This window comes from Vibrio sp. K4 (assembly GCF_051122595.1).
In the GTDB taxonomy this organism is placed as follows: Bacteria; Pseudomonadota; Gammaproteobacteria; order Enterobacterales; family Vibrionaceae; genus Vibrio; species Vibrio owensii.
This window is the reverse complement of record NZ_CP178578.1, coordinates 2,357,583-2,415,253: the sequence shown is the minus strand read 5'-3', so window position 1 is coordinate 2,415,253 and position 57,671 is coordinate 2,357,583. Positions and strand designations below refer to the sequence as shown.

Genomic DNA, 57,671 nt, shown 5'->3' with positions numbered 1-57,671 from the left:
TGTCTAACGCAGAAGCCAGCGAGCTAGACAAGCTAGAGCAAAACACAGTTGCACTATTAGCTGCGATGCAGTCACAACAAATGACCAAAGGAGTAGCTTTGCTTGCTCAAAGTCTTAGCTTCCAAGGTAAATCGTTGGCCTCTGATCTTCTGTCTGAAGCGGAAGTGAGTGCATTTGCTGAAGAAATTGCAGCGGTTGCTGAACAAACGGTTGGTAGCAACGATACGGGTGCCGTTCTTCATTTTGCTGATGGCGCAGCAGACGTTGCTGAGGTTCAAGCTTCTTACCCTGGTCAAGATGCGGAATACGGCTTCGACAAAGAGGACAAGCAAACGTCGACAGGCGCAGGCTTTAAGTTCGTTAAGCTAGATTCACAAGGTGCTGCTTTAGCTGCAGATGCGACTGAGTGGGCTTGTACTATGGACGAGCGTACTGGTCTTGTTTGGGAAAACAAGAGTGCGGATGCGAGCTCGGTTCAATTTAAAGATCGTACATTCGTGTATGAGTCAGCAACATTCAAACCGTATTACGAAGATCTTGAAGTCGTTGGTTGTGTGGATGCTGCTGATAGCATCTGTTCAACAAGCCAATATGTTGAACATATAAACAAGCAATCACTATGTGGCATTAGTGACTGGCGCCTACCAACATACCAAGAGTTTTACGATGTTCTCGACTTAGGTGAGACAGAGAAAGATGCCGACGGCAATGTCTATGGTATGACGACAGCTTACTTCCCTCAACAGGGCAAGGGCAGCCCAGATGTTGAATCAGGTGCTGTTTGGCTAAGTGATTTCACATTTAACAATTACTCTACTTATAACTACGAAGGTGCGCTTCAGTTTGCAGTAGTTGCAGCGAAAGGCGCTGACCGTGGTTACGTCAGCTTTGTTGAAATTTATTCTGACAAAGTGGAGCGTGACACAGGCACATCATTCCAATTCCCAATCCGTTTAGTAGCAGTAAAGGGCCAATAAGATGAAGAAACTAATCACCGCGCTATCTCTTGTGTTGGCTTCTCAAGCAGTCATGGCGGCACAAGAGTGTTCTACTGATTTTGGAAAAACAGCACCAAACTCTCGTTACACCTACTCCGATGCTGGGACGGTTACGGATTTAAAAACGGGCCTAACTTGGATGCGTTGCCCTGTTGGCTCAACGTGGAATGCGGCAAATGAAGCCTGTGATGGTGCTGCAACTAAGATGTCATGGCAGTTAGCGCTATCAACCGCTGAGCAAATCCGCAATGAATCAGGTAACCATGCTTTACATGACTTCGCTGGCAAAAAGAATTGGCGCTTACCAAACATTAAGGAGTTGGTCGCGTTGACAGAACGTGCTTGCCACAGCCCTGCGATGAACGGTACTGCGTTCGCAAGTGGCTACACGCTAGAGGTGGGTGACTACGCAGGTTACATCTGGAGTAACACTCCGAACGGTGATGGTTCAAACGTCATGGTGTTTGATTCAGTGAATGGTGAGGTTTACAACTGGAGCCCACTAGAGCCAACGTACACTTTCTCTGTTCTGCTGGTCACCGACGAAGAATAATCACACCGTTGGATTTTCTCTAATCCAGATATTAAAAAGCTCCGCCAGTGCGGAGCTTTTTTCTTTTCTAACCTTTGAAACTTATCGTGTTGAGCAGAGTGTTTAAACTTGGAACTGCTTAAGCTGATGCTTTTGGTTTTCTGCTAAGCCAGATAGCTCTTGCGCCGCCGCGGCTGATTGAGTGATACCAGTGACGTTCTGACTCACCAATTCATAGATGGTGCTCAGATTGTTGTTGATGTCTGACGTTACTTGCTTTTGTTCTTCAGAAGCGGTTGCAACTTGGGTGTTGATCGCATTCAAATCTGAAATCGCACTGTTGATGTCGCTCAGTGAACGACTTACTTCTGCAGCAAGCGCTTGGTTGTCTTCTAACATGGCTAAGCTTGAATGCATGCTTTCATTTGCATGGCCAGACTGCTGTTGTAGCTCCTCAATGATGGTTTGGATCTCTTTGGTCGATTCTTGGGTTCTCGCTGCTAGCATACGTACTTCATCAGCAACCACGGCAAAGCCTCGACCACTTTCACCCGCTCGTGCCGCTTCAATCGCCGCATTCAATGCAAGTAGGTTGGTTTGCTCAGAGATGCTCTCAATAACTTCAATCACTTTACCAATTTGTTCGGATTGATCTTTAAGCGACGTGACAACGTGTGCGGCTTCATTCAGTTGATCTGCCATTTTGGTACTCGCGCGCGTGCTTTCTTCAAACATACTCAAGCTTTGAGAAGTCAGCTTGCTTGCTTCATTCGACGCGCTATCCGCTTGTTGTGCATTACTTGAAACCTCAGCCGCTGTGGATTCAAGTTGATTAATTGCAGACGCAACCTGTTCGACTTCTTGTTTTTCTTGGTCGGAGTTTGCGCTGCTTTGCGTCATAACCGTTGCCAGTTCGGTCGACGCTGATGCAACGTCTTCACTGATTCGAACCAGAGAATCGACCGTACCGCGAAGCTGGTGGATAGTTTGGTTTACGTCATGCGCCAGTTGTGACACTTCGTTCTTGCCTACTTCGTCTGCTTCTACCAACAAGTTGCCTTTTGCGACTTCTCGCATGGTTTCTTGCAGGTTACGGATTGGGGCGACAATGTAGCTCGCCAATAGCCAACTGATCAAAGAAGCAACAGAAAGAATAATCACCAGAGAGACCGTGCTGTAGGTCAATGTGGTGGAGTGAAGAACACCGTTTTCTTCGACTTCGTCAGTAACGATTTGATTGAGCTTCTTAGACAAGTTGTCGATGGCGTTGATCATCGCTTCACCGGCAAGGCGGTATTGACCCATTGCGGTTTCATACTCTCGGTCAAAATCGGACGTGGTGTAATCAGAAGAATGCTTGGTACTAAGAAGTGGTGTCATGGTGACACGAGTAAAGTCGACGTAATGATTCATGGCGTCGCGCATGGCGTTCACTTCAGTTTGAATGCCTTCAATTTGGTCGATGGAGTTGAGGAATTCTCGGTTGGTTGCCTGACGTTGTTGTAATTGTTGGTTAAGAGTTTTGACATCTTCAGCCCTGAAGAGACTGTAGATTGCCTTAATGCGCATCGCGTAAGTGTTGTCTACGATGGAGCTTAACTCTTCTTTATGCACGATAAGGTTATTGGTGGAAACCGTCACCTTGTCGAATGCTTGTTCTAACTTTCCTATGCCTATGCTCAAACCGACGATGAGAAGTATGACAGTAAAAAGTACGGGCACGAAAACCTGTGACTTAATAGACAGCGTACTAAGTAATTGACGCATGATTGACCCTCTAAAGATTGGAACTATTATCATTTTTGTAAATAAAGCATCCCGATTCTAATTAATAGGCTTGATATATCAATCATTTAACGATGTTTATTTGTTATGAAATATATTAAAAGCGATGTACTTGGCATTTTGTTATAACCAAATCATTGCAAAGTATTTTGAGCTCGAAAGTAAATAAAGTTTGATTGCCGAATTATTAAGCAGAAATGACAACGTGTCATAGAGCTTTCAACTAAGTGAAACACAACTGTCATATTTGGATTCTAAAGTGAGCACCGTTCAAGTGAAACACAACGGCAATAAGGCCACTTAAAGGAAATTGTGATGAAAAAGACAGTAATCGGTGCAATCGCACTTCTAGGCGCAATGGCAGTGACTCCTGTTTCTGCTAAAGAAACTATCTCTGCAGTGGGTTCTAGCAGCGTAACTCCACTGATGGAAGTTTTCTCTGAAACATACATGAAGACAAACCCGAACGTATTTATCGAAGTTCAAGGTCCTGGTTCATCTGCAGGTGTTAAAGCAGCGAAGAACGGTTCTGCTGACCTAGGTATGTCTTCTCGTAACCTAAAAGATTCTGAAAAAGAGCCAACGCTAAAAGAAGAAGCGGTTGCTCTAGACGGTATCGCAGTTGTTGTAAACCCACAAAACAAACTTACTGGCCTTACAGCTGAGCAAGTTACTGCAATCTACAAAGGTGAAGTAACAAACTGGAAAGACGTTGGCGGTGCAGACAAGCCAATCGTTGCTATCACTCGTGACACGGCTTCTGGTACTCGTGGCGCATTCGAAGACATCATGTCTCTAAAAATGAAGATTTCTGGTAAAAAAGTTTCTGCAATCTCTCAACGTGCTCAAGTTGCTAACGGTAACGGCGCACTGAAGACAATGGTTGCTTCTAACCCATACGCAATCGGCTACATCTCTCTAGGTACGGTTGATTCATCTGTAAACGCACTTCCAATTGATGGCATCCAAGCTTCTGTAGACAACGTGAAGAACGGTTCTTACAAAGTTGCTCGTCCATTCCTTGTTCTTTACAAAGAAGGCAAGCCATCAGCTGAAACTCAAAAATTCCTAGACTGGATGCTAACTGACGAAGCGCAAGCGCTAGTTGACCAAAAAGGTTACATCTCAGTTAACTAATCCTATCGGGACTCTAAAGTTTGCTCAGCCCAACGTTTCGGGCTGAGCCTTTTCTATCCATTGTGTTCGACGCCATTGCCAAGAACCGTGAGATTTTTATGACCATCGCAACAAATAGTGAAAAGCTTATGACTACTGACGCAAAAGCGATCAGCAAGCCAGGCCTACGCGAAAAACGCCGCGTTGACTGGAAAGAGCGCATCTTCCACGGCTTGTTCCTAACGAGTGCTGTAATCGGCATCGTATCATTAGCAGTTATCGCATACTTCATCGTTCGAGAGAGTATCCCAGCATTCCAAGAAGCGGGCGTCTCGGGCATCGTTCTAGGCCAAAACTGGCTACCACCGGCACTGTACGGTGTTGCAACCATGATTGTTGCTTCTATCGTTTCGACAGCCGGCGCTGTTTTAGTCGGTGTTCCAGTTGGTGTCTTAACCGCTATCTTCATCGCTGAAATCGCACCAAAACGTTTAGCTGACATCATCCGCCCAGCGGTTGAGCTGCTAGCTGGTATTCCTTCGGTGGTTTACGGTTTCTTTGGTCTGGTTATTATCGTTCCATTGATTCAGAACGTATTTGATGTACCAGCAGGTAACACTATCTTAGCCGGTATCATTGTTCTTGGTGTGATGATTCTACCAACGGTAATTACGGTATCTGAAACCTCTATCCGCGCTGTTCCTCGTACTTACAAAGAAGGTTCATTGGCACTGGGCGCATCGAAAATCTACACCATCTTTAAATTGCTCGTTCCAGCGGCTCGCTCAGGCATCATGACAGGTGTGATTCTGGGGATCGGTCGTGCGTTGGGTGAGACTATGGCGATCATCATGGTAATGGGTAACGCGCCGGCAATGCCAGAAGGCATCCTTGATTCGGCTCGTACGCTAACCGCAAACATCGCTATTGAAATGTCTTACGCAAGTGGTGTTCACGCGAACGCACTTTACGCTACAGGTGTGGTACTTCTGGTCTTCATCATGTCGTTGAACGCTGTACTACTGTACCTAAACCGAGAAAAAGCGAAGTAATCGCTCGTTAAAGGTGACTATTATGGATCGCGCAAAACTGAAAAAAGCACGCCAGTTCAAAGATAATGTCTTTAACGCATTTGTCTGGAGCTCGGCAGCACTAACGGTAGGTTTCTTGTTCTGGATTATCTGGTACATCCTATCAAACGGTCTACAACACGTAGATTGGAACTTCATTACTGATAACTACACGCGCACAGGTGAAGAGCACGGCATCTTCCCAATGATTGTGGCAACAATTTACATGGTTATCGCTTCTATCGCAGTGGCAGCGCCACTCGGTATCATGACGGCAATCTACTTGACCGAATACGCGAAAGTGGGCAGTCGTTTGGTGAAAATCATTCGATTCTGTACTGAGTCATTGGCGGGTATCCCGTCGATCATCTTCGGTCTGTTCGGTATGACTTTCTTCGTGGCGATTCTTGGCCTTGGTTTCTCGATTCTATCGGGTGCATTGACGCTAAGTATCCTAATCCTGCCAGTTATCATCCGTACTACGGAAGAAGCGTTGATGGCAGTACCACAAACGTACCGCGAAGGCTCTTACGGCCTAGGTGCATCTAAGATTTACACTATCTGGCGTTTGATTCTTCCGAGCGCAATGCCAGGTATCTTAACCTCGGTCATTCTAAGTATTGGTCGTGTCATTGGTGAGTCTGCTCCAGTATTCCTGACAGCAGGTATGGTTGCACGTATTCCGGATTCTTTATTGGATTCAGGTCGTACGCTAACTGTTCACCTATACAAACTGACTACCGAACTGTTTACCATTGAAGAATGGAATCAGGCTTACGGTACTGCGACAGTTCTGATTGTTGTTGTTCTACTGATCAACATGTTTACAAAACTGATTGCACGACGTTTTAACACCGCAACTTACTAACAAAACGAATTAAGAACGCACGTTAAAAGACACGAATTCAAGATTTAAGAGATTAAGAAAATGAACAAGTTTGATATTGAAAACCTAGACCTGTTTTACGGTGACAACCAAGCACTGAAATCAATCAACCTGCCTATTCCAGTACGCCAAGTGACGGCACTTATCGGTCCTTCTGGTTGTGGTAAATCAACACTACTACGTTGTTTGAACCGCATGAATGATCTTATTGAAGGCGTAAAGATCACGGGTAAGCTGTCAATGGATGGCGAAGACATTTACGGCAACATCGACGTTGCTGACCTTCGCATCAAAGTGGGCATGGTATTCCAAAAGCCAAACCCATTCCCGATGAGCATCTACGAGAACGTGGCTTACGGTCTACGCGCTCAAGGCATCAAAGATAAGAAGCACATTGATGAAGTGGTTGAGAGTTCACTGCGTGGCGCAGCGCTTTGGGACGAAGTGAAAGACCGTCTTAAGTCACATGCATTTGGTCTATCAGGTGGTCAGCAACAACGTCTATGTATCGCACGTACAATCGCGATGGAACCTGATGTGATTCTGATGGATGAACCAACATCGGCACTTGACCCAATTGCAACACACAAAATCGAAGAATTGATGGAAGAACTGAAGAAGAACTACACCATCGTTATCGTGACTCACTCAATGCAACAGGCGCGTCGTATTTCTGACCGCACTGCGTTCTTCCTAATGGGTGAACTGGTTGAGCACGATGATACACAAGTTATCTTCAGCAACCCGCAAGACGACCGTACTCAAGGTTACGTAAACGGTGACTTCGGTTAATCCACACATTTACTGGCATATACACAAATAACTATAAGCGATGGTACTCTTGCCCCTCTTGATGAGGGGCCTTTTTTATTTTTGGGCTTGAAAAACACCAATATTAAGAATGTTCATGTTGATTCATTTTTGCGCATATTTTTGCAGTATGTAATCCGGATGAAACACCTGTCTAAAAATGTTGAAGGGTTCTCGAATGTGAAATTAAGTCCATATTTTTTGCGAATGACTTAACAGCTCAACTTGGATTCCATTGATTGCATATCCACCCCTAAGTAGTTTTTTATCGAGGATAAAAAAGTAGATTAGGTTGGTCAGGTGAGTTTAAAGAGTTTTACAAGAACGGTCTCTTCCACAAGGGACCATAGGTTATTGGCTGAAGCCATATTCGAACATCTAGAGCAGCATTTTTCCCCCAGTGCGATAGCGATCTTTGATGATCCGCTGACCAACCCTTCTTGGACGGTTCGATTCTCGCGGGGCGACCTCTTTCCTCTCCAAAATTATCCAGAAGCATTCTGGGATTGGGCTAACCAATTCGATACTTCAGAAAGCATCATTCCTCTGGCCATCAATACCTGCAATTGGAATCACGTCCAAGACCTCGGTGGCGAAAGCTATATCATGATGCTCGACAACACGCCGATTAAACGTACCTACCTACTGATTCAAAACGTTCAAGCTCGCAGCGCACACAATATTTATGAAGAAAGCTATGACGCAATGCAACTCTCGGCGGCGCGTTGGCAGTGTGTCCGCGCAGAAAAACACGCCTCGTTAGAAATGAAGCATCGCGATGTACGAGAAGCGCAGTATGTCGATGAGCTTGGGCAACGCGAACGTTTTATCGAAAACATGAAGCTTGTTCAGCAGGTTGCGTTAGATATTTCTAACCCTGATTCACTGAAAGACCTTTATTTGAAAGCGGTAGAGGCACTCCGAGAGCATCTAGGTTTCGACCGCTCCACCTTAATGTTGCTGGACATGAAAAAGCGCAGTTTCAGCGGCACTTATGGAACGAACGAGGATGGCATCACCATTGATGAATTCCACACCCAATATGACCTTCATCAGCTAAGTGAAGAGTACATTGCATCACTGTCCAGTTTGGATCGTAACCTTGTTATTGTAGAGGATGCGCCTATCTATACCGCTGGCAAAGTTGTGGGGCAGGGCTGGAATGCAATGCTGATTTTAAGAGATGGAAACGAGCCATTTGGTTGGTTTGCGCTTGATAACTTTATCCACCGTAAACCCGTCACGGCCTATCAAAAACAGATGCTGGAATCATTTGGTTCGCTTTTCTCTCAAATCTTTATTCGCAAACGCCAAGAGCAAAACGTACGTATGCTGCATTCGAGCATGGTTGAGTTATCACGTTGTACAACGGTAAGCGATGTTTGCAAATCTGCCGTGACGTTTGCCATTAAGAATCTAGGCATCGACCGTATGGCGGTGTTTTTGACCGATGAAAACTGCTCTTACATGCAGGGGACTTGGGGAACCGACATTCAAGGCAATGTGGTTGATGAGTCGTATTTTTTTGGGGAAACCCAAGACTTTTCTTTAATTAACTTAGCGAAATCCATGCCTAATGAGGTGGCGTTCGAAGAATCCGTTCCGATTTACCATGATTGCAACATCGTCGGCTTTGGTTGGGCGGCCATGACGGTACTGACGTCAAACAGCAGTGGGCCAATTGCGTTCATCGCGGTCGATAACTTGTTAACCCGTGCGCCTTTGACCTCTCAACTGCGTGAAGTGATTCGGATGTTTGCTTCTAGCTTGGTTGAAGTCTTACAACGTACACAAGCACAAGAGGCAATCAGAGAGCTCAATGAGAATCTAGAGCTCGAAGTGCAGAACCGAACTAAAGAGTTGGAAGAAGCGAATCGCCAGTTGGAAGTCTTGTCTAAGCTCGACCCCTTAACGAGACTGGGTAACCGACGCATGCTAGAACACGTTATGCAAAAGTACTGCTCTCTTGAGCATAACGAAGTGATGTCTTTTGGATTGATTCTGATCGATATTGACCATTTTGGCTTGTTTAACAATCATTATGGGCATTTAGAAGGCGACATTGCGTTGATGCGTATTGGCAACATTCTCGACCATCATACCAAAAGTGAAGACGAAGTTTTTTGCCGAATTGGCGGGGAAGAGTTTGTTTTGTTGATGATTGGGTCAAACCAAGAAGAGGTCAGGTTGAGAGCTGAATGTATTCGCCAATGCATTGAAGAAGAAGGCATAAGACATTGCCATAACCCAGAAGGAGAGTTGCTGACTGTGTCTGTGGGTTACTCGCGTTACCAAGCGCAAGGTAAAGACTTTAACTTTGATCACTTATACCAACTGGCCGATAAAGCTCTCTACCTAGCAAAAAACAGTGGTCGAAACTGCGTTCGAACCTACGAACTGACAAGTCAAATTGTCGCTTAAGCCATCGTTGCTGAACGGATAGATACAAAAATGGCAGCTCAATAAGAGCTGCCATTTTCATTAATCACGCCTCGCCTTCGACTAGAGCTTTTCTAGCTGGTGGTTAGGCTTACGCTTCTTCTCTTTAGCGAGCTGTTTGATCTTAGCTAGCAGAGAATCTGGTTTCCATTCTTGTTGAGTAGCGCTGAAGCGAGCTTGATTCATCACATTCAATTCTTCTTTCACCGCTTTTGTCGCTTCGGATTCACTGTTGAAGTGATGGGTGTTTAAGTAGTCGTTAACCGATCTTTCGATCTTGGCACTATCACCTTGTTTGATGATGTTCTCCAAATCTTGCAGAGATGAGCCGTGCGTTGAAGTCTCGACTTTCTCAGGCTTTACGGTTCCGCGCTTTTTCCAAAGCCCAAACGCAATTGCTGATGAGACAAGCCAAAGTGCACCAAACACGAACGTCAGTGTTTTCCAGATAGTATCCACACCACTTTGAACCACAGGTGCAGGGGTTGTCGCTGGTTGTGCTGGCAACGCACTTTCTGGCAGCGTGATTAAGCCACTGTCACTTTTCTCTACCTTTAGCTTTAACGCTGAAATGTCGGCTTTTCTCGCTTGGTCACGGTTACTGTCCCACCAATTTAGGCTGTAGCCCGGCAGGGTGAGATCTCCTGCTTCTGTGGGAATCAAAACCTGTTTCACTGTCATGGTGACAGTGCCATCACGCGATGTCTCGAACTGAGGTTGTTCAGGATAAACACGCAGTGTACTTGGGTAGACAATACCAATACGAGGTAGATATTCCGCTTGTGTACCACGAGCTCGAATACGAATCGTACGAGTAATTGAAGAGCCTTGTTTCACTGTGCTGACGGCATTTGCTGATAGCGGATTGCCTTGCTCATCTTGCCAGCTTTGCGTTAATTCTAAAGCAGAAGCTGGCAGCCAGTTACCTTTAAAGTCTTTAGGAATCGGCTTTACAGTAATCGGCATTTGCTCAGTTTTAGTATTGATTGGCATGATCTTGGTTGAGCCAGTTAGGCTGTCACCATAGATGTAAGACCCCGTCAATTTAGGACCATTTAGCGTGTAGGTGCCAGGTTGCTCAGCTGTAATGCGAAAAGCTTGCTCTACGACCGTCACTTCCAAGCCATCAATGATGCGTTGTGCCTGCTTCATATCGCTGGCTGGCTCAATTTTCATCCCATCAATGCTTGGCGGCACCACTTGTGGATTATCTAAACGACGAGGGTCTACTTTGATCGCCAACTGCATACGTAGCGTTGCTGACTGTTGTGGGTACAAAGTATGGCTATCCACGCTCATATTAAAGCTAAACAAATCGTCGAGGTTTGGCTCACCTTTGTCTTTTGTCACACGAAGCTTAATTGGCTCGGTTTTCATCCCATCTGCAGAAAAGCTTGGTATGGTGACGACGCCTTCTTTCATCGGTGCAATTGAGATGCTCCATTCTGTGCGAACGGTTTTGTGGCCGTTAATGTTATTACTTGAACGGCCGTAGCGAGGTTGTCCTAAAAAGAAGTCCTGTTTCAATGCGTCAAAGTTGATCGCATCTGAGCCAAGCTCGGTATCTGCCATGATCCTTAGGTTGATCACTTCGTTCTTCGCCACCTGAGTTTTGTTTACACTAGCTTGTAGGGTTTGTGCAAAAACCGAAAAGCTAGTCAGTAGGCTGGCCATCAGAACAAAGACCAGTTTTGCGCCTTTTTTCATCATGGACTTACCACTCCTTATTAGATTGTTGTGGACGTTGTTTTTGTTGAGCTTGAAGCTGCATTTGAGCTCGAATCAAGAAACTAGGGTCACGTGCGCTTTCTACCGCTTCTAAGCGACGGAACTCAGGATCATCCTGAGGCGTTTTCTCTAGCTGAGCTTGAGCCTGCATAGGTTCGCCTTTTTGCTCGCCTTGTTTCTCTTCTTCTTGCTTGGCTTTTTGTCGCTCAGCTTTCTGATTTTCTTGTTTATTTTCAGGTTCTTGCTGGTTTTGTGACTGCTGCCCTTGCTCTTGTTTAGCATCACTCTGAGACTTTTGTTGCTGCTGTTGCTGCTGTTGCTGCTGTTGCTGCTGTTGCTGTTGCTGCTGTTGCTGCTGTTGCTGCTGTTGCTGCTGTTGCTGCTGTTGCTGCTGTTGCTGCTGTTGCTGTTGCTGTTGCTGTTGCTGCTGTTGCTGTTGCTGCTGTTGCTTCAGTTTCTCCTCTACAACCGACAGGTTCTTTTTCGCAGCTTCAAAATCAGGCTTTTCTTGAATTACGTTTTTATAGAGCTCCGCCGCATCCTCAAGCTGTCCGTTCTTAGCAAGTGCGTTTGCCAAGTTGTAACGGCCATCAAGGCTTGGATTATTGGAGAATGCTTCGATCGCACTTTCGTAATCCCCGGCTTGGTAGCTTGCTGCACCTTTCCAGTTAGGATCAGTGAAGGTACTTTGGGCTTTTTCGTATTCACCTTGTTGATAAAGCTGTTCGCCTTGTTGGTTTTGATTCAAGAACGCATTGGCTTCTGCTTTCGGTGTCCAACTGATCGGTAATACGGTCGCTACTAGTACCCAAATCATGCCGCGTCGGAAGAGTAGGGCAGCAGGAATCAACAACAAAGGTAGCAACCAGAAACCACCGTTCAAGCGAGAGTCGGTTTTCACGTCGTCACTTTGCTTGGCGGCAAGGTTGTTGCTAGCGTTATTGGTAAACGCGGCAATGTTCTCAACATCACGGTTACTGTGCTGAATTGGCACAAATAATCCGCCGGTCTCTTTGGCTAACTTCTGTAAGTTTTTCAGGTTAGTCTTCGCTACCACGGTGTTGCCTTGTCGACTCTTCATTAAAGAACCATCCGGAAGAGCAATTGGTGCGCCAGTTGATGTGCCGATAGCAAGTACTGACACACGAATGTCTTTACCGTGTAACAACGCTAATGAGCGAGATAATTCGGAGTCATCCAAATCATCTGCCAGCACGACGATGTCACCTTGATTGACGCCCGCTTGAGTAAACTGACCAAGCGCGGTTTCAATCGCCGATGGTAAGTTGGAGCCTTGATAAGGCATTAACTCAGGAGACAAGTTTTCGATGATGCCGGCGAGTGTGCTGGAATCTGTCGTCAGTGGACTTAACGTATAAGCATCGCCCGCGTACGCGACCAAACCTGTTGAGCCTTCTTTCCATTTCGGCAATAAATCCAACGCTTTATAGCGGGTTTGTGACAGGCGATTTGGCTTCACATCCGTTGCGTACATAGAGCGCGACATATCCAGAACTAACACTCGGTTTTGGCTTAGTTCAAAGCTCGGCCGAGTGTTGGATTGCCAACTTGGACCTGCTAGAGCAATACAAGCGATAGCCCATGCTAACCCCCAAATGGCGAAGTAGTGCTTGGTTTTCACTGAGTGACCAAGCATTTTGGCTAAATGGGGCGCAATCAACGATGACTTTTTGGTTCTGTATTGGCTGTTAATCGCAAGGACGACGGGAATGACGAGCAAACCCAACAACCAATAAGGATTTAGGAAAGTAAACTCAGCCATGTTTTCTCCTTAGAACAAACAGGAACACGGAAAGCACAAGTGCAGCACCTAGTGGGTAAGGGAACCATTCCGACTGAGGACGCCAAATTTGCGTATCGCTAGAAACTGGCTCTAGTTGATTAATGGTGTCGTAGATCGTTTCAAGTTCTTTAGCATCACGCGCTCGGAAGTACTTACCACCTGTCATCTCTGCAATCTTGGTCAGCGTTTGCTCATCAAGGTCTGAGGCAGTATTGACTTTGCGCGTCATGAAGAAGTCTTTCACCATCATTTCACCGGCGCCCACACCTACGGTGTAGATGGTTGCGTTGTATTTTTTAGCGATTTCAGCGGCTTCAAGCGGATCAAGGACACCAGCTGTATTGCTACCATCGCTGAGCAAGATCATCACACGTTGTGGTGCGTCACTGTCTACAAAGGTTTTGGTGCCTAAGCCGATACCATCACCAATTGCGGTGCGCTGGCCAACCAAGCCAATGACGGTTTGCTTGATTTGTTGCATCACGGTTTTACGGTCAGCGGTCAGCGGCGTTTGTAGATAAGCATGATCACCAAATAGAACCACACCTAAGCGGTCGCCTTGGCGTTTTTCTACGAAATCAGATAAGACTCTTTTGACGGCGGTTAGACGGTCTATGTATTCACCGTTGTCGTTCATGTCTTCTTTCTGCATAGAGCCAGATAAGTCGACCACTAACATCATGTCGCGGTATTTCGGTTGGAACTCAACCGGATCGCCATACCACACCGGTCGAGCACAAGCGACAACCAACAGAGTCCATACGCCAATAGACAGGAATTTTTGCACGACCTGTTTTGGTTTGTTGCTGTGCTTGTTGTCTGGCAGGTACGCCAGCTTAATTTCAGCTTGCTGAGTCTCTTCAGGGAAGAACTTATAAATCAGCCAAGGTAGAGGCAGTAACAATAATGCCCACCACCAGACAAACTCAATGTTCAACCACTGAGAGAGGCTCGAAACGAGAGTTGCCTCAGTCACGAGTTTTTGCCTTTTTCTTTGGTGGCAATGCGGTTTCAATCCAGAAAGCACAATCATCAATTAAGGCTTGATGCTGCTCTTGACCAGATTTTTGATACAGCGCCGCTTGCCACTGTTGTTGTTTGTCGACAAATCGAGTTTCTTTGGTGTAGCTATCAAGAAACTCGTACCAAGCAGAGCCTGTTAATGGCGCGATTTCTTCACGAGGGAAGTAACTCAAAGCCGCTTGACGAAGAACCTCTAATGCAGAAGACGGTGTGTGTGGTGTGATCGGATTGGTCAACAATTTCAATGCGGTTTTCTTAGCAACAAGACGCTTTGTACGCCATCTTAAGTACAGTACGACGATTAAGATGGAGAGAACTACACCGCCCAGAACAGCCCACCATCCCCAAGCTAGTGGGAACCAATCAGGTGCATTCGGTAGGATTAAAGGTTCAAGGTTTAGGCTTTGATTATTCGTTGTCATTATTATTACTACTGCTTGAATGATTTGTATGTTGTTGCTTTGATTAGCTTAACTGCTGAACCAGCGGTAACCCGCTCGACAGACTGTTAAATGGAATTGCCATCGAATGACACTGCTGTTTGATGGCTTGTTGATGCTTAACGAAGTGAGACTCTAACTCCTGGCGCTGTCCTTTCGAACCGAAATTAAACCACTGACTTCGATGACCATCGGATGCTTTCGCTTGGCCTCGGAAGTCGGTTTCGCCTCGCTCAAGAGGATCATAAAACTGCACTGCACGAACGCTGTTGTGTTGCTTTAATCGACGTAATTGAACCAGCTCTTTCTCTTCCACTTGAGCAAAGTCGCTCAGCAGGATGAGTTCACTGCCTTTCGGCGTCAGGTTGTGTAGCGTTTCAATTGCGTTCATGTAAGGCAGCGTACGTGTGCTGTCAGCTTGTTGATTCGTAAGCAATTGGTTGTGAGTATTCACTATCGCGTCAAGAATTCTCAACCCTTGTTTTTGAAGAGAAGAAGGGCGGAACTCAATACACTGGGAACCATCATCAATCACCGCGCCGATGCGGTCTTTCTTGGCTAACGTCAGCCAAATCAAGACGCTAGCGAAATGCGCCATTTGAACCGACTTCAATACATATTGCGAACCAAAGTGCATGCTTGGGCTCAAGTCGATGTATAAGATCACCGCTTGCTCTTTGTCTTCAGCAAACAACTTGGTGTGCGCTTTTCCCGTTCGAGCCGTGACTCGCCAATCGATGCTGCGAATGTCATCACCCGCTTGGTATTGGCGCACTTCCATAAAGTCCATGCCACGACCTTTTTGACGGCTGGTATGGTTACCGCTCATTTGCGACCATATACTCTGTGCTGGTGGCAACCAACGAACCGATTGAGTGCGATATTGAAGCAGCTCTTCAAGGGTTAATGTCACCCCATTCGCATGAGGTGGCAATGCATATGATGCAGACATGTCATCTACCTACGTTATGCGCTACCTACAAGATTAAGAAGCTTGTCGATAACCTGATTTGCTGTAATGCCTTCTGCCTGAGCGTGGTAGCTAAGCAGTAGACGGTGACGTAGCACAGGGTAAGCCATGGCTTGAACATCTTCTGGTGAAACGAAGTCACGACCTGCCAGCCACGCATGAGCACGAGCACAACGGTCAAGGGCGATCGTCGCACGCGGGCTTACCCCCATAGATAGCCATTTCGCAAGCTCTGAGTCGTAATCGCTTGGCTGTCGAGTCGCCATCACAAGACGAACGATGTACTGCTCGATTGCGTCTGCCATGTGGATGTTGAGCACTTCTTTGCGTGCGGTGAAGATGTCTTCTTGGCTCAAGCTTGGGCGCTCAATCGTCGCTTCACCTTTTGCCTCACCACGGTTGATGCGCAAGATAGCTAGTTCATGCTCTGCATCTGGGTAATCCACATCAAGGTGCAGCAAGAAACGGTCAAGCTGCGCTTCTGGCAGCGGGTAAGTACCTTCTTGCTCAATTGGGTTTTGAGTCGCCATCACCAAAAATAGCTCTGGGAGTGCGTATGTGTTTCGTCCCGCTGTCACTTGCTTCTCAGCCATTGCTTCAAGCATCGCGGCTTGCACTTTAGCTGGCGCACGGTTGATCTCATCAGCAAGGATCAGTGAGTTGAAAATAGGACCTGACTGGAAGGTAAATTCGCCCGTTTCTGGACGGAAGATATCGGTACCCGTCAAATCGGCTGGCAGTAGGTCTGGTGTGAACTGAATACGGTGGAAATCACCTTCCACACAATCCGATAGAGATTTCACCGCACGGGTCTTAGCCAATCCTGGAGGACCTTCAACCAAGATATGCCCATCGGCAAGTAGAGCAATAAGTAACTGTTTTACCAGATCATGCTGACCAATGATCTGAGACTCTAAGTAGCTTTGAAGAGTTTCGAAGTTTGTTTTGTGCATTTTTTGGACTCTCTGGTATCCATATGATTCTTGTTTTGAGTATTGGTCACTTTCTCAAGGGGAAAAGTTCCAGTACGTCCGTGTAATTTATCTTTTCAATATTGGGGTATTGCTATGTTTTACAAGGTTCTGACCCAGTCTTCGGTGTATCGAACGTTCTAACCATACGGTAGCTCACAATGCGTGCTTTAGTGTGAGCCAAAAATTGTCATCTTCATCCGCATTTATTGAAACCGTCGCTTCTTCTGTGATGTTGTGGCCAACTTGAGTCACTAATTCAAACAAACGTACTTTTTTGCCTCCAACACTGTAGGTGTATTGAGGCACTAAGTTCACAAACCAGTCATTGCTTACTTGCCAACGAATGAAGCTGTAAAGCGTAATAATGGGCGTGTCGGGAAACAGGCTTTGTTGTGCTCGTTTATCGTCTGTCCAAGTTGAACCATACAACAGCGCAGGATTAATGCGAATTGCCTCACTGACAGGAATAACTTGAATCGCACCGAAAGAAGCACGGTTGATAGGAATTGGGTTGGTATTATTGCGCTGCGCATCGACAAACAAACCTGTCCCTGTTGGTTTATAAATAGAGAAGTGGCGTAAATGCACGGTTTCAAAGTCGTCTTTAAATTGAAGGAAACTGTTATGACCAAATGCGCTATCAGGACGATGGAAACTCAGTTGGCCAATGGCACCGTATCCATTGGTGCCAGAACGGAGCCCTACAAATGAACTGAGTGCCGTAGGGTCGTCCAGTTCCGTATTACTTTCAGAGTGAGAGGTTGGTGATGCGTACACTGTTGCGACAAAAAAAACGAACAACAGCAAACACAGTAGCTTAAGAGTCATGGCTACCTCGATATCAGTCTGTATTTGAATTAGGAATGGCAGGGAGGGGGATTCCTGCCATAGGAATAAAGCGAGTGGAGTAACTAGCTTTTATTACAAGGGAACATCAGTTCAAAATTGTTTGTGGTGGTGTAGAAGGTTCTCGGGTAGTACTCACGCATCACGGAGGCGATGTCTTTGTCTTGTTGGATATTTTGAATGGCATGCTCGAATTTAGGTGAGGCAAGCATATGACGAATTTGAACGATTGATGCATCTTTATCTACAATCCCATCTCCATCATCAGCCATTGGAAGCCAACCAATACCACATTGAGTAAAAGCATTGCGAGGCCTGTCTGATTTGCGACTTACGGCAATGGTATAGTAACCATCTTTATCGACAGGGATGCGCTCGTCGTATAGGCAATCGTTGACTTTGGTAACCGCAAAACCTTTGTTCGAACATACTGACCAGTAACGCAATTCACCGCCAGTCATCTGTTTATCGCCATGAAACGTTTTCGGGGTTATTGGAGCTTTAGCGCGTAAAACATACACAGGACCATGTTTACGATTCACTACGGTTCTAATGTAGTTATTGTCTAAGTTTGGATAGAAACCACCTGAACTACGACGCGCCTCAGGATTGATCTTCCCCGTGTAGATGCCAAGCAAGCTCTGACGATCTAACTGAATATGCCAAGTAGAAGGGTTCGTTGCGGGGAATCCTGCTGGCTTATTTGGTTGGGTGACCAGTTTACGATATTTCTCGACAGGTATTCCAAGAGCGTTGAGTTGTGCCTTTAAGGGCTGGGCACTATTCAAAGCTGCGCACGCTTCAGAACCACGCAACTCTTTACCAGAGGCAAGGGTTAGGATGGGTTTAGGTAAGGATACGTTTGCGGTTCCATCGCTATTTTCGTCTTTGGCGTAAATTCGATAAATCAACACTTGCTGATTCGCAGAAGACTTTGGTGCATGCAGTTGGTCTGATTCTACTCCCTCACGAATTTGTCCTGCGGTGTAATCGTCTTTGGGTTTGTAATCGAGCACATTTACAGCATAGTTTCTGAAAACGCTGTCCCTTTGGCTTCCCTCACGAAAAGGGTTCACGTTACTTTGGATTGGCTTAATCATGTAATCTGGAAGAGATTGAACCGGCCTTCCTCGATCATCATAGCTAATCAGTGACATGTAGCGAGCATGGGGAAACTGACCTTCTAGCTTCAGTTTCGCCCCTTTAGGTACGGTAAATGCAGCGCCCCAATATTTTACAGCGGCATCAGGGTAGGCAACGTTAATGTAAGGATCGGCTGAAACTGGTCCATAACGAAAGAAACAAGTTCTTTCTCCGGGAATTCCCTCAAAGGTGTCGCTCGCAACAGAAATTGTCGTCCAAATCGCAATGGTAAAATACATTGCTGTGATGGCGGTTGTACGTATCCATCGGCTTAGAGTTGTTACGCATGGCATTCGCATAATTAAATCCTCGTCCCACAACCTTGTGGTTTTTCTCTGGTATTTTTATTCGATTAATTGTTAGTCTTTCTGTAACAATTAATTAACAACGTATCAGAAGTAGGATTCGAACAATGTCTAAAATCTTACAATCTCACTTGAGTCATTCATTGAGCCAAGAAGATCCCACTGTGTTTACTGATCAAGTGCTAAATACAGATCCGGCATTGGCAAAGTTGGATAGGACGGCAGTGGACGAAATGGTACTCGCAGCTAGAGTCGAGAGTTATAAAGTGCCTACTTTGCTAAATTCAGCCCACACCAAGGTTGATACCATGCGCCTTGTTGTGTCCGGTCATATCGAGCTGGTGAGTTGTAATGCAAATGGGGAAGAGGCCTGCATTGCGATTTTAGGTCCAGGAAGTTGGTTGACGTGGCTAGGCTGTTTTGAAGACCAACCAACAAAACATGATTTTTACTCTGCTTCTGATACGCTCACCATCGCTATACCAGTGAAGAAAATGCGCGATATCGCATCGCGTTATCCTCAACTTTATCAAATCGCTATCCATGAAATCAGCGTCCGTTTTAGGCTTTTGATGGAGTGGACCACAGAATCCGTGTTGCTAAAAAATGAGTATCGAGTCGCTAAATTGCTTGCATTGGTTAGTCGATTGAATACGTCTAGCGGGCACAACGCTCCTATTTTATACACTCAAGATAAATTAGCTCACCTTTCAAGGTGCTCACGCCAGACATTAAGTCGTTCACTACAACAGTTGGCTAAACAAGAAATCATCAGCATTGGCTATCGTCGAATCGATATTATTAATGGCGAAAAGTTGGACGATTTTATTCGCTCCGGACTGCCCAATTGATGATGTTAAGTTCATGATCAAAAGAAAGAAATTTTAGCTAATCATTGATTAATGTCACGCATTTAAGTTTCCATTGCATTTTAATTGCACACATTTGTGAGAAATTTCTCTAGTTTTGTAGGGGAAGGCCGATATAAGTTTCAAGCCGTGCATAGCGAGTTGTTATGCATCCAGTTTTATCCTGTTCAGAATACAGATAACGAGTGATTCTTTTTATAGGTCCAGATATGTTGAAACTTAACTCCCTGAGTATCAAACAGAAGGTTGTCATCGGTATTACTTTTGCCGTGCTCGCTTCTACCATCATTGTCGGTGTCATGGCACAGCGACACGCACGTGAAGTGCTAAGTCATCGTTTAATCGATATCGAACTACCTGCAATGTTGCAGCAGATCAATACTGAAATTGACCGCGAAGTTGTACAAATGCAGCAAGCGGCAAAACAACTTGCTACGAACGAATTCGTCATTGAAGCGCTCTCAGCGACAGATCGTAACCCAGTGGTAGAAGCGCAACTTGTTCAACAGCTTAACAATGTGAAATCCCAATATCAGTTGAACGATGCTTCGGTAGCAAACCGACAAACAGCTTACTACTGGAATCAAAACGGTTTCTTACGCCAACTTAATCGTTCGCAAGATGCGTGGTTCTTTGGTTTTACATCTTCAGGGCAAGACACGTCGGTAAGCGTTTTCCAAGAAGCGAATGGTGACGTGAAAATGTTCACTAACTATCAAGATGTGAATGGCGTATCGATGTCAGGTCTGTCTAAGTCGATGGATGACATGGTTTCGCTACTGAATGGCTTTAAGATTGAGAAAACAGGCTATGTTTTTCTGACCAATAGCAAAGGTGATATCCAGATCCACCGTCAGCAAGCCAAAAACAAAACCTCTATTAGCCAATTGTTCGGACGTGAAGCTTCTCAGTTACTTAACAAAGGTCACTTCAATCTAGTGACAACAGAGTTTGAAGGACAGGACATGTTTGTGTCTAGCTTGTATGTGCCTTCGATGGATTGGTTTGTTGTTGGTGTTGTACCTGTCGATGAAGTGTTTGCGGATCTTGATGCAACCGCAGAGAAAATGTTGTTCACGACAGCCATTGTGGCACTGATCTTCATCGCAATGGGCGTTCTGTTAGCAAACAGCATTACTAACCCAATTCGCCAAATTGCAGACCGATTCACTGACCTTGGCGAAGGCGAAGGTGATTTAGCCCAGCGTATTGAAATCAAGGGTAACGACGAGATTGCTCAGCTATCAAAAGGCTTTAATGGCTTTATTGAGAAGATCCACGCAACCATGAAAGAAGTGTCTCTGACTAGTGGTGCGTTAAGTGAGGCTGCGGATAGTGTATCTAGCAAAGCGACTTCGACTCATGACAACAGCCAAGAACAACGTGACCAAACGATTCAAGTTGTGACGGCAATTAACCAAATGGGTGCGACGATCAGTGAGATTGCTTCGAACGCAGCAACAGCGGCAGATACTGCAAACCAAGCATCTGACAACACACAGACTGGTCGCCAAGTCGTGACACAAGCGAAGGAAGTGATTAGTCGTCTCGCTGATGACGTTGAAACGACCAGTATGGTAGTGACGCAACTGGCAACCACAACCAAAGACATTGGCTCTATCTTGGACGTGATTCGTGATATCTCTGAGCAAACCAACTTACTTGCATTGAATGCGGCAATTGAAGCAGCACGTGCCGGTGAGCAAGGGCGAGGCTTTGCAGTGGTAGCGGATGAAGTGCGTAATCTCGCATCTCGTACTGCAGATTCAACTGAAGAGATTCAGAAGATGATTAACCAACTTCAAAGTGATGCGCAAGATGCAGTAACTGCAATGGAAGCAGGCAAAGCGGTAACGTTTGAAGGTGTGGCATCAACAGATGAAGCTGTAGACGTTCTGATGAATATTTCTGAGCGTATCGCGGATATTTCAGATAGAAACACCCAAGTTGCAACAGCGACAGAAGAGCAATCGACAGTGGTGCACACTATCAACCAAAACATTGAAGAAATTAACGCTATCAATGAGATGACAACAGCAACAGCAGAAGAACTGGCTGGAGCAAGTCGAGATCTACAAGAGTTGTCATCTCGCCTAGATAAGATGGTTGGTAGCTTCAAGCTGTAGAGTTGGATAGAATAGGGCTAGTTTACAAGTTTAATGACTCGATATTTTAGGTAAGTACTATGAATGATTTCGAAAAAGAACTAGAACTGATCTCACAAGAAGCTGGTGACGAGCCAGAGGTAAAGCTGCCATCTCTTGAAGAACAACAGGAAATCGTAGCAGAGCTTAAAAAGCTAGAGGCTGAAGGAAAGCTGACACCAGAAATCCTTGAGCAATACTTTGGTAAGTTCAATCAGAAAAGTTCGGTGCCAGTGCACTAATAAAGAGGGAGTTTCATACTCCCTTTTTTAATACCCGCCATTTAACTCATGCCTTGCAACTATTTACTAATCAATAAGTTATTAGTTGTTACTACTTTTTTTCATACTTGACAATGCTGCCGCTCTAACTAAATCTATTGCTTATTTCAATCAAAATAACTAAAGGGCAGCAAACAAGATGGAGCATCAAAATACAAGGAACGTGATCTTAATAACTGAGGACAGCTTACAGTCCTCTTTATTGAAGGATGTGCTCGAAACGAAGCTCAGCATCAACGTAAGTCTAATCGCACCTGAAAAGCTTGCTGCCCAAGCAGAGTTGCAAAATCCCGCCTCAGCAATCGTGTTGGACTACAGCGTGATTACCGATGAAGTGTTCTCTCATTACATGGAATTTAAGAAAGCTACATTTAAAGACACTATTGAGGTCTTGATAAACTGTGACAAGTCTATTTCTACGGAAGAGTTATTTGTATGGCAAACGCTCGCGGGAATATTCTACACATCGGATGACATAAGCACTCTTCAAGTTGGAATTGGTAAAGTATTACAAGGTGATATGTGGTTTAGCCGCAAGTTTTCTCAACAGTACATTACTCATCTACGTAGACACAGCAGACCACTTAATAAGAACGTTCCCGCAATTTTAACTAAAAGAGAACAACAAATAATTACCTTCTTATCAATGGGTGCTTCGAATCAACAGATCGCAGAACAGCTATTTGTGAGTGAAAATACTGTAAAAACCCATCTTCATAATATTTTTAAGAAGATTGACGTGAAAAATAGAGTGCAAGCATTAATTTGGGCTAAAGAGAATATGTCTGATCTTTCGATTGCCGTATAATAAATATGGTTATTTCAATCGATTTCATAATCTTTGCGACTTATATCTAATATAATTATCTCGTTCTAAAAAAGTGTTTCTTTTATGAGAAACACTTTTTTTGTTTATGATCTTAACGAAATTGCAATTTAAAAAAGTAGCAAATAACTCTACTCTATCGGCTAGCACTTAGATATGAGTTCAAATACTTATAACTAGTTATTAATCTAAAATATTTAGTCAATAAAAGTATGAGAAACATTATGGGACAGTATAAAGAAAAACCTGAAATCCTAATGATCACTCAACAAAGTCTGCAGAGTGAGAACTTCAAGGAGATGCTTTCAAAAAACACAGATACCAAGATTACGATTATCGATAGCAAAAATCCAAGCTATCATGAACTCATTCCAGAATAATATTTCCTGTTGGTAGATTTTTCAGTAGATACGCCATCTGATACTTTAGTTTATTTAAAGGATAGCGATAAAGTATTAGGTACTATTATGCTCAATTTAGGGCATGAGTTGGATACATCGGAGTTAGCTTCTTGGCCCAATGTTAAAGGTATTTTTGGTCCAAGTGATTCTATGGAGAAATTATGCCAAGGCTTAAGTGCAATTATAGGAGGAGAGAATTGGCTATCGCGTCGTTTGCTTGATCAACTTGTCAATTATTATAAAGGCAAAGAAGCGAGTCATATTATTGATCCAACTATAGAGGTAGAGCTCACGCGAAGAGAGGTTCAAGTTTTACAGATGCTGAAAGAAGGCGGATCAAATATGGAAATTGCCGACTCTTTATTTATCAGCGAGCATACTATTAAATCTCACCTTTACAACATATTTCGAAAAATAGAAGTCAAAAACCGAACGCAAGCCACTAGTTGGGCGAGAAGAAACCTGTAGTACTAGATTTAACCTTATGTTTTAAATGCCTTTTATATCTAAAAGTACCAGTTTTTAATGTGCTAATAATATTGTTAGTTTGAAATATCAATCCATATTCAAACTTGTTCCTATGCTTTTGTTTATTAGACTTCCGGTGTCTGTAGGAAGTTAAGCAGGCGTGAAATAAAGGTCTATTCAAATAGAAAGCCAAGAGGGACATAAAATGAGCACAAATGACACTTACTATGGTGACGCAGGTGATAACCATCAGGTCGCTGACTTTGACGGTGGCAATGACGTATTTATCGGTTTTGGTGGCAACGATTCTTTCGTTGGTGGCGGTGGTAACGACTTCGTTGTCGGTGGTGAGGGAAATGACCGTCTAACTGGTGGTGCAGGTGACGACATTCTAATGGCTGGCACAGGTAACGACTACCTCGGCGGTGGTACGGGTAGTGATTTATTGCTCGGTTTGCTAGGTGACAACAAGCTAAACGGTGGTACTGGTGATGACTTACTGGTTGCGGGTTCTGGCGACAATGTAATGGTTGGTGGCAGTGGCGCAGACAAGTTTATCTTTACCGACAAATTTGGCGGTCATGGTGAAGCAAAAGTCGTTGATTTCACTATTGGTGAAGATTCACTGCATATCATTAGTGATTCTGTTACGTCATATGCCGATCTGACCTTTACTTACGACGCTAAAGGCAATGCTGTCTTTACTGATGGCGCGGATCTAACGGTTAAATTGATTGGTGTTACGCAAGAGGACATCAACTCATACGGCAGCGACTTATTCATTATCTAAGTCACCTTTTTGGGCGCTAGCGAGTCTAGCGCCTAATGTATAAAAATATGTGGAAATAATCGTGCAACAAACGGTTTTCAAAGAAGTTAGACAAAAACTATGCACGCTCGTAGGCTTGCTGGTTGGCTTTAGTTTATTCATAAATTTATTAGTACTTGCTATTCCTCTGTACATGCTCCAAGTGTACAACCGCGTTATCTCTTCCTATTCAATCGATACACTTTTCTTACTGACCGTGATTGTCCTTGCAGCATTACTTACGATGTCTTTGATAGATATTGCTCGTGCGCAAATGAGTAAGTCATTTGGCTATTGGCTGGATGCAAAACTGTCGGCATTTATGCTCAAGCGTAGTATCCAATACCAAACCCATACTGGTAAAAGCTACACATCCCAAGTGCTAAGGGATATACAAAATATTAAGAGTTTTTTAAGCAGTCAGGCACCTTATCCTTTGCTGGACGCACCTTGGACACCAGTTTTTATCCTTTTCGTTTATTTGCTGCATCCTGTTTTAGGTCACATTGCTTTAGGTGGTTCGATTGTTCTGTTTAGCCTTGGAATCATCAATGAATTGGTGACAAGAAAGGTGTTACAAGAGAGTGAAGTTCGCTCTATTTCGCATATCAATCACGCTGAAATCGCCACTCAAAACGCAAACTCGATTGTCGCAATGGGGATGATGAATGCGTTTCTAGAACGATGGTACGCGAAAGCAAACGAATCCAACTTGTTAGAACAGACGGTGACGGGGAAGTCGATCTATCTCGCTAATTTTTCTAAGTTTGTTCGTGGTTCGTTGCAAATATGCTTGTTAGGAGGAGGTGCATGGTTGGTGATCCAGCATGAGATTACCGCAGGCGCGATGATTGCCAGTTCCATTTTGATGAGCAGAGCGTTATCGCCAATGGAACAAGCCATAGGAACATGGCGCAGTGCGATGTCTGCTAGGAATGCTTATAAGCGGTTGTGGGAAATTGATAGGATCGTTAAACAAGATGAATCGGACATGCCGCTACCTCGTCCGAAAGGACATTTTGAATTTACGGGTTTAGCTTATCGTCACCCTGGCGCGACAGAGCCTGTTTTATCATCCATCTCTTTATCAATACCTCCTGGTGTCTCCGTGGGGGTCATTGGCCCCTCTGGTACAGGAAAGTCGACCTTTGCAAGACTGCTTCTCGGTAACATCAAACCGCTCGCAGGCAAGGTTACTCTAGATGGGATGGAAGTTTCTTCGTGGGCTTCTGAAGATAGAGGAGCCCACTTTGGTTATCTTGCACAAGAAGTGGAACTGTTTCCGGGGACGATTAGAGATAACATCGCGCGATTCAAAGATGAAGACCCTGCAAAAGTCATTCATGCCGCTCAGCTAGCCGGTTGTCATGAGCTCATTCTTAAGAAAAACAAAGGCTATGATTTTGTCATTGGCGAAAATGGACGTGGATTGTCAGGTGGTGAGCGTCAACGTATTGCTCTCGCTCGCGCCGTTTACGGTAATCCATCCGTTGTTGTATTTGATGAAGCGAACGCGAATCTTGATGGGGAAGGGGAAGCGTCGTATCAACGTTTGATTGCACACCTTAAGTCGGAAGGAGCCACTGTCATCGTGATTGCTCATAACCCAAGTACGTTGCGCCAGATGGACCGATTACTGTATCTCGCCGAAGGACGCCTCAAATTGTACGGCGTGAGAGATGAGGTGTTAAAGCGCCTAATGGGAGAAGAAAGAACAGATATACCGAGGGTGCGAAATGAGCAATCAACTGCCAACCGATAACAAACTGACGGCGGAAAGCGTTTTCCGTTTTATGCCAACGGCCGAGCTTAAATTTAAAGGTCCCATTCTACTTGGTGTGTTGACGTTAAGTTTATTCTTGGGCGGATTAGGCTACTGGGCGGCCACCTCAAAACTAGAGAGTGCTGCTATCGCTTACGGTGATTTATCTGTATTGAGTAAGCGCCAAGAGATTCAACATTTGGAAGGTGGCATTATTGAAAAGCTCTACGTTCAAGAAGGTGACTTGGTCGAAAAAGGACAGTTGCTTATCCAGCTTTCGAAGCGTCAAGCAAATGCAAAATTAGATTCTCTTGGTGGTCAGTACATTCATACTCTAGCCAAAGAAAATCGATTGAATGCCGAACTCGATGAATTGCCTGAGATTAATTGGGCGCAAGATATTGAGACGATTAAAAACGCAGAGATTGTTGCTGAAGCGAAATCAGTACAACGTAAGATCTTTGAGGCGAGAAAGCGCTTTTTCGACAGCAAACTAAACATCATTGCGCAGAGCATCTCAGGCGCGAATTTGGAATTGGATAACCTTAATGCAACGAAAGTAATTGAACGCGAGCGCTTGAAGTTCATTGAGGAAGAAATTGCCAGTAATCAGGCGCTAGTACAAAAAGGCTTTTCAGGAAAGTCTGCGCTACTTCAGCTTAAACGTCTTGCCGCAGAAGTTCGCAGTACGCTCAGCCAATTGGATCGTCAATCTTTGACCGTGGCCAAGCGATTAGATGAAAACCAAGCAAAAATCGAAGAATTGAAGCTCGAGCGACTCAATGAAATTGTCGAAGAGTTACGTGACACTAAGACAGAGCTTGTTTCGATCAAAGAGGAGTACGGCTCTGCAAAAGATGTCGTCGCAAGAACAGCGATTGTCGCTCCAATCTCCGGTCGAGTAGTGAACATGCAAGTGTTTACTGAAAAGGGGGTGATTGGCTCGGGGGAAACCTTGCTTGAGCTCGTTCCTCAAGATGACAAGTTGCTGGTGGAGGCTCGTGTGAGTCCACAAGACATCGATTTGATTACGCCAGGTCAGCATGCTCAAGTTCGTTTAACGGCGCTGAATGCAAGAACGTTAGCACCTCTCGATGGCACCGTATTAACTATCTCCGCGGATAAGCTCTCGGAGCAAAACCAAGATGACTTCTATCTTGCTCGTATTGCTTTAGCTCAAGAGGACGTTGCCAAGCATCGACTGACTTCTGGTATGAACGCTGAAGTGTTGATTCTATCAGAGCCAAGAACACCTTTGAGTTACCTTGTTAAACCATTAACCGAGAGTATGAATCGCGCATTCCGAGAAGACTAGCGGATAACTCCTGTTTGAAATTTCATCATTGAACGCACGTAAATAACGTAAATAAATGATCCATTAACGATGTCACATTTTGTGAGATTGGGATGTGTTTTGATGCGCCTTTATTTTGTGTGAGATGACGTGAACAATGAGAACAGAAAAAGAAAAAATGTTGGCTGGTGAGCCATACAATGCATGGGATAAAGAACTTTACCAAGCACGTATTGAATGCAGAAAAGTACTGCAGAAAATCAATAACAGCATTCCAGACACTGAGGAATGGCGTAATGCAATTGACGAGCTTATTCCTGACTCTGAAGGGGCGTATTTAGAACCGCCTTTCCGATGCGATTATGGCTCAAACATCAAACTAGGAAAGAACTTCTACGCGAACTTTAACTGTGTGGTGCTAGACGTGGCAGAAGTACATATTGGAGACAATGTTCTATTTGCCCCTAATGTGCAGATTTATACTGCGGGGCATCCTTTGGATGTTAAAGGCCGTGTAGAAGAGGGCGTTGAGTTTGGCACGCCGATTACGATTGGCGATAACGTCTGGCTAGGTGGTGGCGTGATTGTTTGCCCAGGTGTGACTATCGGTGAAAACTCGGTGATTGGTGCGGGCAGTGTTGTTACGAAAGATGTGCCACCAAACGTTGTTGCTGCTGGAAATCCATGTAAAGTGATTCGTCCAATCGAACAAAAGTAATCCAATTGGTTACTTATCTGTGGACGGGACAGCGAATTAAAATTAAGAAGCCGACATTCAGTCGGCTTTTTTATGCATTTTAAAGGTGTGTTAAAGCATGCTGGAGTGAACCTGTTGCCCTTGCTCTGTCAGCGAGTAAATTCGCCCATCTTCTTTAATAACCAAACCGCTGTTGACCAGTTGTTTTAGGTGGAAGTTGAACTTGGTGTGGTCCTCAATACCAACCACACGGCAGAGGTCCATGAACTTCATTTTTCGATGGATCTTGAGTTGCTTTATCACTGAACGACGAATTGGGTTGGAGAGCGCACTAAAAATCTGGTCATGCTTTCTTTCATCAAGCGGTGACTTTGGTGACCGCTCTGCGTGGACACGCTTTAACGTGACAGACAATGCAGCAAGGTTGAACGGCTTAGTAAGAAATTCATCAGCACCCTTCTTCATCGCATCGACGGCGACATCAACAGTGGCAAAAGCGGTGGTGATGATGATGCCAATGTTTGGATGTAGGCGTCTTAGGGCTGAAAGGGCTTCAATCCCTGTCATTCCGGTCATCACAACATCAAACAAAGCTAAGTCAAAATGTTGCTCGCTGGCAATATCCAGCGCGTCTTCAGCGTTATCACAGGCGACAACTTCAAACGATTCCAAGGTTAATGCCTCAATGAGGACCTCTCGCAATTCAACATCGTCTTCTGCAAGTAAGAGTTTTAGTGTCATTCAATATTCCTTGGTAAGCGGATTTCAACTGTTAAGCCAGTAATGTGGTCACTCTTCTTCGAGTTCCTCAAGTTTAGCTCGCCACCGTGTTGTAAGATAATTTGATTACTGATTGCCAATCCCATACCTGTGCCTTCACCCCTTGGTTTTGTGGTGTAGAAAGGTGTTTTTGCTTTGGCAATTTTGTCTAGTGGCATGCCAGTTCCCCAGTCGGAAATGGAGAGAATCGCCACCAGTTTGTCTTGATATGTTTCTATGTAGAGCTGCTTGTGTTCTTGGCTAGCGTCAATCGCGTTGCCGATGATATTGGTCACCACTTCTTCTAGTTGGCCTGCATCACCTAAGACATTAAGCGTGTCATCAAGGGAAGTACTTACAATGAAGCCCTCTAAGCGGTATTGGTTTAAGGAAAGTGCTTGGTCCACGATCTTTTTCAAAGAGACCACTTCGCGTTGGATTGGCTTATGGTGCGCGTAATTCAGCACTTCATGGCTGATCTCTGCAGCGCGTTCTAGACCGTGACGGATGCGGGCCAGATGTCTATGACTGGCCTCGTTGTCAGGTAAATGTTTCTCCAATAAATCACAACTCATTGTTGCGCTGGAAAGCGGCGTTTTGATTTCGTGAGCGACCGCGGAAGTCAGTTCACCAAGTTCTTTAAGTTTGGCATCTTGTTGAGAGAGTTGGATGTTACTTTCAAGTTGTTTGCTTTTTTCATCATCAAACACGCGCAGTGCAATCCATAAGGTGCATAAAATACAAATGGCACAAACCATTCTGACGCCAAGTACCCAAAGCCCTAAATCGGAGGTCAATACACCTGCAGCAATGCCATAAGCGATCAAAGCAAGACCGGTTAACTTAAATGGGAGTGATGCGCCATGGCCTTCTTTTTCTAGGATGTTCGCGTAGCTCATCATTGCTAACCCAGAGATGGCGCCAGCGCCTAAGCCGAAGATCCATCGGACTTGGTTTGCGGTGTTGTGAATGTAAATTGCGTACTCGTTACTTCCGAACCGAACGATTAAGCTGATAACAAACAAGGTAAGAATAGTGAGAGCACTATATTTGATGGCTTTAATGTACTTCCAGTCCGTGAGATCCAGCATCTTCCATGCAAAAGCGCCAAGCGCAATAAATGAGAACCAGAGCTTGAATACCTTAAAAGTTTCTATTCCCTTGGTGAGCGTGAACTCATGCTCATACATGACCAAGTAAAGTTCTGACCATTCGTGGAAACCGTGAATGAACCCAAATAACGCAAGAATAGGTAAAGCAGAAGCGATAGCGATCCGGCTTTTGCGTAAGTCTCGAAAAAGAATGGCAAAAAAGATGGCGAAGAAAGCTAAGCCATAGAAGAGGTAGATCTTAAAGATGAGTAACATGTCCATGGTTTGAGTCTAAATGACTCCGTACCCTTCATCAATATTTAATATTTGCAATCTTATTATGGTGCATTGCATACATATCCTTTTACATCTTCACTTACTTTATAAAAGTTGTGTGAAGTTTTCTTATCATAATTAATTTCGCCGAGATAATTGTTATTCACATTGTGCGCTTTAGTTTCGATGTTTAATAAAACTGTCATATTGAATTTCTAATCTGCACCCGTCGATTGGTGAGCACCGATTGATTGTTGGATTTATTTCAATACCTAGTTTTACTTGAACACTAAAACTAATCTGGGCTAATTAAATGTTGCTTTTTATTAGCCCAACTTAATCGCTAAATTATATCGGAGATATATTGTGAAATTCATGAAATCAGCTCTAGTGTCTTCAGTTCTGGTTGCAGCATCATTCGGCGTTGCTGCCAAAACAACGATCAATGGCGCTGGTGCGACATTCCCTCATCCTATTTATGCGAAGTGGGCTGAGCAGTACCAAAAGGAAACGGGCGTTCAGATTAACTACCAAGCGATCGGCTCTGGTGGCGGTATCCGTCAGATAACAGCAAACACAGTAGACTTTGGTGCGACAGATGCGCCGTTGACTATTGAAGAGTTGAACAAAGAGGGCATGATTCAGTTCCCAATGGTGATGGGTGCAATTGTTCCTGTAGTAAACATCCCTGGCATTGATGCTGGTGAAGTTAAGCTAACAGGCAAAGTGCTGGCTGATATCTACCTAGGCAACATCAAGAATTGGAATGATCCGGCGATTGCAGCGCTAAACGAAGGCGTGAAGTTACCAAATCAACCTATCTACGTAGTGCACCGTTCGGACGGTTCTGGTACGACTTACAACTTTACTGATTACCTAGACCGCGTAAGCCCTGAATGGCATGAGTCTATTGGTGTTGGCAAAGATATCACATGGCCAAAGAAAGCAACAACAATTGGCGGTAACGGTAACGCAGGTGTCGCAAACTTCGTAAACCGTACTCGCGGTGCGATCGGTTATGTGGAATACGCATTTGCTAAGCAAAACGACCTTGCTTACACACAAATGCAATCTAAAGAAGGCAAATTCCTAAACCCAAGTATGGATACTTTCCAATCTGCTGCAGCTAACGCTGATTGGGAAAATGCACCAGGTTACCACCTGCTACTCAACGACCAGCCAGGGGCTGATTCTTGGCCAATGACGGCTGCTACATTCATCCTAATGCACACAGACCAATCGGATGCGAACAAAGCAAAAGAAATCGTGAAGTTCTTTGAGTGGAGCTATGAGCAAGGTGAGCTTGCGGAAGAGTTAGATTACATCCCAATGCCAAGCAAGGTAGTAAACATGGTTAACGAAACTTGGAAAAATGGTTTGAAATCAGACGGCCAAACGATTATTCAATAATTCATTAAGTTGTCTGGGGAGTATATTCTCCAGACAACTGAATAAAATATTATGACTACATTAGCTATTAAAAATAAAGTAAATGGTGATTCGGTTTTTAATAAATTGAGTTTCGCGAGTGCTTTATTAATTTTTGTGACCCTAATTGGTATTTTATTATCACTAATTGAAGGTGGATGGCCTGCTTTTAAAGAATTTGGCCCTGGCTTTGTATTTAGAGATATTTGGGATCCTATTAATGGTCAATTTGGTGCTGCCTCTGCAATTTACGGCACACTTGTTACTTCTTTCATCGCTATTGTTATTGCTGCACCTATCGCGTTAGGTACGGCAGTGTTCCTCGCTGAACTAGCACCTAAATGGCTAAGTCAGCCAGTGAGTAAAGCCATTGAGCTACTCGCTGCCGTACCAAGCATTATCTATGGTATGTGGGGATTGTTTGTCTTTGTTCCTTGGTTCTCAGAAGGGTTCCAAATGTGGGCAGGCATGCATTTAGTTGATATTCCTTTGATCGGTAGCTGGTTTAATGGGCCACCGATTGGTATCGGTTTGTTAGCGGCGGGCATTATCCTTTCATTTATGATTCTGCCAATCATGACGTCATTGACGCGTGACGCACTTAAATCGGTTCCTGATGTACTTCGTGAAGCGGCGTATGGAACAGGTGCGACACCATTTGAGGTGATCACCAAAGTTCTTATCCCAAAAGTGAAAAATGCAACGGTGAGTGCTGGCATCCTTGGCCTAGGGCGAGCACTTGGCGAAACAATGGCGGTGGCTTTTGTTATCGGTGGTGCGAGTCGTATTGAGTTCTCATTCTTTATGCCAGCAAGCTCAATATCATCGACGATTGCTCAGCAATTTAATGAAGCGACAGACCCAATTCATATCGCTTCACTTATTGGGCTTGGCGTTGTGCTCTTTATTATCACTTTCTTCGTGATGGGCTTTGCTCGACGTTTACTAAGGAAGTCATCATGAATACTAGAAAATTAAAGAACTTTAGTTTCTTAGCGTTTTGTTCTTTGTCAGCCGCATTCGGTGTCTTTGTACTCGCCAGTATTTTGTACACGCTTGTCGGTGAAGGTGTGAAGGGCTTGAGTTTGGCTACCTTCACCGAACTGACTCCTGGTCCTGGTAGCCAAGGTGGTTTGAAAAACGCACTAATTGGTAGCTTGATGCTGACTGGTTTGGGCATTTTAATCGCAGCACCGATTGGTGTTCTGGCTGGTACTTGGCTTGCTGAGGCAGACAAAGACAACAAGGTCGCTGAGTCTTTGCGCTTCCTTAACGGCATGCTAATGAGCGCACCATCGATTCTAGTTGGTCTGTTTGTTTATGCTTTGATTGTGGTTCCAACCGGTGGTTACTCGGGGTGGGCGGGGGCAATTGCACTCGCGGTCCTTGCATTGCCCGTGATTGTGGCATCAACGGAAGAGATGCTTCGTCTTGTTCCACCAACATTGAAAGAAGCGGGCAGTGGCGTAGGCGCACCTAAATGGCGTGTGATTACCCAACTAAGCTACCGAGCTGCAGCGCCGGGTATTATTACTGCGATTCTATTATCTATCGCACGTATCTCAGGCGAAACGGCACCTTTGTTGTTTACCGCGCTAAACAGCAGTTTTATGACCACGGACATGAGTAAACCGATGGCAAACCTGCCAGTAACGATTTACCAGTTTGCGATGAGTCCTTACACATCGTGGCAGGAGCTAGCATGGGCTGGCGCACTGATTATCACGACCTTTATTTTGATTGTTAACGTACTGGCGACTTCGTTGCCGCAGCTATTTAAAGCGAGAAGAGCATGAACACGGCAACTTTAAACGCAGTCACTACAAACAACATGAACGGACCTACTATGAGCACTTTGGTAGACAGCATTAATACCAACGATGTGACAGCAAATCTGACTCATCGTATGGATATTCAAAACTTAAATTTTTACTACAACAAAGGCGCAGATGCAGCACTGAAATCGGTATCCATGCCGATTTACAAAAACCGTGTGACGGCACTTATTGGCCCTTCGGGTTGTGGTAAATCCACGCTTCTTCGTACCTTGAACCGAATTTATGATTTGTACGGTCATCAGTATGCAGAAGGTGAAATCTTGTTGGATGGCGAAAGTATCTTTAACAACACCGATGTTAACGAGCTGCGATCTAAAGTCGGTATGGTCTTCCAAAAGCCGACACCATTCCCAATGTCGATTTACGAGAACATGGCGTTTGGTCTAAAAATCCAAGGTACGTTTAGCAAAGCAGAAATCAAAGATCGTGTTGAATCTGCATTAAAACGCGCGCATTTATGGGAAGAGGTGAAAGACAAACTGGATGCCGATGCAAATGGCTTATCTGGTGGTCAGCAGCAGCGTTTATGTATCGCACGCACGATTGCTCTAGAGCCAGAAGTAATCCTAATGGATGAGCCGACTTCAGCGCTTGACCCAATTGCGACTGCAGCGATTGAAACCTTGATTACTGAACTGCGCGAAAAATACACCATTGTTATCGTTACGCATAACATGCAGCAAGCGATGCGCATCTCTGATTACACCGGTTTTATGTACCTCGGTAAGTTAGAAGAATATGGCACGACCGATAAAATTTTCCATCGCCCAGATAATGATCGTACTAAGCGATACATCTCTGGTGATTTTGGATAACGAATAACAACAATAGCGGCTGTTGACTCAGCACCCTTTAGGCACGATTTTGCGAGAATCGTGCCTATTTTTTTATGCGTTTGGGCTCTAGAATTGAGGACATTAAAAACAATTAAGAACTCTGTATGTATAAAGATAAAGTGGTCGTGATTACTGGCGGTAGCCAAGGTATCGGTCAACACCTTGCTCTTGCCTACCTTGAGCAACAAGCAAAAGTTATCGTGCTAGACATTGCACCCAATAAGAATCCAGATATGGATTTTCACCTCGTTGATTTAGGGCGATCAGAGCAGATTGAACAAGCTTTTGATGAGATCCAAAGAAAGTACGGCAAAGTCGATGTTCTCATCAACAATGGTGCGATCGCCAACTTTAACAAACCCATTCAACAGCTGACTTTTGAAGAGTTTTCACGTGTGATTGACGTTAACCTCAAAGGCGCGTTTGCTTGTTCCCGACGATTTATCGCATTGAATCATACTCAGCCTTATGGACGAATCATCAACATTGCCTCTACGCGCTGGAATCAAAATGAATCTGGTTGGGATGCTTACGGCGCATCTAAAGGTGGTGTGGTCTCTATGACACAATCGATGGCCATTTCGTTGTCAGATACGCCAATTACCGTCAACGCGGTTAGCCCTGGCTGGATTCAGGTTGAAGGGTATGATGAGCTTGATAGTTTTGACCATCAGCAGCATCCATCAGGTCGAGTAGGGAAAGCCAAAGATATTGTTAATGCGTGTCTTTTTTTAACGCACCCAGAGAATGACTTCGTTAATGGCCATAACTTGGTCGTAGATGGTGGAATGAGTAAAAAAATGATTTATCAAGACAGCTTGCTAGATTAAGAAAAGCCCCATTTCTATCGACTAGGAATGCTCTGAAATAGCGCGTTCCTAGTCTTTCATGTCAACAAAAATTTCCCTTTCCGATTTTAAATTGATTGCTTATTGACCGATTTTATAAGTTTTTATCAACTAAAGAGTTATAAAATCATTGGTTCTGATTTGGCGAGTTGTAGCGATATATCAATGCTTTGAATGCTACCCCTCTTAAATCCTGCCTTACATATTGTTTTTCTTCATGGTCGTAATAGGCATTTAAAAAACTCTTCGCTCAAAAGATGCCGACTGTAATCACATTCGCTTCGCTAAACTTTTCTGCTGATTAATTCGCCTTAATTAATCTTAATTCTCCTTAACTAGCTGATTTGGGTAGTAGAAGTAAGCATGTCGAAAGATTTTAGTCGTTTGATTCGCACCCTAGGTGGTGCGTTTTTGTCGTTCCTAATGGTATTGATTGCTATGCCTGCGAAAGCGGATATAGCCGGGCTTGATGTCCAGTTGTCACCAGTAAGTGGCCAATACGATAACGGCAACCAGATTGAATACACGTTGACCTTAACCAACACCTCTGGTTCCACACTTTCTGGGTTAGAGGTCAATGATGAGATCATGAACATCATGACTTCCGGTGATTCCGGCGGTTCAGTGAATGCATTTGAAAGCGCAGAGATCTCCGCGTCCGCTTCTTTTCTATCTTCTGCTGGTGACTACGACAGAAATGGCAACCTTACTGCCACTGATGTTCGAATTCGCAATAACGGCACGGTTTCTTACACCATCAAAGCAACCGTTTCTGAGCAGGCGGCGGGCGATATTAACAACGTTGCCAATGTTCGCTCTGGTGCGCTTTCACGAGAAGACTCAAACACAACTACCCACCAGAGAGTGGTGTATGAACACAGCATCGATCTTTCTGCGTCGGTTGATAAATATGGCACAGGGCAGGCTCTGGTTTACACCCTAAAAGTATCGAACACAGGCTCTGCAAAAATCCAAGGTATGACTGTTACCGACCTTGTGGCCGATATTGAGGCCGAAGACATCAACGGTGCAATGATTTCAGCCTTTACGTCTGTCTCAAACAGTTCTTCTACTTCGGGTTCTGGGAGTAATGCGGGGACGTTCTCAACAAGCGGTAACTTGGATGCGAAGGATGTATCTATCGCCGTTGGTGGTTCGGTCACTTATACCATTCGAGGTCAAATTGATTCTACGTTGGTCGGCGACATCATCAATGACAGCGCTGAAGCAAAAACACGTGACGACAACCAATCAGCTGGTGGTATCACAACGCCGCCAAAAGACGCTGATGTCACACTCTCGCACTCGCTAAACAAAACGGACGATTATCTCGTTAGCGAAGATTTCTCCTACACCATCACAGTGCGTAACGCTTCAGGTGCAGGTATCGCTCACAACTACACTGTTCAGCAGTTGATGGACTCGTTGAAGTCAGATCTAGGTAACGACATCAGCAATGACAAAAATGCCGATGACACAACGGGTAACCCGTACTCGACTTGGACCAATGAAGTGACATCGATTGGCTCGAACAGCCTTTCTGAGCTACAAGCATCGGGCAAGCAAACCGACAAATCACTCGACGATAAAGTGTCTATCTACCCTGGCGAAGAGATCGTTTATTCCATTGTGGTGCATGCAAGTCCCGTTTCTATCGGTAAGATCCCTCAGCTGGAGGCGAAAGTTCTTAACGACGAAGGCGGCGCTGATTCAGCTGGCGTGCTTGCAAACACGCTAAACACGGAAGATGTTCTCGATTCATCATCGAGCCAAATTAAACGAAACAAGCGAACTAAAGACACGACGTATGTGCCAGGTGTTTCTGGTGAGAATGAAGTGGTTTACGACATCGAAATCTCGAACGCGGATTCGAAATACTTTGCCAATGATGTCATCGTGCTAGACAAGTTTGCGTGTAACGTTACTGAGCAAGTTGATGGTTCGTCTGGATCTGCTTTTTCTGAATGGAAACTTGAAATTGCGGATAGCCGTGGCGAAGGCTCTAACTACGGCTCTTTTAACTATGGCGCTTGGACCACCGACGACATTGACCTAAAAGTCGATTTGGCTCCTGAAGGTTATGTTCGTTACAAGTTGACGGCAAGAGTGGCGGACGACAGTGTAGGTCAGATTGTTGATGATGGCACAGATGCGGGACTTTGTTTGGGGGACAACCTAGGCGAAATCGGCTCTGGTGTGCAAATGCCAAACTCAAACTTAAAAGTTCAAAAAGAAGTAGACTCTCGTTACTACTCGTCAGGTAGCACCCTAAACTACACCATCACAGTAGAAAACAGCGGTGAAGGATACGCGATCGACGTTCCTGTTTATGATGATCTGGCTTCTGTAACCACAACTTCTATCAACGGAACATCAACCAAAGCTTACGTAAGTTGGGTGGTAACGGCGACCTCTTATGATGAGGATGGCAATGTTTCCACAAACAGTAAGCCGGGTTTCACGGGCGAAATTGCTGGTAATCAGAGCAATAAGAACATCTTAGATGTAAATGCGACGGTTGCCCCTAAAGAAACCATTATTTATTCGATTGCTGCAGTAGTTAACCCAATTGCGGATGATGAAATCCGAAACGAAGTTGAAGTGGATGGCAAGCTTTATTCGGATCGAGGCTCTTACCCTCGTGATTACTACCTAGTGCTGGATAAGCGCGTAGATGGGAATGATGAAGAAAGCTGGTACACCAATACGACCAATGAAGTGACTTACACCATCAGTGTGACTAACCCTGAAGGCAATGGTTTTGCTTCTAATATCGAAATTAAAGATGACATCAGCACCATTGAGGCAGAACTGCTGGAGCCTGCTGGTGCGATGAAGAAAGTCTTCACCTCGTGGACTATTTCAGCAGACATTGAGGCAGATTCGCCTTGGTTAAAAGTCGCCGCTGACGCAGGAGACTTTTCTGATAACAGCGATCTTGATGTTATCGCTCAAATCCCACCGGGTGTAACCATCACATATACCATTGTTGGTACTCTTGATCGCAGTGTTGATACTGAGATCCTGTGGGGCTCTTTCTCTAACACAGCAACCGTCAAGTCGACTGACGCAGAAGACAACATTAATCTAGCGGATTCAGTCACGACGCATCCAAACGAACCAAATCTTGTTGTGGCGAAAACCGCTCAAAACACCGATTTTATTGTTGGTGAGCGTGCAACGTTTGATATCTACATCTACAACCGTGGAGTGGGTTACGCCAATGATGCAACCGTTAAGGATGACATCGAAGCGCTGAACTTCTTCTCTAGTTGGGAAGTTATTGGTTCTACCAATACCGATGAGCCAGGTTCACGCTACGGGGATGTTTCAGACAACGAAAACATCGATACCGACGTCGATATCACTCCGGGAGGGTGGGTGCATTATGAAGTTTCCGGTATCGTCAAAAATGATTATCCACACGACCAAGTTTCTAACCGTGTTGATGTTTATGATCCATTAACGGATCGCGACCACAGTTCGTCTGCTCAAATCGACAACAAAGACAGCGCTTATGACATCAACGTTGCGTTGACTAAAACAACCAATGTTGTGCGTTACACCCCAGGTGAAGATCTCGAGTACACCATCGTGATCGGCAACAATGGTGATATTCCAGAAACGGATCTGATCTTGATTGACCGTCTGAGTGAAATTACAACTACGCTGGCGAATGACAAAGATGGTGAATCAGAGGATTTACTTGAGCAAAATCCGTTTGAACATTGGTCGTATTCAGTTGATGGTGGTGCCTACAGTACGCCTAATACCGACGATGTTGAGATCCCGCTTAACATTCCTGCGAACGATTTTATTACCGTTAAGATCAAAGCGTTGGTCAAAGACAACGCGGTTTCTAACGGAGTAGAAGCGGGTGAACAATATTTGATCCGCAACGAGGCATTGTTGATTCACAAAGATGATGCAGGTTGTACAACTTCATGTGAGTACTTAAAGCGTGCCGTTGCTGAAAACCATCAGGTTTACAACAATGGTGATGTTTTCCGTACCACTAACATCAACCGTTACTCTCCAGGTGATGAGCTGATCTATACCTTCAAGTACACCTCACAAGATGGTAAAGGCTACCGCAATAACGTTGATGTGAATGAATTGATTAATGGTATTTCAGTTCAATTGCAAGATGGCTCAACGGGCAACCCGTTCTATGATCCTACGACAAAGACTAATCAGTTCAGCGTAAGTGTAGAGAAAAGTGATCTTGCGAATGCGGGCACTACAGATGGTACAAAAGACGGTACGGTCGCTGACAACAATGACATTGTGACCACGATTGATATCGATGAAGGAGAAGATGTCACGTACACCGTGAAAGGGATGATTCGTCCCGATGCGGTGGGTGATATCAGCTATCGTGACACCATTGTTATTCCGAATGATTATCACCTGAATTTTGACAAAATCACTGATGAAACGGTTTACGAGCCGGGTAAAACAGTCACGTATCGTTTGATCATCGAGAATGATGGTAAAGCCAATGCCGATGACATTCCAATTGTCGATAATCTTGAGGATATCACGGTAGATCTCGTTGATGGCGGTACAGGTGATGCATACGTTACTTGGGACATTACTTCAAAGGCGACCGGTGATAATAAAGAGTACGTCGACGCAGGCGCAGGTGCTGGCAATGTATATACCTCCAGCGACAGTAATCTAGACGTATTGGCAGATATTCCAATGGGGGCAACCTTGGAGTATGAAGTGGTTGCGACTGTTAATGACAAAGCCAATGGCGACATTGTTAACCTGCTCACCGTTGATGGCGACAATATCTCGCATGAGATCAGACAAACTGTTCGTCAGATCGACTACGAGAAGAACATCCTTGCTTACTACGATGTGGATGGAAACAAGCTAACTGGTGCAACTCACTACATGCCAGGTGGCTACGTTGAGTATGAAATTCTGATCGAAAACGTTGCAGAAGCACACGTTGATGACATCAGTATTCGTGATGAAATTGATGAGATTACTACCGATTACTATGACGGTACTCGTGGACCTGCGTTTGACAGTTGGACAATTGAAGCCACTTCTGATGGTTCAGGAATCACCGATCCAGACGTAGACGGCTCAATTCAAGACAATCAGCCCATCAATACCCACTTTGATATTGCAGCCAAAGACTTCGGTGGTTTCTTAACTACGCCTTATGTTCGCTACGTGATTCTTGCGAAGATCAGTCCGAAAGCGGTGGGCTCATTTAGCAACCGTGCGTTTATTGATGAAGACGATGGTAACGAACTTATTGCGATTTCTCCTCCGTCTTCTATGGCCGATCCGGAAATCAGCTTCAATAAGAAAGCCTTCTCTGACGCTGGATTCAGTACAGAGAAAACGACTTACTCGCAAGCATCGGGTGAGAGTGAGGTCTACTACCGTATTCAGCTGAAAAACAACGGCTATGGCACCGAGTATGGCTCTCATCTAAAAGACACCATCTCTGCGATTCAAACCCGTATTGCGGAGGATAATTTGACGGCGGGTGGCGATCCGGTTGGGCAACCTTTTGTTGCTGGCTGGGAAGTAAGTCTAGTCAAAGACGCTGCAACGGACTCAATTACCGAAGCGGTAGATTTTGTCGATGGCAATAATATCGATATTGATAATGATATTGTTATCGCCCCTCAGGAATCATTGACGTTCACCGTCCATGGCACTATCCGCGAAGATGCACTGGGTGATATTAAAAACACCGCGAACTACGATGGCAAAAACCGCACGGCTACATTGCTGCCTTTGGCGAACAACATCAATGTGGAAAAACGCGTCGTGTCTATTAATGGTACACCTTTCACCTCGGGAGATACTTACATCCCTGGTGACGAAGTGGAGTACGAATTCGTGGTTACTAACCCAGAAAATGGGTGGGCAAACAATGTGCGTATTCAAGATACGGTGACCGATATTGGCGTTGAAGTTATTGGCGGTACAACCAAACCGGCGTATGCCTCTGGTGATATCAGTCATACGGTGAGTAATGGTATCGACGCGAACATTGATACCTATGTTCCGGGTTACAGCGTAGCCGGTAATCTCGATATCGAAGTGGATATTGCAGCTGGAGAAGCGCTGACCTTTAACCTGAAAGGTACAGTAAGAGACGACGCTCTGGGTGAGATTGAAGCGAACCGAGTGACCGCTGATGGTAAGTCGGATTCGTCGGAACCTATTCCACCTAAGCCTTCAGAAATCAACTACTTCAAGACGTTAGAGTATACCGATGGTGATTCCGCGACTTGTTCGGTTCCTTCTAGTGATGGCAGTGGCTGTACTTATGCACCTCGCGGTGATGTGGAATATCAAGTCACCCTAGAAAACACGGGCGACAGCATTGCTAATGACGTTCGTGTTATCGACGCCATTAACAATATTAAAACGGAAGATGGTGTAGATGCCTTCACTGAATGGAACACAGGTATTGCTGTTGAGCCTGCGGGAACCTACGACGTTCAAGGTAACTACAACGGCAACGTACCTTTGAATGCCACGGTAGACCTTCGCCCAGGTGAACACATCGTGTTTGACGTGAAGGGGACCGTTTCTGCTTCAGCAACGGGCTCGATTACCAATACGGCGCAAGTGAATGGCAATGACACGAATGACATTGTGCTTGAGGCGGGGCGTTCAAAAATCCTGATCGATAAGTGGACCGATACTCCAGAATATGTCCCAGGCGGCACTATCAACTACTACATCGATATTACCAATGATGATGTCGATTCCGGTTTGTTCTCACTGCGTGACATTATTAGTAGTTTTGAAGTCGAGACGGTTGATGGTTCAATGCAGACGGCGCTTAAAGAGTGGACGCTTGATTACGAAGTGCTGTTTAACTCTGCTCCAAGTGATCCAACGGCAAATGACTTCACTGCTCTGGATGTTTATGTTGGCGCCGTGAATCCAGATATCGATTTGCCATCAGAAGCGATCAAAATGGCTGGTCGTGATGACGCAGGCACTGGCGGCGGAGATAAGTACACCGTTCTCCGCATTCACGTGGAAGGCAAGGTTCGTGATGATGCGATTGGCCGATTCACCAACACTGCATACCTAAAACACGGTCTTGATGATTCTAAGATTGCTCGACTTGAACAAGGATACATCACGCCAAAACCGGGCCAATTGGAACTGACCAAAGAGACTACGCCGATTGCGGAGCCGGATGCGAAATACCAACCGGGTCAGCCTGTTGCGTACAAAATCACGTTAACTAACGTCGGTGAAGGTTACTTGGTCGACCAAGTGCTGGTGGATCGCATCGATACCATTATGACCGATGTGGCGAACAGTACCGACAAAGCACAGGCCTTTACGGGTAAGTGGGTGATCAGTGATGAAGTACTCGGTGGTAGTGGCGATCCTTTGCTGAACGCTCGTAAAAACGTGATCGATACCGATCAGGGTTACAGTGCGACTTACAGTATCCATCCTGGCGATAGTTACTCTTTCGTTGTGACGAATACCGTTAACGACAAGGCCAAAGGCAACATCACTAACCTAGTTAAAGTGGACAGTGATGGCACAGACTACACAGCGGAAGCGACGTATTTGCCTGAAGACGCACAAGTCACGTTGGCGAAAGAAGTCGACAAGCTTGAATACCTACCGGGTGATACGCTGACTTATACCGTGACGGTTAAGAACAACGGCTTAGGTTGGGCAGAAGCCGTTGAAATTGAAGACACATTGAAGTCGATTGAAACAACGCTTGCTGGTGGTACCACAGGAAAAGCGTTTGACCCAAGTTCAATTCAGATTTCAGCGGTTTCAACAACGGGTGAAACGCCAGTACCAGCACCTATAACAGGTGAAGATCTGAAAGAGACGCTGGATATCGCTCCTGAAGATACGATCGTTTATACCATTCAAGCGACAACTGTAGCCAATGCGACGGGTGACATCACTAATACCGCGAGTACAACGTTTGAAGGGAATACAACAGAAAAAAGCGCAATCAGTACACCGATCCTCGCGACGGTATCCATCGACAAATCGGTAGACACTCCAACTTATGAAGTGACGAAGCTGATCAACTATGACATTACCGTGAGTAACACATCATTGGCGTTTGCTTCTAGTGTTGAACTGAAAGACATCATCAGCGACATCGATGTTGACACCACCAGTGGTAATAAAGAATCGGCGTTTATGTTGTGGGAAGTGACATACGAAGCATCGGATGAACGTACGGTTGTGACACCAAAAACGTTCGAGCTGAGCGACGACATTAATGCAACCATGGATATTGCGCCTGAGAGTACCGTGACCTTCCGTGTGAAAGCACTGATCCGTACCACCGCGATTGGTGAGATCAGCAACACTGCAACCGTCACTTACAACGGTGTTTCTCAAGATTCAACGGCGATTATGCTGCCGATGGATTCCGATTTTGTTGCCACCAAAACAAACGTTCAAACCGAATACGAGCCTGGTGAAGAGTTGGAGTTCTTGATCACTATCGAGAACACCTCGAATAACTACATCACCGATTTGAGCGTAGTGGATGACATGTCTTCTATCCAAGTTGGTTATTACGATGGTACGACAGGTCCTGCGTTTGTCGATGGCTCAACATCGCTTGAGGTCGAATCACAAACCATAGGCAGTAATGTCGAATCAGTAAGTCCAACAGAATACAGCGTGGATATTGCACCAAAAGGTAAGGTGGTATTCCGCGCGAAAGGCACGGTTGTGGATTCAGCGACTGGGGCCATTGTAAACACCGCGCAAGTCGATGGTGGTGATGTGATCAGCCCACCCGTTCAGAGCGTGAGTGCGGTTGTGCAAGCTGAGCTTTACACCGACGCACCACATTACGTGCCGGGTGAAAAAGTGGAATATCACCTAGTGATTGAAAACATTGGACGCGGTATTGCGAAGAACGTTGCTATCTATACCCAGTTCAGTGAATCCATGGGTGATTACATCGATGGTTCTCGTGACAAAGCCTTTGATGATTGGACGTTAACGGCGGATTGGCAGGGTGCTGAAACTCAGCCGGGCGATTATGAAGACGATAAAGATCTGTTCACCATCGTTGATATTGCGCCGGGTGGTAAGATTGATTACACCTTCACGTTGACCGTCAATGAAGACATGCTGACCAACATTGATGTACTCGGTTACTACTTAGATCTGACGTGGAATCCGGCTGCAATGGCGCGCTCAAAAGGCATGATGCCGTCGCCAACCTCAGTGCAGGGTTCTGCAGACCAAGTCGCAGCGTTGGATTTACCACCGGTTCCTGCTGAGCTTGTGGTCGAGAAGCGTTCTGATAAGCCGGAATACACACCGGATGATGATTCCGTGACTTACTACTTAGCCGTGACGAACCAAGGTGATGGTAACGCAGCTAATGTTCGTCTGACCGATGAAATCAGTGAGTTGCAAAATGAAGCGGGCAACAAGGTCTTCACCGACTGGACGATTGAAGGTGTCGAAGTAGACGACAGCGGCAGCGTGATTGATCGCCACACCTTCCCAGCAAGTGAAGATTTGGACTTAACGGTCAACCTTAAGTCGAAAAAACGTAATGCGTTTGCCTTTGAAGTTGTGGGCACGCTAGGTAAAGGCTTGGATGACGACATCACCAACACCTTTACCGCGACAGAAACAGACGGTACACAAACCAGTGACAGCGTGACCACGCACATCAAGAAGATCCCAGATAACAGTGGTGAACTTCTGCTAACGAAAGCGGCGTTTCAAGACACCGCTCAAGTGGGCGATGCCGTGGAATACGAAGTCATTGTAGAAAACAACAACGAATCGTACTTCAAAAACGTCACCGTGGAAGACCGTTACCCGGGCGGCTTCAAGTACATCCTTGATACATCGGAAGTGGTGTTGAGTGGCCCAGATGGTGAGTTTGGTAATGAAGACGACCGAGTGTTGACGATTGAACCATCAGACACGGGCAAGCTGCTGTTTACCTCATTGAACTTCGACCCGGGCGAGAAGCTACGTATTCGTTATCTACTGCGAGTTTCCGTGGGCGCGACGTTTGGTGACTACATCAACACCGCGGTATCGAAAGTTGATGGTCTTGCGGTATCGAATGAAGACAGTGCCAAAGTAACCGTAGAGCCGGACAAGGTATTCGATACCTCATCCATCATCGGTAAGGTGTTTGAAGACCACAACAAAGACGGTTTCCAAGCAGACGCGACGGCATTTGATGTGGAATTGATTGCCAACTTGCCTACACAGGACTATATCGCTGGCTCTACAATCGTCGTCCGCGATGGGAAAGAGCTGTCGGTTGAGGATGAGCAAGACAATGGTCAAGTGATTTCAGCCGTGCAAGAAGGTGTTGAGTTGGGTGATCTTTGGGGCCACTCGATAAACCGCACCATCTCTGAAACAAAATCTGTCGCGATTCAATTCAAAACACGTACTCGTGAGAGCTTTGATTTTACCGTCACATCGGATGGTGGCTCACGCATCGAATTTGATGCGCAAGGCCAAATCAAGTTTGCTCATGAATCAGACAAAAAGAACGGCCTAAGTGCAGAGAATCTTAACGTCACAAGAAACCTCTATCGACATGGCGATGCCTACCTGTGGGAAATCGTGATTGAGAACAAAGGGGTTTATGAAGACGGGATACCTGGTGTCAAGCTGATGACGGTGGAAGGCATCGTCATTCATACAGACCAGTACGGACGCTACCACGTGCCCGACCAATGGGTGCTGAATAAGAAAGGGAAAAACTTCCTAGTGAAGTTAGACACTGACTCGTTACCGACTTCGATGGAAGTGGTGAGCGAAAACCCGAAAGTGTTGCGAATTACCCCGAATAAGCTCACGAAGTTTAACTTCAGTGTTCATCGCAAAGCGAAAGACACCGAGCAAGAGTAGTGAGTCATTGGAGCAGTATCTGGAATTTGTATGAAAGTATTTAGCAAGTCTCGTTTAGCTACCTGTATTATTTCTGCCATGCCGATGATGGGCATGGCAGCTGATACCAGCAAACTAGAAAAACTCGAGTCAGAGACCACTGACATCGCGGTCGAAACACCAAAACAAGAAGACGACGCATCGCGTATTTATTTAGACCAAGGCGCAATTTGGGCGAGTCGTGATATCACGCGATTTGACCCTGTGCTGGATGTGAGCGTCAGTGATGAGCTAGAAGTGGAAGAGGGTACGCTGCGCGATAGCGTTGGTTTCACCATTACCACTAACTACAGCTACTACATCAAAAAATACCAACTTGAAGTTTATCGTGTGGGCGACTTTGGTTTGTCCGAGCCGATTGCTGTTCTAGAAGGCGATAAGTTGGCCAACGATTTTGACATCAACTGGAACGGTGCCACAGATGTAGACTACCAGTTTGATGTTGGTGGCCAGCTGTTGTTCCGACTAAAAGCATGGGACAAAGACGGCAATATGGATGTCACTACTGTAGGTGTGACGGATCTCGTTCGTCCGGATGCAGAAGTGGACATCGACCGAAACGACAACGAAGACGAAGAAGGCAAAGGCCGCAGCTATGGCCAAGCTAAGTTGATGCGTCACAACATTCCGACCGACGCAGGTCTGGCGAAGTTTATTGGTACCGGCCTTAAAGGCGTTGATAAAGTCATCATTGGCGAAGACGAATTCGACGTTGAAGATGGCAACTTATACGCAGAGCAGTACCTACCTACCGACGCGTACGTATTCCCAACCAAAGTCGTGTTTGATAATGGCGATGAGCGCCGTTACCAACTCTACGTGCGTATCCCAGACACTTACTATGCTCAAACCGGTTTAGCGGATTTGTACATCGGTAAGAACAACGTATCAGGCAACAGTGCAGCGCTTGGCGTTGATGATCAATACCAAAACGACATCTACAACCAAGGTCGTTTGGCGTACTTTGGCCAAGGTAAGTTTGGTGACAAGCTGCGTATTACTACCCACTTTGATACCAAAGAAAGTGAACTCAAAGACATGTTTAAGCACCCGTTTGCATCGGAAGATTCAGACGTGTTTGACATTCTGGAAGACGATGACGAGTTGTACTACGGCAACTATGGCGACAGCTCGAACATCGAGAAAGTGGTCAATACCAAGGGCAAAGTCTACCTAAATGTAGAATACGACAAGTCGCAGTACTTGTGGGGTAACTACAACACGGGTGTTACAGGCACAGAAACCAGCGATTACAACCGTAGCTTATATGGCTTTAAAGCGGACTACCGTACTCGCGATACAACTCAGTACGGTGAAGACCGATTGAACATCGTTGGTTTTGCAGCAGAAGCAGATTCCCTGTACGCACACGATGAATTTTTGGGTACAGGTGGCTCGCTTTACTTCTTGCGTCACGGCGAAGCAGTACCAGGCAGTGACAAGGTTTACGTTAGGGTCGTGGATGAAAGCGGCTTAACGCAAAACGAAGTGCCACTAGAGCCGGGGCGTGACTATGAATTCGACCCATACCAAGGCCGAATTATCCTGACCAAGCCGCTAGACAACATCATGTCTGATAGCTTTGGCAGCGTGATTGAAGGTAACGACGATTACGAAAACTATCTGGTTGTGGACTACGAATACGTACCACAAGGCTCTGACTCACTGGATGCGATGTCTTACGGCGGCCGTGTGAAAGGCTGGGTGAATGACTACATCGGCCTTGGCGTCACCTACGCGACGGAAGAGAAAGACAACCAAAACTACCAAGTTTACAGCTCTGATTTAACGCTTCGCGCAACGGAAGGAACGTTCATCAAAGCGGAATTCGCTCACAGTGAAGGCCGACAAACCGAGTCGAACTTTGTCTCGTACGATGGTGGTTTAACCTTTACGCCAATTGGTGACAGCCTAGAAGACCGCGAAGGTGACAGCATTCAAGTGACAGCCGTTGCGAACTTGTATGACTTGGCGCCGAGCATCTTTGGTGCGGTCGGTAACGACGTCAAACTTTGGTACAAAGACAAAGACGCCGGTTACAGCTATGCGAGCAGCAGTGACGACCTTGAGCAAGAAGCGTATGGAGCGGAATTGCGTCTGCAAGCCACTGACCGTATTGCTGTATTATCGCGTTTTTCTGCCAACGAAGAGCGTGACATGGATGGCAATCTGAAAACAGATTCTGAGACCATTGAGCTAGAAACCCAATTCAAACTGACTCAGCACATCAAGCTATCGGCAGCAGGCCAACAGGTGGATGAGCTCAACCAAGCCGATGAGCAAAGTAACGCAACCTTGGCGGGTTTACGTTTGGATTACATGTGGGACAGCGACAACAGCGTGTATGTCAAAGGCCAAACCACCATGAACCAATCGGACGACTACGACGATAATGACAGCGTTTCTGTGGGGGCTGAGTTCCGCGTGTTGGAAGACTTATCTCTGGGCGGTGAGTACACCACTGGTGATCGTGGCGAAATTGCCGAAGCGACGGTGACGTATGATGTCTCTGACGACCACTCTACCTATGTCACTTACGTGGATGACAACTACGAAGGTGAAAACAACGTGATTGTCGGCCAACGTGCTGACCTGACTTCAAGTGTGGATTTCTACCAAGAGAACCAATTTGTCGATGAAAACGATGGCCACGGCCGTATCGATTCCTACGGATTTGGTTATGACGTGACGGACGATGTCGAAATGGGCATTGGTTATCAACAAGGTGAAATCGAAGACGATGAAAACCAAATCACCGAGCGACAATCGGTCAGTTTGAACGCGTCAATCGATTTGGATGACATCAACTTGAGTCACAAACTGGAATACCGTGTCGACAAGAACGAAGACGATCCCGATGTCGCACAGCGAGAGCTGGAGCAGATCGTGACGACCAACAGTTACACGCATCGCTTAACGGAAGAGCACACCTTGTTTGGTAAGTACAACTACTCGATCACTGAGAGTCAAACTACAGGTGAGACCATGGCGCGCTTTGTCGAAGCAACCGGTGGATTAGCATACCGTCCAATCTACAACGACCGTCTGAACTTATTGAGCCGTTATACCTACATTGCGGATTATGACCAACTAGACCGTGATGTGGATTACCAAGACGAAACCAGTCAAATCATCGAAGTCGAAGCGATTTACAGCATCGATGAAAACTGGGATGTCGGCGCGAAATACGCACACAAAGACAAAGAAGAAGTCTTTGCGCGTGAATCCGGTAAGAACGAAATCGTCAAAAGTGACATTGACTTGTATGGCTTAAGTGCTTCTTACCGAGTGATGAAAGAGTGGGACGTCACTGGTGAATACCACTGGAAAACGGACACCTTAAATGATGAGTTAGAGCATGGTGCCTTGGTGTCAGTGAACAAGCACATCGGTAACAACTTCAAAGTCGGTATTGGTTACAACTTTTCTGCCTTTGATAGTGACTTAACCAACGATGATGACTACGACGCACAAGGCGTATTCATCAACTTGGTTGGTAAGTTATAACCCCATCTGTGAATGAGTGAGAGGAATTTATGAAAATAACCCTTCGTCTTCTTGGTGGGGTAGTGGGCACGCTGCTTGTCGCAGGTTGCGCCACTGATACTTACGTAAGCCAAGAGAACCGAGACAAGTTTACCGACTTGGACGTATCGAAATTCTTAATCAGCGAGTGTTTAGCGCCAGAGCGAGAAATTCACATTGCTGTGGCAGAGCACTTTGCTTTTGATAAGTACAACATTCGAGACGTAGATGCGACGAGTTTGAATGCCTTCGTGCATGAAATCGAAGGCTTGAGTGGTCGAATTACCATTGTTGGCCATACCGATTACAAAGGCTCACTGGAATACAACGAAGCCTTGTCACTGCGCCGTGCTCAATCAGTGGAGAGCTTCCTGAAAGAAAAACTCGACCCAGACCATTATGACTGGGAAGTGAAGTATTTTGGTGAAACGCAGCCATTAGCGCTAGGTAAAACCGATGAAGATCGTGCTGAAAACCGCCGTGCTTTTGTGGTGTTCGAAGAGGCGCAAAAATATGAAGAAATGCCATTTTGTGAGCCACCAAAACCGGATCGTAAAATCTACATGGCGATGACACCGCACTTCGATTTCGACAAGTCTGAACTGAAGCCGGAAGACTTAGCCAAATTAGACAGCTTCACTGATAAGCTACAAGGTTTGCAGGGCAGTATTCTCGTTGCGGGACACACTGACCAAATTGGTTCGTTGTCATACAACGAGAAGTTGGCACAGCGCCGAGCATCTGAAGTGGTGAAGTATCTGAAAACCAAGATCGACCCATCGCAATTCTTATGGGAAGTGAAATCGTTTGGTGAGCTACAACCGGTTATCAATGAACGCTCGAAAGAAGCCAATGCTCTTAACCGCCGAGCCTTCATCGTATTCAAAGAAGGTTCGATAGAGCAGCCAACTATCCAACCTAAACAATAATTAAAAAAGCCAGCCTAGGATTGAACCAATAAAGGCTGGCTTTTTTACCTTTATTCCTTATTTCCACTCTATTTTCTCCTCCTTTCCTACTTTCTCAAACGCTGGCAAATGTACGCTAGATGAAATAAAACCGCTTTGCACTTAGCACAAATTATTTTCATTTGTATTTCCATGAGTTGCACTTATCTGAATGACAATTATTCAATTTAAGTATCGAGAATCGCAATATGATAACGAGAATTGTGATATTGATCTGAAAAACATATAGGAATTTTCTGAGTTCTGGGTAATACCCTGATTTAGCGAGATTTATAGACTAACTTTATTAGTGACGTCGTGTTAGCTAAAGCTAGGTATATAACTATGAAATGGATTTTGTTGCTTGTAAGCCACACTTTATGTGTTTTGGCTGGTTTTGCTGCGGGAATTTACGCTCTACCTATTCTTATTCAACCGGATTCCCCAGATGTTTCCGTCATCTCTAATTCCACTGAAGGAGTGCTGTATCAAGGTTCCTTTGATCGCAACCGAACTGACAGTGATTTCCTGCACTGGGGAGAAGGGGAGATCTGGTTAACTGAGGACACCATTGCGTTCCAAGGTGAGTTAGCTCCTGGCCCCGATTATAAAGTTTACCTCTCTCCAACATTCGTTGAAACGGAAGCTGATTTCAATCGATTGAAGCCGCAAATGATTAATGTGGGTGACGTGAAAACATTTGACCGTTTTATGGTCACTCTTCCTCAAGATCTGCCTTTAGACAACTACACGACCGTTATTATTTGGTGTGAAACATTTGGTGAATTTATTACCTCTGCGCAGCTCGAATCTGTCGCAAATCTGAACCAGAACTGACAGCCAAAAAGTTTTAACGGATGCCGAATAAAAAATGACAGAAACGTGACAATGTTAATTCTTCTGTCGCCAATATCTCGGCGCCTAGTTTTTGACGCTATTGCTAGCTTAGTCATAAATATCTGAATAATTAATATTTTATATGAGTCGGAAAAGTATTGTGCCAATTGTTCAACGTTATCTAGCCTTGTTTTTGCTGATGTTTTTGCTTCCTTTCAAAGCATTAGCTGCAGGGGAAATAGAAATATCCTTTAATCCAACATTCGGTCTGCCTTACGAAAATGGACAGGTCATTACATACTCGATTGAAGTTCGAAATACGACGATCAGCATGATCAGTGATGTCTCCGTAACGAATGCCATTTGGGATGTGATGTCTGGTTCGAATAGGGCGTTCAGTAGTGTCAAGATTACTGATACTCACACGCTAGGTACGAATGCAGGTACTTACTCCTCTAGCAATAGCAACCTGAATGTGACCGGCGCAAACTTATTACCGCTAGGGCGTATTACTTACCAAATTGAAGCGACGGTTGCTGATGATGCTGCTGAAGATATTGTTCTTGGCAACACCGAAGTAAAAGGAACGGTTTCCGGCACAGAGACGACTTTTACTAACCCAGATACAATTACTTTCCCTCCGGCTGAATATGATTATCTTCTCGAAGAATACGTTAGCCCGACCGAATACGATGTTGGCGGCACACTGACTTATTCTTTAACGGCAACCAATAACGGTGCTTATGCGGTTAAAGGATTAGATATTGAGCAAGAGTTTGCGTCTTTAACAGGACAAAAGTTAGATGGCACAACAGGGAATGCATTTAGCAGCGTGACCATTAGTGCCGTGGCTTCATCGGGGAGCGATGCGGGTACCTTTGCAACAACCGGAGATTTGTCAGTCACCGATGCGGAGATCTCTGTTGGTGGTTACATTACTTACACCATCAAAGCGACGGTTGCTGCGGACTTAGTCTCCGATATTGATACCCAAGCAAGCTCCACGACTCGTGCTGGTACGGTCGACGGCAACCCGCTATCAACGCCTCCATCTGATCCTGAAATTGCACTGGAACACACGCTCAACTCAACGTCGCCATATCTGATTAATGGTGAGGTGGATTTTGAATTGAAGGTGAGTAACAACGGTGGCGCGATTGCTCATAATTATCATGTAAAACAAAACATTAAAGACCTAGTTAGCCGCAATGGTTTAGCTAACAATTTATCCCCTTCTTACAACAACACCGATGTGGATGGTAACCCCTTCACGACTTGGGATATCACGGTTTCAAGCATTGGCAGTAACTCACTTTCTGACTACCAAGGCAGCGCACAAACGGATGTCAATTTTGACGATACCGTTTCTATCTATCCGGGCGAGTCGATCACCTACCAAATTAAAGCAACCCTTACCCCAATCACGATTGGTACCTTGCAAGGCTTTACTGCTTCTGTAACGGATGACTCAGGCTCTTTGGTCAAAAGCTCCAGTATTTCGGATACGGTTGATGCTGAAAAAGTGTTGAGTGTGACGGATTCTGATATCTCTATTTCTAAGACCACTTCTGCATCCGAATATGTACCAGGTGGTGAAATTGAGTACGAAATTACCGTTACAAATGGCTCATCAAAATACTTTGCCAACAACCTGTTAGTCCAAGATAACCTAACATGTGTTAAGACTGAGCAAGCGGGTGGCGCAGGGGATGGCCAAGCTTTTGAGCAGTGGAAAGTTGAGGTTATTTCGGGTGAGGATTCGATTGGCTCGGACCCTGGCACCTTTAGCTACGGCACTTGGACGTCGAGCCCACTTTCGCTAACCCCAGATATCGCTCCAGGTAAAACCATCAAGTACAAGCTGACTGCGAAAACCAATGATACCAGCACAGGTCTCATTCTTGATGACGATCCAAGTTGTTCTAACGATAACGTCACTGAAGAAGGTTCAGGTGTTCAAACACCAGATGACAACTTGCGTGCAAGTAAAGATGTAGACAGTCGCTTTTACTCTTCAGGCCAGACTCTTACTTACACCATTACAGTGACGAACGATGGTGATGGTTTTGCAAACCAAGTTCAGGTGCTAGATGACCTGAACTCAGTAAAAACAACCGATATCAACGGCAAAGAAATCAATGCTTATTCGGATTGGACGATCACCGCTGAAGCGTTTAAAGACGATGGCACACCAGCAACTGCTTCAAATACGGGGATTACTGGAGAAGTTAAACACCCTGACAACTTAAATGTTATCGCAACGCTTCAACCTCACTCCTATATCGAATACACCATCGTTGCTGACACTAACCCAATTGCAAATGGTCATATCTCAAACGAAGTCACAGTGGATGGCTCTGTTTACGCAGACCGTGGTTCTGATCCTCGTGATTTTGCGATTGAGCTAAACAAACGCGTTAAGACCAATACTGACTCAGGTTTTCATGGTGAGCAGACGGCTTACTCTAAGCTGGATACTGAGGTCACTTACCAAATCAGCCTGAAGAACGACAAAGAAAATGGTTATGCGACAAATGTGGCGGTAAAAGACGCCTTATCTTCGATCACCGCGAAGATATTGGAACCAGACACGACGTCAAAACAAGTCTTCAAGTCGTGGACGATCAGTGCTGAGATCATCTCGGATGATCCTCAACTTGATGGCAACCCTGCTTATACAGATGTCGGTACTTTTAGCGATAACACAGATCTAGACACTACAGCACAGATCCCGCCAAACGTTGAAGTACTTTACACCATCGTGGCACAAATCGATCGCTCAAATGAAAACGAGATCATTTACTCTCGATTTGATAACACGGCAGAAATTAAAACGCCTGATTCAAGCATTCAAAACTCAGCTTCGGACACGGTAGTGGTTTACCCTCATGATCCGAAAGTTATTGTTGCCAAAACAACGCCAAACGATGATTTTAAGCCCGGCGATAAGGTGACGTTTAAAGTTACAATCGTCAATACTGGTCCAGGCTATGCCAACGAAGTGCATGTTACGGATGATATCCTCGGCTTAAATGCGTTCTCAGATTGGACAATTACAGCGTCGACAGACTCGAATAATTCACCATTTAAAACAGGTAGTTACGAAGGTGAAAAGTCAGGTTTCCCTAGCAACGGTAACATCAATAGTTACATCGATATAGATCCTAAGGTCAATGGTTCAGAAGGTTATGTCACCTATACCATTAACGCTACAGTTAAAAATGACTACGTAGAAGATGAGATTTCTAATACCGCAGAGATCTATGACCCATCGACGAACTTAAACCAATCTTCTTCTGCTGAAATTGGTGGTACGTCGGGGGATTCTCTTAACGTTTCTATTCTGAAAACGGCGGACAAAGTTCGTTTCATTCCTGGCGATGACGTCACTTATGAAATTCGTGTCTTGAACAATGGCGCGAATGTCGAAAATGGTCTTAAGGTCGTTGATTTACTGACAGACATTCGCTCTGTTTTGGCGAATGACAAAGACAACCAATATGAAAACTACCCAGATCAATCTCCTTTCGAATACTGGCAGTTTGATTTCGATGACGGTGGCGGTTTTCAATCTCAAACTACCGAAGATTTTATCTACCCACCGGGCGATGCATCGAACACGATGACACTTGCAGCGGGCGAATTGCGTACGTTCAAGATTAAAGCTCGTGTTAAAGACAATGTCATTGGTTCTCAGGATTCAATGGGTAACTTAAATGACAAAATTGAGAATGACGCCTACGTCTACCGTGGCTTTGGCCAAGTGACTGAAGAATCACACGTTTCTCATCACGAGATGGAGCGCGCATACAATGGTGGTGATTTAGTTAGAAAGCTACTGGTTAATGGCGTGGAATCAAAATTCTACTCTCCGGGAGATACGCTTACCTACCAAGTGACGGTTTCTTCTCAAACTGGTTATGTCAATGACCACGCAGTAAGCGAAAACATTACCGGAGTGACGACTCAGCTTTTGGATGGATCTTTAGCGACGCCATTTGATAAAGGTTTCACAGTAGATGTTTCGAAGGATGATTCAAATGGTGGCGACGGTACAACCGATGGCACGTTAGATGGCACCGTTGCGGATAATCAAGACATCAACACAACGATCGATGTCGCAGGAAAAGACTCTGTTACCTTTGAAGTTGTTGGTGTGGTGCGAGAAGACGCGACTGGCACAATCACCATTGGTGGCATCACGGTTATTCCGAACAGCTACCATCTGGCATTCTCCAAGACGGTCGATCAATCAAGCTATGAACCGGGACAACCTTTGGTTTACCGCTTAACGATCGAAAACGATGGTAAGGGCAACGCATACAACATTCCTGTTATCGACCGACTGTCCAATATCATGGTCGATCTTGTCGATGGCACAAGCGGTAAAGCGTTTGACTCGGGTTGGACGGTCGTTCCAAGGATCGTCAGTGGTAGCTCCTCGGCTATTCTCGATCTGGATGGCAAGATTGCTGATAACGCAGACATCGATACTCATGCATCCATCCCTAAAGGCACAACCATTGAATACGTTGTCACAGCTAAGGTGAACAACAACGCCGTCGGTGAGATCTTGAACTTGCTTACTGTCGATGGTGATACCGTGAGTGCGGAGACCAAAGCGTCTGCTGAGAAGTACGACTTCTCTAAACATGTCACCAAAATCTACGATCAGGATGGCACTACCGAGTTAAGCGGTGGCTACACGCCAGGTGGTTACATCGAGTATGAAATCTCGCTGAAGAACCTGAACAACGTTCACATCAATGAGATGCCAATCAAGGATGAAATCAGCAAAATCCAGACTGATTACTTCGATGGAAGCGGTAAAGGTCGTGCGTTTGATTCATGGACCATTGTGACCAGTACCGATTCGAGTGGCATCAGTGATGCAGGCTCTGTCAGCAATAACAGCGATATCGACACTAAGTTCAACTTAGCCGCAAACGGATTCGCCACAGGTGGAACCTTTGTTACTTACACCATCAAAGCGAAAATCAGTGAGAAAGCTGTTGGCCAAATTCTCAACGTTGCGGTGGTAGACAACAGTCATAATTTACCGTCAGAACCTGTGAACATGCTGCCGGTTAAAATCGCTAAGTCGCATAAAGCGTACACAGATACATCATTGGCAACACACAAGACGACATACAACCATACGACAGACGGCGAAAAGATCGTTTACCACTTGCGCATTGAGAACAATGGTAAAGGTTTGGAGTACAACAAATCACTGAAAGAGTTGTTCTCAAACGTCAAGGTACGTGTCGCGCAAAACGCAGCAGGTGAATCTGACTCACAAACGCTACAGGCATTTGGTCAATATGGTTGGACCGTGACCGCGACTACCTCGGGTGAAGCGACGACGCTAATTGATGGCTATATTGGCGGCGCAAATGCAGACATCGATATTCCTGTACTTTCAATTGCGCCGGGTGGTTGGATTGACTTTGTCATGGAGTCTCAAATCCGCCAAGACGCGCTCGACCAGATTGTTGCGACTCCGAAATACAACGGTAGCAATTTCAATTCTGCGAAAGTCACGCCAGAGGGTAGTAACCTGTCGGTGAGCAAAGAAATTGTCTCTATCGATGGCAAATCTTATGTATCCGGTGACACCTACAAACCAGAAGATGAGGTCATCTACAAATTCACGGTGACCAACACCGAACCGGTGTGGCGAGACCAAACCGTTATCCAAGATATCGTCTCTAACGTTCGCGTTGAGGTGATTGGCGGGACGACGAAATCTGCGTTCTCAGAGACAAACATCTCTCATGCCTTTACTTCAACAGGTACAACGGGAACACAAGACACTTACATCGAATCTTATGATGCGACTGATGATCTTGACCTGTTAGTCGATATTGCCCCGGAAGAAGTCATTGAGTTTACAGTTACCGGTAAAGTTCGCCCAGATGCACTTGGTGATATCGAT

General features: G+C 45.2%; 36 protein-coding genes and 1 pseudogene (2 of these 37 cut by a window edge). 26 read left to right on the top strand and 11 right to left on the bottom strand.

The features are described from left to right. On the top strand, positions 1–977 hold the 3' portion of the coding sequence (locus tag ACLIIY_RS28215; RefSeq protein WP_434528995.1) for an Lcl domain-containing protein. 457 nt of this gene lie to the left of the window's left edge; 977 of the gene's 1,434 nt are visible here — the last part of the coding sequence; its start codon lies off the left edge, out of view; its stop codon occupies positions 975–977. Between the two features lies 1 nt (position 978). Beyond that, positions 979–1,551: a DUF1566 domain-containing protein gene (locus ACLIIY_RS28210; RefSeq protein ID WP_434528994.1), complete on the top strand. Its 573-nt coding sequence runs from the start codon at positions 979–981 to the stop codon at positions 1,549–1,551. Positions 1,552–1,653: 102 nt separating this feature from the next. Here ACLIIY_RS28210 and ACLIIY_RS28205 read toward each other — a convergent pair whose 3' ends face one another. Beyond that, positions 1,654–3,297 (bottom strand): methyl-accepting chemotaxis protein, encoded by a 1,644-nt coding sequence (locus ACLIIY_RS28205; RefSeq protein WP_434528993.1) that lies wholly within the window; start codon positions 3,295–3,297, stop codon positions 1,654–1,656. 333 nt (positions 3,298–3,630) lie between these two features. On the opposite strand from ACLIIY_RS28205, the gene ACLIIY_RS28200 reads away from it, so the two are divergent. The 5 genes from ACLIIY_RS28200 to ACLIIY_RS28180 all read left to right on the top strand — a co-directional run bounded on the left by ACLIIY_RS28200 (position 3,631) and on the right by ACLIIY_RS28180 (position 9,618). Further along, entirely contained in the window at positions 3,631–4,452 is an 822-nt protein-coding gene (locus tag ACLIIY_RS28200) for a phosphate ABC transporter substrate-binding protein (RefSeq protein WP_005441064.1), read from the top strand. A 98-nt stretch (positions 4,453–4,550) separates the two neighbouring features. Continuing rightward, positions 4,551–5,483 (top strand): phosphate ABC transporter permease subunit PstC, encoded by a 933-nt coding sequence (gene pstC, locus ACLIIY_RS28195; RefSeq protein ID WP_009704934.1) that lies wholly within the window; start codon positions 4,551–4,553, stop codon positions 5,481–5,483. Positions 5,484–5,505: 22 nt separating this feature from the next. After that, entirely contained in the window at positions 5,506–6,369 is an 864-nt protein-coding gene (gene pstA / locus ACLIIY_RS28190) for a phosphate ABC transporter permease PstA (RefSeq protein ID WP_434528992.1), read from the top strand. 60 nt (positions 6,370–6,429) lie between these two features. Next, a complete protein-coding gene (pstB, locus tag ACLIIY_RS28185; protein ID WP_005441058.1) occupies positions 6,430–7,179 on the top strand; it encodes a phosphate ABC transporter ATP-binding protein PstB in 750 nt (249 codons plus the stop codon). Positions 7,180–7,551: 372 nt separating this feature from the next. After that, positions 7,552–9,618: a GGDEF domain-containing protein gene (locus ACLIIY_RS28180; protein ID WP_434528991.1), complete on the top strand. Its 2,067-nt coding sequence runs from the start codon at positions 7,552–7,554 to the stop codon at positions 9,616–9,618. Positions 9,619–9,699: 81 nt separating this feature from the next. On the opposite strand, the gene ACLIIY_RS28175 is transcribed toward ACLIIY_RS28180, so the two are convergent. The 8 genes from ACLIIY_RS28175 to ACLIIY_RS28140 all read right to left on the bottom strand — a co-directional run bounded on the left by ACLIIY_RS28175 (position 9,700) and on the right by ACLIIY_RS28140 (position 18,863). After that, positions 9,700–11,346 (bottom strand): BatD family protein, encoded by a 1,647-nt coding sequence (locus ACLIIY_RS28175; RefSeq protein WP_434528990.1) that lies wholly within the window; start codon positions 11,344–11,346, stop codon positions 9,700–9,702. A gap of 4 nt (positions 11,347–11,350) precedes the next feature. Continuing rightward, positions 11,351–13,147 (bottom strand): vWA domain-containing protein, encoded by a 1,797-nt coding sequence (locus ACLIIY_RS28170; RefSeq protein ID WP_434528989.1) that lies wholly within the window; start codon positions 13,145–13,147, stop codon positions 11,351–11,353. Beyond that, positions 13,140–14,144, bottom strand: coding sequence for a vWA domain-containing protein (locus tag ACLIIY_RS28165; RefSeq protein WP_434528988.1), 1,005 nt, complete (start codon positions 14,142–14,144; stop codon positions 13,140–13,142). Before ACLIIY_RS28165 ends, ACLIIY_RS28170 begins: the two co-directional genes overlap by 8 nt. Then, positions 14,137–14,613 (bottom strand): DUF4381 domain-containing protein, encoded by a 477-nt coding sequence (locus tag ACLIIY_RS28160; RefSeq protein ID WP_020197346.1) that lies wholly within the window; start codon positions 14,611–14,613, stop codon positions 14,137–14,139. The genes ACLIIY_RS28165 and ACLIIY_RS28160 overlap by 8 nt, the downstream gene beginning before the upstream one ends. Positions 14,614–14,656: 43 nt before the next feature. Next, positions 14,657–15,583, bottom strand: coding sequence for a DUF58 domain-containing protein (locus tag ACLIIY_RS28155; RefSeq protein WP_039986906.1), 927 nt, complete (start codon positions 15,581–15,583; stop codon positions 14,657–14,659). Positions 15,584–15,597: 14 nt separating this feature from the next. Beyond that, positions 15,598–16,554, bottom strand: a complete 957-nt coding sequence (locus ACLIIY_RS28150) for an AAA family ATPase (protein WP_005432145.1) — start codon at positions 16,552–16,554, stop codon at positions 15,598–15,600. Between the two features lie 174 nt (positions 16,555–16,728). Further along, positions 16,729–17,403 (bottom strand): hypothetical protein, encoded by a 675-nt coding sequence (locus ACLIIY_RS28145; protein WP_434528987.1) that lies wholly within the window; start codon positions 17,401–17,403, stop codon positions 16,729–16,731. Between the two features lie 83 nt (positions 17,404–17,486). Then, on the bottom strand, positions 17,487–18,863 hold the full coding sequence (locus tag ACLIIY_RS28140; protein WP_434528986.1) for a hypothetical protein: 1,377 nt from the start codon (positions 18,861–18,863) through the stop codon (positions 17,487–17,489). A 113-nt stretch (positions 18,864–18,976) separates the two neighbouring features. On the opposite strand from ACLIIY_RS28140, the gene ACLIIY_RS28135 reads away from it, so the two are divergent. The 9 genes and pseudogenes from ACLIIY_RS28135 (at position 18,977) to ACLIIY_RS28095 (ending at position 28,440) form a co-directional block, all read left to right on the top strand. Then, positions 18,977–19,720, top strand: a complete 744-nt coding sequence (locus tag ACLIIY_RS28135; protein WP_434528985.1) for a Crp/Fnr family transcriptional regulator — start codon at positions 18,977–18,979, stop codon at positions 19,718–19,720. A gap of 227 nt (positions 19,721–19,947) precedes the next feature. Continuing rightward, positions 19,948–21,864: a methyl-accepting chemotaxis protein gene (locus ACLIIY_RS28130; RefSeq protein ID WP_434528984.1), complete on the top strand. Its 1,917-nt coding sequence runs from the start codon at positions 19,948–19,950 to the stop codon at positions 21,862–21,864. Between the two features lie 59 nt (positions 21,865–21,923). Next, positions 21,924–22,124, top strand: a complete 201-nt coding sequence (locus ACLIIY_RS28125) for a chromosome segregation ATPase (protein WP_009704926.1) — start codon at positions 21,924–21,926, stop codon at positions 22,122–22,124. Between the two features lie 178 nt (positions 22,125–22,302). After that, entirely contained in the window at positions 22,303–22,971 is a 669-nt protein-coding gene (locus ACLIIY_RS28120) for a LuxR C-terminal-related transcriptional regulator (protein WP_009704925.1), read from the top strand. A gap of 230 nt (positions 22,972–23,201) precedes the next feature. After that, positions 23,202–23,858, top strand: a pseudogene (locus ACLIIY_RS28115) (LuxR C-terminal-related transcriptional regulator). A 205-nt stretch (positions 23,859–24,063) separates the two neighbouring features. Next, the gene (locus ACLIIY_RS28110; RefSeq protein ID WP_434528983.1) at positions 24,064–24,648 is read left to right on the top strand and encodes a calcium-binding protein; all 585 of its coding nucleotides are present in this window, start codon (positions 24,064–24,066) and stop codon (positions 24,646–24,648) included. Between the two features lie 61 nt (positions 24,649–24,709). Further along, a complete protein-coding gene (locus tag ACLIIY_RS28105; RefSeq protein WP_434528982.1) occupies positions 24,710–26,428 on the top strand; it encodes a type I secretion system permease/ATPase in 1,719 nt (572 codons plus the stop codon). Next, positions 26,403–27,743: an HlyD family type I secretion periplasmic adaptor subunit gene (locus ACLIIY_RS28100; RefSeq protein ID WP_434528981.1), complete on the top strand. Its 1,341-nt coding sequence runs from the start codon at positions 26,403–26,405 to the stop codon at positions 27,741–27,743. The genes ACLIIY_RS28105 and ACLIIY_RS28100 overlap by 26 nt, the downstream gene beginning before the upstream one ends. 136 nt (positions 27,744–27,879) lie before the next feature. Continuing rightward, positions 27,880–28,440, top strand: coding sequence for a sugar O-acetyltransferase (locus tag ACLIIY_RS28095; RefSeq protein WP_264406945.1), 561 nt, complete (start codon positions 27,880–27,882; stop codon positions 28,438–28,440). Positions 28,441–28,530: 90 nt separating this feature from the next. Here ACLIIY_RS28095 and ACLIIY_RS28090 read toward each other — a convergent pair whose 3' ends face one another. Next, positions 28,531–29,160 (bottom strand): response regulator, encoded by a 630-nt coding sequence (locus ACLIIY_RS28090; RefSeq protein ID WP_005441035.1) that lies wholly within the window; start codon positions 29,158–29,160, stop codon positions 28,531–28,533. Beyond that, complete coding sequence (locus tag ACLIIY_RS28085) at positions 29,157–30,551, bottom strand: sensor histidine kinase (RefSeq protein ID WP_434528980.1); 1,395 nt, start codon at positions 30,549–30,551, stop codon at positions 29,157–29,159. Before ACLIIY_RS28085 ends, ACLIIY_RS28090 begins: the two co-directional genes overlap by 4 nt. A 369-nt stretch (positions 30,552–30,920) precedes the next feature. Here ACLIIY_RS28085 and pstS point away from each other — a divergent pair, with 369 nt between their 5' ends. The 10 genes from pstS to ACLIIY_RS28035 form a co-directional block, all read left to right on the top strand. Beyond that, entirely contained in the window at positions 30,921–31,955 is a 1,035-nt protein-coding gene (gene pstS, locus ACLIIY_RS28080; RefSeq protein ID WP_434528979.1) for a phosphate ABC transporter substrate-binding protein PstS, read from the top strand. A 51-nt stretch (positions 31,956–32,006) separates the two neighbouring features. After that, positions 32,007–32,936 carry a phosphate ABC transporter permease subunit PstC gene (pstC, locus tag ACLIIY_RS28075; RefSeq protein WP_005441028.1) on the top strand — a complete coding sequence of 310 codons (930 nt, stop codon included), beginning with the start codon at positions 32,007–32,009 and terminating at the stop codon, positions 32,934–32,936. Then, complete coding sequence (pstA, locus tag ACLIIY_RS28070) at positions 32,933–33,769, top strand: phosphate ABC transporter permease PstA (protein WP_005441026.1); 837 nt, start codon at positions 32,933–32,935, stop codon at positions 33,767–33,769. Before pstC (ACLIIY_RS28075) ends, pstA (ACLIIY_RS28070) begins: the two co-directional genes overlap by 4 nt. Further along, a complete protein-coding gene (gene pstB, locus ACLIIY_RS28065) occupies positions 33,766–34,626 on the top strand; it encodes a phosphate ABC transporter ATP-binding protein PstB (protein WP_172666185.1) in 861 nt (286 codons plus the stop codon). The genes pstA (ACLIIY_RS28070) and pstB (ACLIIY_RS28065) overlap by 4 nt, the downstream gene beginning before the upstream one ends. A 125-nt stretch (positions 34,627–34,751) precedes the next feature. Beyond that, positions 34,752–35,477, top strand: a complete 726-nt coding sequence (locus tag ACLIIY_RS28060) for an SDR family NAD(P)-dependent oxidoreductase (protein ID WP_434528978.1) — start codon at positions 34,752–34,754, stop codon at positions 35,475–35,477. Between the two features lie 441 nt (positions 35,478–35,918). Next, positions 35,919–46,385 (top strand): hypothetical protein, encoded by a 10,467-nt coding sequence (locus tag ACLIIY_RS28055; RefSeq protein WP_434529534.1) that lies wholly within the window; start codon positions 35,919–35,921, stop codon positions 46,383–46,385. Positions 46,386–46,415: 30 nt separating this feature from the next. Then, positions 46,416–49,931, top strand: a complete 3,516-nt coding sequence (locus tag ACLIIY_RS28050) for a hypothetical protein (RefSeq protein WP_434528977.1) — start codon at positions 46,416–46,418, stop codon at positions 49,929–49,931. A 29-nt stretch (positions 49,932–49,960) separates the two neighbouring features. Next, positions 49,961–50,878, top strand: coding sequence for an OmpA family protein (locus tag ACLIIY_RS28045; protein ID WP_434528976.1), 918 nt, complete (start codon positions 49,961–49,963; stop codon positions 50,876–50,878). A gap of 363 nt (positions 50,879–51,241) precedes the next feature. Then, positions 51,242–51,733 (top strand): DM13 domain-containing protein, encoded by a 492-nt coding sequence (locus ACLIIY_RS28040; RefSeq protein WP_009704910.1) that lies wholly within the window; start codon positions 51,242–51,244, stop codon positions 51,731–51,733. A gap of 142 nt (positions 51,734–51,875) precedes the next feature. Then, a protein-coding gene (locus ACLIIY_RS28035) for a hypothetical protein (protein ID WP_434528975.1) crosses the window boundary here: on the top strand, positions 51,876–57,671 show its 5' portion. Its footprint extends 5,526 nt past the window's final position; 5,796 of the gene's 11,322 nt are visible here — the first part of the coding sequence; it begins with the start codon at positions 51,876–51,878; its stop codon lies beyond the right edge, outside the window.

Excerpts from the sequence above, each read along its gene's own strand:
- pstB (WP_005441058.1), top strand. The coding sequence starts at position 6,430 with ATGAACAAGTTTGATATTGAAAACCTAGACCTGTTTTACGGTGACAAC.
- ACLIIY_RS28060 (WP_434528978.1), top strand. The coding sequence starts at position 34,752 with ATGTATAAAGATAAAGTGGTCGTGATTACTGGCGGTAGCCAAGGTATC.
- ACLIIY_RS28085 (WP_434528980.1), bottom strand. The coding sequence starts at position 30,551 with ATGGACATGTTACTCATCTTTAAGATCTACCTCTTCTATGGCTTAGCT.
- pstA (WP_005441026.1), top strand. The coding sequence starts at position 32,933 with ATGAATACTAGAAAATTAAAGAACTTTAGTTTCTTAGCGTTTTGTTCT.
- pstS (WP_434528979.1), top strand. The coding sequence starts at position 30,921 with ATGAAATCAGCTCTAGTGTCTTCAGTTCTGGTTGCAGCATCATTCGGC.
- ACLIIY_RS28040 (WP_009704910.1), top strand. The coding sequence starts at position 51,242 with ATGAAATGGATTTTGTTGCTTGTAAGCCACACTTTATGTGTTTTGGCT.
- ACLIIY_RS28210 (WP_434528994.1), top strand. The coding sequence starts at position 979 with ATGAAGAAACTAATCACCGCGCTATCTCTTGTGTTGGCTTCTCAAGCA.
- ACLIIY_RS28125 (WP_009704926.1), top strand. The coding sequence starts at position 21,924 with ATGAATGATTTCGAAAAAGAACTAGAACTGATCTCACAAGAAGCTGGT.
- ACLIIY_RS28200 (WP_005441064.1), top strand. The coding sequence starts at position 3,631 with ATGAAAAAGACAGTAATCGGTGCAATCGCACTTCTAGGCGCAATGGCA.
- ACLIIY_RS28095 (WP_264406945.1), top strand. The coding sequence starts at position 27,880 with ATGAGAACAGAAAAAGAAAAAATGTTGGCTGGTGAGCCATACAATGCA.
- ACLIIY_RS28100 (WP_434528981.1), top strand. The coding sequence starts at position 26,403 with ATGAGCAATCAACTGCCAACCGATAACAAACTGACGGCGGAAAGCGTT.
- ACLIIY_RS28160 (WP_020197346.1), bottom strand. The coding sequence starts at position 14,613 with ATGACAACGAATAATCAAAGCCTAAACCTTGAACCTTTAATCCTACCG.
- ACLIIY_RS28170 (WP_434528989.1), bottom strand. The coding sequence starts at position 13,147 with ATGGCTGAGTTTACTTTCCTAAATCCTTATTGGTTGTTGGGTTTGCTC.
- ACLIIY_RS28135 (WP_434528985.1), top strand. The coding sequence starts at position 18,977 with ATGTCTAAAATCTTACAATCTCACTTGAGTCATTCATTGAGCCAAGAA.
- pstC (WP_005441028.1), top strand. The coding sequence starts at position 32,007 with ATGACTACATTAGCTATTAAAAATAAAGTAAATGGTGATTCGGTTTTT.
- ACLIIY_RS28175 (WP_434528990.1), bottom strand. The coding sequence starts at position 11,346 with ATGATGAAAAAAGGCGCAAAACTGGTCTTTGTTCTGATGGCCAGCCTA.
- ACLIIY_RS28140 (WP_434528986.1), bottom strand. The coding sequence starts at position 18,863 with ATGCGAATGCCATGCGTAACAACTCTAAGCCGATGGATACGTACAACC.
- pstB (WP_172666185.1), top strand. The coding sequence starts at position 33,766 with ATGAACACGGCAACTTTAAACGCAGTCACTACAAACAACATGAACGGA.
- ACLIIY_RS28150 (WP_005432145.1), bottom strand. The coding sequence starts at position 16,554 with ATGCACAAAACAAACTTCGAAACTCTTCAAAGCTACTTAGAGTCTCAG.
- ACLIIY_RS28205 (WP_434528993.1), bottom strand. The coding sequence starts at position 3,297 with ATGCGTCAATTACTTAGTACGCTGTCTATTAAGTCACAGGTTTTCGTG.
- ACLIIY_RS28045 (WP_434528976.1), top strand. The coding sequence starts at position 49,961 with ATGAAAATAACCCTTCGTCTTCTTGGTGGGGTAGTGGGCACGCTGCTT.
- ACLIIY_RS28145 (WP_434528987.1), bottom strand. The coding sequence starts at position 17,403 with ATGACTCTTAAGCTACTGTGTTTGCTGTTGTTCGTTTTTTTTGTCGCA.
- ACLIIY_RS28130 (WP_434528984.1), top strand. The coding sequence starts at position 19,948 with ATGTTGAAACTTAACTCCCTGAGTATCAAACAGAAGGTTGTCATCGGT.
- ACLIIY_RS28155 (WP_039986906.1), bottom strand. The coding sequence starts at position 15,583 with ATGTCTGCATCATATGCATTGCCACCTCATGCGAATGGGGTGACATTA.
- pstA (WP_434528992.1), top strand. The coding sequence starts at position 5,506 with ATGGATCGCGCAAAACTGAAAAAAGCACGCCAGTTCAAAGATAATGTC.
- ACLIIY_RS28110 (WP_434528983.1), top strand. The coding sequence starts at position 24,064 with ATGAGCACAAATGACACTTACTATGGTGACGCAGGTGATAACCATCAG.
- ACLIIY_RS28050 (WP_434528977.1), top strand. The coding sequence starts at position 46,416 with ATGAAAGTATTTAGCAAGTCTCGTTTAGCTACCTGTATTATTTCTGCC.
- ACLIIY_RS28090 (WP_005441035.1), bottom strand. The coding sequence starts at position 29,160 with ATGACACTAAAACTCTTACTTGCAGAAGACGATGTTGAATTGCGAGAG.
- ACLIIY_RS28055 (WP_434529534.1), top strand. The coding sequence starts at position 35,919 with ATGGTATTGATTGCTATGCCTGCGAAAGCGGATATAGCCGGGCTTGAT.
- ACLIIY_RS28120 (WP_009704925.1), top strand. The coding sequence starts at position 22,303 with ATGGAGCATCAAAATACAAGGAACGTGATCTTAATAACTGAGGACAGC.
- pstC (WP_009704934.1), top strand. The coding sequence starts at position 4,551 with ATGACCATCGCAACAAATAGTGAAAAGCTTATGACTACTGACGCAAAA.